53 protein-coding genes (2 of these 53 cut by a window edge) are annotated in these 56,212 nt (G+C 67.0%); 22 read left to right on the forward strand and 31 right to left on the reverse strand.

The genetic code is table 11. The annotated features are described in order from the left end of the window. On the forward strand, positions 1 to 561 hold the 3' portion of the coding sequence (locus ACWW1C_RS25765; protein WP_455980899.1) for a GNAT family N-acetyltransferase. It extends 90 nt beyond the left edge of the window; 561 of the gene's 651 nt are visible here — the last part of the coding sequence; its start codon lies beyond the left edge, outside the window; it ends in the stop codon at positions 559 to 561. A gap of 12 nt (positions 562 to 573) precedes the next feature. On the opposite strand, the gene ACWW1C_RS25770 is transcribed toward ACWW1C_RS25765, so the two are convergent. The 5 genes from ACWW1C_RS25770 to ACWW1C_RS25790 are packed head-to-tail and all read right to left on the reverse strand — an operon-like array spanning position 574 to position 5,886. Continuing rightward, on the reverse strand, positions 574 to 2,673 hold the full coding sequence (locus tag ACWW1C_RS25770) for a RecQ family ATP-dependent DNA helicase (RefSeq protein WP_455980900.1): 2,100 nt from the start codon (positions 2,671 to 2,673) through the stop codon (positions 574 to 576). Further along, entirely contained in the window at positions 2,630 to 3,295 is a 666-nt protein-coding gene (locus ACWW1C_RS25775; protein ID WP_455980901.1) for a TIGR03943 family putative permease subunit, read from the reverse strand. The genes ACWW1C_RS25770 and ACWW1C_RS25775 overlap by 44 nt, the downstream gene beginning before the upstream one ends. Beyond that, positions 3,292 to 4,293: a permease gene (locus ACWW1C_RS25780; RefSeq protein WP_455980902.1), complete on the reverse strand. Its 1,002-nt coding sequence runs from the start codon at positions 4,291 to 4,293 to the stop codon at positions 3,292 to 3,294. Before ACWW1C_RS25780 ends, ACWW1C_RS25775 begins: the two co-directional genes overlap by 4 nt. A gap of 37 nt (positions 4,294 to 4,330) precedes the next feature. Further along, positions 4,331 to 5,086, reverse strand: a complete 756-nt coding sequence (locus ACWW1C_RS25785; RefSeq protein ID WP_455980903.1) for a glucose 1-dehydrogenase — start codon at positions 5,084 to 5,086, stop codon at positions 4,331 to 4,333. 2 nt (positions 5,087 to 5,088) lie between these two features. Further along, positions 5,089 to 5,886 carry an SDR family NAD(P)-dependent oxidoreductase gene (locus ACWW1C_RS25790; RefSeq protein WP_455980904.1) on the reverse strand — a complete coding sequence of 266 codons (798 nt, stop codon included), beginning with the start codon at positions 5,884 to 5,886 and terminating at the stop codon, positions 5,089 to 5,091. A 179-nt stretch (positions 5,887 to 6,065) separates the two neighbouring features. Between ACWW1C_RS25790 and ACWW1C_RS25795 the strand changes: the two genes are divergently transcribed. Further along, a complete protein-coding gene (locus tag ACWW1C_RS25795) occupies positions 6,066 to 7,475 on the forward strand; it encodes a wax ester/triacylglycerol synthase family O-acyltransferase (RefSeq protein ID WP_455980905.1) in 1,410 nt (469 codons plus the stop codon). Positions 7,476 to 7,536: 61 nt separating this feature from the next. Here ACWW1C_RS25795 and dmpG read toward each other — a convergent pair whose 3' ends face one another. The 3 genes from dmpG to ACWW1C_RS25810 are packed head-to-tail and all read right to left on the reverse strand — an operon-like array spanning position 7,537 to position 10,338. Continuing rightward, positions 7,537 to 8,601 carry a 4-hydroxy-2-oxovalerate aldolase gene (gene dmpG, locus ACWW1C_RS25800; RefSeq protein ID WP_455980906.1) on the reverse strand — a complete coding sequence of 355 codons (1,065 nt, stop codon included), beginning with the start codon at positions 8,599 to 8,601 and terminating at the stop codon, positions 7,537 to 7,539. Next, positions 8,598 to 9,524 carry an acetaldehyde dehydrogenase (acetylating) gene (locus ACWW1C_RS25805; RefSeq protein WP_455980907.1) on the reverse strand — a complete coding sequence of 309 codons (927 nt, stop codon included), beginning with the start codon at positions 9,522 to 9,524 and terminating at the stop codon, positions 8,598 to 8,600. The genes dmpG and ACWW1C_RS25805 overlap by 4 nt, the downstream gene beginning before the upstream one ends. 28 nt (positions 9,525 to 9,552) lie before the next feature. After that, positions 9,553 to 10,338 (reverse strand): 2-keto-4-pentenoate hydratase, encoded by a 786-nt coding sequence (locus tag ACWW1C_RS25810; protein ID WP_455980908.1) that lies wholly within the window; start codon positions 10,336 to 10,338, stop codon positions 9,553 to 9,555. A gap of 71 nt (positions 10,339 to 10,409) precedes the next feature. Between ACWW1C_RS25810 and kstD the strand changes: the two genes are divergently transcribed. The 3 genes from kstD to ACWW1C_RS25825 all read left to right on the forward strand — a co-directional run bounded on the left by kstD (position 10,410) and on the right by ACWW1C_RS25825 (position 14,293). After that, positions 10,410 to 12,092 (forward strand): 3-oxosteroid 1-dehydrogenase, encoded by a 1,683-nt coding sequence (kstD, locus tag ACWW1C_RS25815; RefSeq protein ID WP_455980909.1) that lies wholly within the window; start codon positions 10,410 to 10,412, stop codon positions 12,090 to 12,092. Between the two features lies 1 nt (position 12,093). Continuing rightward, the gene (locus tag ACWW1C_RS25820; protein ID WP_455980910.1) at positions 12,094 to 12,954 is read left to right on the forward strand and encodes a MaoC/PaaZ C-terminal domain-containing protein; all 861 of its coding nucleotides are present in this window, start codon (positions 12,094 to 12,096) and stop codon (positions 12,952 to 12,954) included. A 217-nt stretch (positions 12,955 to 13,171) separates the two neighbouring features. Further along, positions 13,172 to 14,293, forward strand: a complete 1,122-nt coding sequence (locus tag ACWW1C_RS25825) for a DUF1942 domain-containing protein (RefSeq protein WP_455980911.1) — start codon at positions 13,172 to 13,174, stop codon at positions 14,291 to 14,293. Between the two features lie 80 nt (positions 14,294 to 14,373). On the opposite strand, the gene ACWW1C_RS25830 is transcribed toward ACWW1C_RS25825, so the two are convergent. The 9 genes from ACWW1C_RS25830 to ACWW1C_RS25870 all read right to left on the reverse strand — a co-directional run bounded on the left by ACWW1C_RS25830 (position 14,374) and on the right by ACWW1C_RS25870 (position 24,237). Next, positions 14,374 to 15,129, reverse strand: a complete 756-nt coding sequence (locus ACWW1C_RS25830; RefSeq protein ID WP_455980912.1) for a hypothetical protein — start codon at positions 15,127 to 15,129, stop codon at positions 14,374 to 14,376. 16 nt (positions 15,130 to 15,145) lie between these two features. Further along, entirely contained in the window at positions 15,146 to 16,267 is a 1,122-nt protein-coding gene (locus ACWW1C_RS25835; protein ID WP_455980913.1) for a hypothetical protein, read from the reverse strand. Positions 16,268 to 16,369: 102 nt separating this feature from the next. Then, positions 16,370 to 18,136, reverse strand: a complete 1,767-nt coding sequence (locus tag ACWW1C_RS25840; RefSeq protein WP_455980914.1) for a DUF2339 domain-containing protein — start codon at positions 18,134 to 18,136, stop codon at positions 16,370 to 16,372. Positions 18,137 to 18,212: 76 nt separating this feature from the next. Continuing rightward, positions 18,213 to 19,367, reverse strand: a complete 1,155-nt coding sequence (locus ACWW1C_RS25845) for a lipid-transfer protein (RefSeq protein ID WP_455984440.1) — start codon at positions 19,365 to 19,367, stop codon at positions 18,213 to 18,215. A 2-nt stretch (positions 19,368 to 19,369) separates the two neighbouring features. Next, positions 19,370 to 19,765 carry a MaoC family dehydratase gene (locus ACWW1C_RS25850; RefSeq protein WP_455984441.1) on the reverse strand — a complete coding sequence of 132 codons (396 nt, stop codon included), beginning with the start codon at positions 19,763 to 19,765 and terminating at the stop codon, positions 19,370 to 19,372. Between the two features lie 8 nt (positions 19,766 to 19,773). Next, the gene (locus ACWW1C_RS25855; RefSeq protein WP_455980915.1) at positions 19,774 to 20,739 is read right to left on the reverse strand and encodes a bifunctional MaoC family dehydratase N-terminal/OB-fold nucleic acid binding domain-containing protein; all 966 of its coding nucleotides are present in this window, start codon (positions 20,737 to 20,739) and stop codon (positions 19,774 to 19,776) included. A 42-nt stretch (positions 20,740 to 20,781) separates the two neighbouring features. Further along, positions 20,782 to 21,945, reverse strand: a complete 1,164-nt coding sequence (gene fadE29, locus ACWW1C_RS25860) for an acyl-CoA dehydrogenase FadE29 (protein ID WP_455980916.1) — start codon at positions 21,943 to 21,945, stop codon at positions 20,782 to 20,784. 1 nt (position 21,946) lies between these two features. Continuing rightward, complete coding sequence (locus ACWW1C_RS25865; RefSeq protein ID WP_455980917.1) at positions 21,947 to 22,951, reverse strand: acyl-CoA dehydrogenase family protein; 1,005 nt, start codon at positions 22,949 to 22,951, stop codon at positions 21,947 to 21,949. A gap of 38 nt (positions 22,952 to 22,989) precedes the next feature. Beyond that, positions 22,990 to 24,237 carry a cytochrome P450 gene (locus ACWW1C_RS25870; protein WP_455980918.1) on the reverse strand — a complete coding sequence of 416 codons (1,248 nt, stop codon included), beginning with the start codon at positions 24,235 to 24,237 and terminating at the stop codon, positions 22,990 to 22,992. 156 nt (positions 24,238 to 24,393) lie between these two features. Between ACWW1C_RS25870 and ACWW1C_RS25875 the strand changes: the two genes are divergently transcribed. The 5 genes from ACWW1C_RS25875 (at position 24,394) to ACWW1C_RS25895 (ending at position 28,964) form a co-directional block, all read left to right on the forward strand. Further along, the gene (locus ACWW1C_RS25875; RefSeq protein ID WP_455980919.1) at positions 24,394 to 25,545 is read left to right on the forward strand and encodes a steroid 3-ketoacyl-CoA thiolase; all 1,152 of its coding nucleotides are present in this window, start codon (positions 24,394 to 24,396) and stop codon (positions 25,543 to 25,545) included. A gap of 22 nt (positions 25,546 to 25,567) precedes the next feature. Continuing rightward, complete coding sequence (locus ACWW1C_RS25880; protein ID WP_455980920.1) at positions 25,568 to 26,062, forward strand: nitroreductase family deazaflavin-dependent oxidoreductase; 495 nt, start codon at positions 25,568 to 25,570, stop codon at positions 26,060 to 26,062. A gap of 123 nt (positions 26,063 to 26,185) precedes the next feature. Continuing rightward, entirely contained in the window at positions 26,186 to 26,479 is a 294-nt protein-coding gene (locus ACWW1C_RS25885; protein ID WP_455980921.1) for a hypothetical protein, read from the forward strand. 123 nt (positions 26,480 to 26,602) lie between these two features. Further along, entirely contained in the window at positions 26,603 to 27,949 is a 1,347-nt protein-coding gene (locus ACWW1C_RS25890) for a histidine phosphatase family protein (protein WP_455980922.1), read from the forward strand. Positions 27,950 to 28,046: 97 nt separating this feature from the next. Continuing rightward, the gene (locus ACWW1C_RS25895) at positions 28,047 to 28,964 is read left to right on the forward strand and encodes an LLM class F420-dependent oxidoreductase (RefSeq protein ID WP_455980923.1); all 918 of its coding nucleotides are present in this window, start codon (positions 28,047 to 28,049) and stop codon (positions 28,962 to 28,964) included. 35 nt (positions 28,965 to 28,999) lie between these two features. On the opposite strand, the gene ACWW1C_RS25900 is transcribed toward ACWW1C_RS25895, so the two are convergent. The 4 genes from ACWW1C_RS25900 to ACWW1C_RS25915 all read right to left on the reverse strand — a co-directional run bounded on the left by ACWW1C_RS25900 (position 29,000) and on the right by ACWW1C_RS25915 (position 33,592). Further along, positions 29,000 to 30,178, reverse strand: coding sequence for an MFS transporter (locus tag ACWW1C_RS25900; RefSeq protein ID WP_455980924.1), 1,179 nt, complete (start codon positions 30,176 to 30,178; stop codon positions 29,000 to 29,002). Between the two features lie 92 nt (positions 30,179 to 30,270). Continuing rightward, positions 30,271 to 31,854 (reverse strand): FAD-dependent oxidoreductase, encoded by a 1,584-nt coding sequence (locus ACWW1C_RS25905; protein ID WP_455980925.1) that lies wholly within the window; start codon positions 31,852 to 31,854, stop codon positions 30,271 to 30,273. Further along, a complete protein-coding gene (locus tag ACWW1C_RS25910; protein WP_455980926.1) occupies positions 31,851 to 32,753 on the reverse strand; it encodes an alpha/beta fold hydrolase in 903 nt (300 codons plus the stop codon). Before ACWW1C_RS25910 ends, ACWW1C_RS25905 begins: the two co-directional genes overlap by 4 nt. Positions 32,754 to 32,761: 8 nt before the next feature. After that, positions 32,762 to 33,592: an alpha/beta fold hydrolase gene (locus tag ACWW1C_RS25915; RefSeq protein ID WP_455980927.1), complete on the reverse strand. Its 831-nt coding sequence runs from the start codon at positions 33,590 to 33,592 to the stop codon at positions 32,762 to 32,764. A 130-nt stretch (positions 33,593 to 33,722) separates the two neighbouring features. On the opposite strand from ACWW1C_RS25915, the gene ACWW1C_RS25920 reads away from it, so the two are divergent. Both ACWW1C_RS25920 and ACWW1C_RS25925 read left to right on the forward strand, forming a co-directional pair. After that, a complete protein-coding gene (locus ACWW1C_RS25920) occupies positions 33,723 to 34,340 on the forward strand; it encodes a TetR/AcrR family transcriptional regulator (RefSeq protein WP_455984442.1) in 618 nt (205 codons plus the stop codon). Between the two features lie 99 nt (positions 34,341 to 34,439). Continuing rightward, a complete protein-coding gene (locus tag ACWW1C_RS25925) occupies positions 34,440 to 35,867 on the forward strand; it encodes an amidohydrolase family protein (RefSeq protein ID WP_455980928.1) in 1,428 nt (475 codons plus the stop codon). 55 nt (positions 35,868 to 35,922) lie between these two features. Here the strand turns inward: ACWW1C_RS25925 and ACWW1C_RS25930 are convergent, their stop codons facing one another. Together ACWW1C_RS25930 and ACWW1C_RS25935 are read right to left on the reverse strand one after the other, a co-directional pair. After that, positions 35,923 to 36,828, reverse strand: a complete 906-nt coding sequence (locus tag ACWW1C_RS25930; protein WP_455980929.1) for an SDR family oxidoreductase — start codon at positions 36,826 to 36,828, stop codon at positions 35,923 to 35,925. 12 nt (positions 36,829 to 36,840) lie between these two features. Then, positions 36,841 to 37,605, reverse strand: a complete 765-nt coding sequence (locus ACWW1C_RS25935) for an SDR family oxidoreductase (protein WP_455980930.1) — start codon at positions 37,603 to 37,605, stop codon at positions 36,841 to 36,843. A 57-nt stretch (positions 37,606 to 37,662) separates the two neighbouring features. Here ACWW1C_RS25935 and echA20 point away from each other — a divergent pair, with 57 nt between their 5' ends. From echA20 to ACWW1C_RS25965, 6 genes are all read left to right on the forward strand, one after another. Then, on the forward strand, positions 37,663 to 38,421 hold the full coding sequence (gene echA20, locus ACWW1C_RS25940; RefSeq protein ID WP_455980931.1) for a (7aS)-7a-methyl-1,5-dioxo-2,3,5,6,7,7a-hexahydro-1H-indene-carboxyl-CoA hydrolase: 759 nt from the start codon (positions 37,663 to 37,665) through the stop codon (positions 38,419 to 38,421). Beyond that, entirely contained in the window at positions 38,421 to 39,299 is an 879-nt protein-coding gene (locus tag ACWW1C_RS25945) for a CoA transferase subunit A (RefSeq protein ID WP_455980932.1), read from the forward strand. The genes echA20 and ACWW1C_RS25945 overlap by 1 nt, the downstream gene beginning before the upstream one ends. Further along, a complete protein-coding gene (ipdB, locus tag ACWW1C_RS25950) occupies positions 39,296 to 40,045 on the forward strand; it encodes a cholesterol ring-cleaving hydrolase subunit IpdB (protein WP_455980933.1) in 750 nt (249 codons plus the stop codon). The genes ACWW1C_RS25945 and ipdB overlap by 4 nt, the downstream gene beginning before the upstream one ends. Positions 40,046 to 40,047: 2 nt before the next feature. Continuing rightward, positions 40,048 to 41,118 carry an NAD(P)H-dependent flavin oxidoreductase gene (locus ACWW1C_RS25955; protein ID WP_455980934.1) on the forward strand — a complete coding sequence of 357 codons (1,071 nt, stop codon included), beginning with the start codon at positions 40,048 to 40,050 and terminating at the stop codon, positions 41,116 to 41,118. Between the two features lie 421 nt (positions 41,119 to 41,539). Continuing rightward, positions 41,540 to 42,355 (forward strand): lysophospholipid acyltransferase family protein, encoded by an 816-nt coding sequence (locus tag ACWW1C_RS25960; protein ID WP_455980935.1) that lies wholly within the window; start codon positions 41,540 to 41,542, stop codon positions 42,353 to 42,355. A gap of 117 nt (positions 42,356 to 42,472) precedes the next feature. Then, positions 42,473 to 43,465: an FUSC family protein gene (locus ACWW1C_RS25965; RefSeq protein ID WP_455980936.1), complete on the forward strand. Its 993-nt coding sequence runs from the start codon at positions 42,473 to 42,475 to the stop codon at positions 43,463 to 43,465. 15 nt (positions 43,466 to 43,480) lie between these two features. On the opposite strand, the gene ACWW1C_RS25970 is transcribed toward ACWW1C_RS25965, so the two are convergent. After that, entirely contained in the window at positions 43,481 to 45,781 is a 2,301-nt protein-coding gene (locus ACWW1C_RS25970) for an FdhF/YdeP family oxidoreductase (protein ID WP_455980937.1), read from the reverse strand. Positions 45,782 to 45,873: 92 nt separating this feature from the next. On the opposite strand from ACWW1C_RS25970, the gene ACWW1C_RS25975 reads away from it, so the two are divergent. Beyond that, positions 45,874 to 46,770 (forward strand): LysR family transcriptional regulator, encoded by an 897-nt coding sequence (locus ACWW1C_RS25975; RefSeq protein WP_455980938.1) that lies wholly within the window; start codon positions 45,874 to 45,876, stop codon positions 46,768 to 46,770. Here ACWW1C_RS25975 and ACWW1C_RS25980 read toward each other — a convergent pair. Genes ACWW1C_RS25980 through ACWW1C_RS25990 form a run of 3 tightly spaced genes read right to left on the reverse strand, consistent with a single transcriptional unit; the run spans position 46,767 to position 50,094 of the window. Beyond that, positions 46,767 to 47,729: a cation diffusion facilitator family transporter gene (locus ACWW1C_RS25980; protein ID WP_455980939.1), complete on the reverse strand. Its 963-nt coding sequence runs from the start codon at positions 47,727 to 47,729 to the stop codon at positions 46,767 to 46,769. The genes ACWW1C_RS25975 and ACWW1C_RS25980 overlap by 4 nt on opposite strands. Positions 47,730 to 47,749: 20 nt before the next feature. Continuing rightward, positions 47,750 to 49,282 carry a WS/DGAT/MGAT family O-acyltransferase gene (locus ACWW1C_RS25985; protein WP_455980940.1) on the reverse strand — a complete coding sequence of 511 codons (1,533 nt, stop codon included), beginning with the start codon at positions 49,280 to 49,282 and terminating at the stop codon, positions 47,750 to 47,752. A gap of 29 nt (positions 49,283 to 49,311) precedes the next feature. Further along, positions 49,312 to 50,094, reverse strand: a complete 783-nt coding sequence (locus ACWW1C_RS25990) for an SDR family NAD(P)-dependent oxidoreductase (RefSeq protein ID WP_455980941.1) — start codon at positions 50,092 to 50,094, stop codon at positions 49,312 to 49,314. A 134-nt stretch (positions 50,095 to 50,228) separates the two neighbouring features. On the opposite strand from ACWW1C_RS25990, the gene ACWW1C_RS25995 reads away from it, so the two are divergent. Together ACWW1C_RS25995 and ACWW1C_RS26000 are read left to right on the forward strand one after the other, a co-directional pair. Beyond that, positions 50,229 to 50,804, forward strand: a complete 576-nt coding sequence (locus tag ACWW1C_RS25995; RefSeq protein WP_455980942.1) for a QsdR family transcriptional regulator — start codon at positions 50,229 to 50,231, stop codon at positions 50,802 to 50,804. A gap of 28 nt (positions 50,805 to 50,832) precedes the next feature. Then, positions 50,833 to 51,201 carry a hypothetical protein gene (locus tag ACWW1C_RS26000; protein WP_455980943.1) on the forward strand — a complete coding sequence of 123 codons (369 nt, stop codon included), beginning with the start codon at positions 50,833 to 50,835 and terminating at the stop codon, positions 51,199 to 51,201. Here ACWW1C_RS26000 and fadA6 read toward each other — a convergent pair. Next, entirely contained in the window at positions 51,185 to 52,339 is a 1,155-nt protein-coding gene (gene fadA6, locus ACWW1C_RS26005) for a steroid 3-ketoacyl-CoA thiolase FadA6 (RefSeq protein ID WP_455980944.1), read from the reverse strand. The genes ACWW1C_RS26000 and fadA6 overlap by 17 nt on opposite strands. Before the next feature lie 25 nt (positions 52,340 to 52,364). Next, positions 52,365 to 52,985, reverse strand: coding sequence for a TetR family transcriptional regulator KstR2 (gene kstR2, locus ACWW1C_RS26010; RefSeq protein WP_138232737.1), 621 nt, complete (start codon positions 52,983 to 52,985; stop codon positions 52,365 to 52,367). Between the two features lie 183 nt (positions 52,986 to 53,168). Here kstR2 and ACWW1C_RS26015 point away from each other — a divergent pair, with 183 nt between their 5' ends. Next, positions 53,169 to 54,431: a CaiB/BaiF CoA transferase family protein gene (locus ACWW1C_RS26015; protein WP_455980945.1), complete on the forward strand. Its 1,263-nt coding sequence runs from the start codon at positions 53,169 to 53,171 to the stop codon at positions 54,429 to 54,431. Positions 54,432 to 54,564: 133 nt separating this feature from the next. Here the strand turns inward: ACWW1C_RS26015 and ipdF are convergent, their stop codons facing one another. Together ipdF and ipdE1 are read right to left on the reverse strand one after the other, a co-directional pair. Further along, complete coding sequence (gene ipdF, locus ACWW1C_RS26020; RefSeq protein ID WP_455980946.1) at positions 54,565 to 55,353, reverse strand: (5R,7aS)-5-hydroxy-7a-methyl-1-oxo-2,3,5,6,7,7a-hexahydro-1H-indene-carboxyl-CoA reductase; 789 nt, start codon at positions 55,351 to 55,353, stop codon at positions 54,565 to 54,567. Further along, positions 55,353 to 56,212, reverse strand: partial view of an acyl-CoA dehydrogenase IpdE1 gene (gene ipdE1, locus ACWW1C_RS26025; protein WP_455980947.1) — the 3' portion only. The gene runs 295 nt beyond the window's last position; only the last 860 of its 1,155 coding nucleotides appear in the window; its start codon lies beyond the right edge, outside the window; the stop codon is at positions 55,353 to 55,355. Before ipdE1 ends, ipdF begins: the two co-directional genes overlap by 1 nt.

Raw genomic sequence — 56,212 nt, forward strand, 5'->3', positions numbered from 1 at the left:
CTCGCCCAACTGGCCGCCGAAGGCATCCACGATCCGGCCACCATGCCGTTCTCCACCCCGTGGACCGACGCCGTCTCCCCCGATCTGGAGCGCAACACCGTCGCGTACTTCCAGCAGACCCGTGCCGAGGTGTCGACGGAGCACTGGGATGTGCCAATGGCCGTGCTGGTTGCCGGCACCGCTGCGGGCGTCTGCATTGTCAGTGCCGACGGCTTCCCGGCCCGGCGAACCGTATCCACTGGGTCGTGGCTGGGCCGCCGATATCAGGGTCGCGGGCTCGGCCGGGAGATGCGCGCCGCGGCGCTGCACCTGATCTTCGCCGGGTTCGACGCCGACGTCGCTCGTACCGCCGCATGGCACGACAACGCGGCATCACTCGGTGTCACGCGGTCGCTCCCCTATGCACAGACCGGTTCGTCGCGGCAGTCACGGCGCGGGGTATTCGACACCATGCTGGAGTTCACCATGTCGCGCGCCCAGTGGGACCCAGTGCGCCGTAGTGATATCCAGTTGATCGGCGTCGACGCGGTGGTCGACCAGCTGAGCCTGGGCCGCACTTAGCCGATGCGCAGGTCAGCTGACCGACGCCATCGCGAACGGCAGCACCGCGGGCGCCCCGGCCGCCCGCAGCACCTGCGTCGCCATGGTCATGGTCCAGCCGGTGTCGACCAGATCGTCCACCAGCAGCACCGGACCGCTCACGTCCAGCGTCGGCGACTCCCACGAATCCGTCAGCGCCGCAACTCGATAGGCGGAGTTGGCTGCCGTCACGGGTCGTCGCTGCGGCCGGTAGTACAGCGTGCCCAGGTTCTGCAGCCGGCCCAGGTCGGCCAGCCGGGTCACCAGCGAGCCGATCAGCTGCGGGTGGCTTTCCGAATCCAGGCCCAGCACCGCCACCGGGCGGGTATCCCAGCCCCAAGACTTCAGCACGTCGACGGCCGCCTGCACCACAGCGTCGGGCACCTCGCCGTCAGGCCCGTCCAACAGCTGGCGCAGGCGCGCACCCCACCCCAGGTCCGTCAGGCGTCCGATGACGCGACCCGGTTCTGCGCCACCCGAAATACGCCCGGACAGCTTGATCCCCAAGGAGCTCAGGCCCGTCGGCCACTGCTTCCGCGGAGCGATCTCCACGCCGGGCCGCATCAGCTGATCCCGCACTGCCGACGCGGCCCCGGCGTCGACGTCCGCGGTGTAGTGCGAGCCGGCACAGTTGTCACACCGGCCGCAGCCCTGCCCGTCGAGCTCGGGATCGTCGAGTTGGCTGCGCAGGAACACCATTCGGCACTCTGTGGTCGATTGGTAGTCCAGCATGGCCTGCTGCTCGCGCTGCCGCGCGGCGTCCAGATTCCGGTAGCGCTCCTCGTCGTACGACCAGGGCTCGCCGGTACTGATCCAGCCGCCCTTGACCCGGCGCACCGCACCGTCGACGTCGAGTACCTTGAGCACCATCTCCAGCCGTGAGCGGTTGAGGTCGACCAGCGGCTCCAGCGCCGCGGTGGACAGCGCCCGGTCCGGTTCGAGTTCGGCGATCACCTTGCGCACCAAGGCTTCCGACGGGAAGGCGACCGACGCGAAGTACCGCCAGATATCGGCGTCCTCCTTGCCCGGCAGCAGGATCACCTCGGCGCTGGCGGTGGCGCGGCCGGCACGCCCGACCTGCTGGTAATACGCGATGGGCGACGACGGAGCGCCCAGGTGCACCACGAAGCCCAGGTCCGGCTTGTCGAACCCCATGCCCAGCGCCGAGGTCGCGATGAGTGCCTTGACCCGGTTGTTCAGTAGGTCGGCTTCCAGCTGTTCGCGCTCGGCAGCCTCGGTGGAGCCGGTGTAGGAGGCGACGGTGTGCCCCTGTTCACGAAGGAGCGCGGCGATGTCGTGGGCTTGCGACACCGTCAACGTGTAGACGATGCCCGAGCCGGGAAGCGAATCCAGGTGCGCGGCAAGCCAGGCCGCACGTTGCGCCGGTCCGCCGGCGTGCACCACCGACAGCCGCAGTGATTCCCGGTCGAGTCCGCCGCGCAGCACCAACGTATCGCCACCCCCGACGCCCAGCTGCGCGGCGACATCCTGCACCACGCGGTCATTGGCGGTCGCGGTGGTGGCGAGAACCGGTATGCCCGAACCCAACTCACCGATCAAGGTGCGGATGCGCCGGTAGTCCGGGCGGAAGTCGTGACCCCAGTCGGAGACGCAGTGCGCCTCGTCGACCACGACCAGCCCGGCGTCGGCGGCCAACGACGGCAGCACGGCGTCACGAAAGTCGGGATTGTTCAACCGTTCCGGACTGACCAGCAGCACGTCGAGGTCACCGGAACCGACGCGCTGGTGCACGTCGTCCCATTCCGTGACGTTGCTCGAGTTGATCGTGGCGGCTCGGACACCCGCACGCTCGGCAGATGCCACCTGGTTGCGCATCAGGGCGAGCAGCGGCGAGACGATCACCGTCGGGCCGCGACCCGCAGCCCGCAGCAGCTTGGCGGCGATGAAGTACACCGCGGACTTGCCCCACCCGGTGCGCTGCACCACCAGGGCCCGGCGGCCCTGCACCACCAGGGCCTCGATGGCCACCCACTGATCGTCGCGCAGCACGGCCTCCGGGCCGGCGAGCTGTTGGAGCAGGGCCTGCGCGTCAGTACGCGTAGGTGTTGCGGGGCTTGGGAATTGGGTCGGCACGGGTCACTTCCATGGTCGGGACGAAATTCGTGGACGGATTGGACGTCCCGGGTACCACCTTGCCCTGCACCTTCAGCCAGGTGTCATTCGGGTGCGAACCGACGGCGCCGGTCAAGTGGATGCGGGCCAATTGCGCGTCGGCGGCACAACACACGATCACGACGCGGGCCAGGTCGGCACCCATGGTGAATCCGGTGACGGTGATGGCCCGTCCCTCAAGGCTTTTCGTGGAATCAGCGGCAGCTCGCAACACGACCTCCGGCAGCGACACCGTGCCGTCGGCCGGCAGCGGCGGGAACGCCCGCTTGGGCGGAGCCACCGCGGCCGTGACCGTCTCGGCGCCGACCGCACTCATCGGCGGCACGGACACGAATGCGGTCAGCGCCACCGGGATGAGCAGCAGCCACGCCAGCAGCCCCCGATGGTGGTGCCCGCTCGGCGGCCCGCGGCGGAGATCCCGCACCAGGCACACTGCAGCCAGCGCGACCAGCAGGACGGCCGCCACCACCAGCCACGGGAACAGTGCCGGTTTCACGAAATTCAGGTAGGTGCCCTTGACTGCGATCAGGCCGGTGCTCAGCCCGATCAACAGCAGCAGGATGTTCTGTGTTTCCCGGCTCATGGGGCACCCCCGAGCAGCAACAGCCCGACGGCTGTCGCGCAGGCCGTCGCCACCACCAGCGTCACCGGCGCGAACCGCACCGCGAACGGCCGCCCGAACACCCCGGCCTGCATCGCGACCAATTTGACGTCCACCGCCGGCCCGACCACGAGGAACACCAGCCGCGGCACCAGCGGGACCATCGTCAAGCTGGCCGCGACGAACGCGTCGGCCTCCGAACACAACGCCAGCACGACCGCCAGCAGCGCCATCGTCACCACGCCGACCGCCAGGTTGCCGGCCACGTGCTCGAACACCCACGGCGGCACGGCCGCGCGCAGCACTGCCGCCGCGCCGGCGCCGAGCACCAGATAGGCGGCGGATTGCAGGAAGTCGTGGCGGGCCGCCTCGGTGGCCACCGTGAATCGCGACGCGCCCTCGTCGTGGTGGATGGGCAACGTGCGCGTCACCCATTCGGTGCGGCCCCAGCGCTGCCACAGCAGGCCCATCACCACCGCGGTCAGCAGCGACGCCACGCAGCGCGCCACCACCATCTGCGGCTGGCCGGGAAAAGCGACCGCCGTCGCCACCAGCACCACCGGATTGATCGCCGGCGCGGACAGCATGAAGGTCAGGGCCGCGCCGGCTGTCGCCCCGCTGAACAACCGGCGTGCCACGGGCACCGACCCGCACTCGCAGCCCGGCAGCGCGGCACCGCCGACACCCGCCACCGCCACCGCGAGCGCCGGACGGCGGGGCAGCCGGCGAGCCAGCCGTTCCGGGGTGAGGTACGCAGCCACCAGACCGCTGACGATGACGCCCAACACCAGGAACGGCAGGGCCTGCACGAACACCCCGCAGAACACCGTCGCCGCGGTGGCCAGGCGGGCATGGTCGGTCAGCAGTCCGCTCATCCAGGAGCCCGACAGCGCCAGGGCGGTGAGGCCGACGAGCAACAGCTCCATCGACCCGGCCCGGCGGCGGTTCACGGGCGCCAGTGTGGATTCATCCCCGGCCATGCGCCCATCTTGCCCGGGAAGGCTGACAAGTCGCTCGTTACGTCGGGACGACCGGAATCCGGCCCGCGCTCGCGCCGCCGTCGACCGCCAGATCCGCGCCCGTCATATACGACGACGCATCCGACGCCAGGAACGCCACCACCTCGGCGACTTCCTCCGGAGCGCCGACGCGGGTCAGCGGGGCACCGGGGTGCCCGCCGAGACCCCGTTCGATCGGCAGGTGCGCCACCATCGGGGTGTCGATCATGCCGGGGTAGACGGTGTTGACCCGAATACCCATGGGGCCCAACTCGATTGCGGCCACCTTGGTGAAACCACGCAGGCCCCACTTGGAGGCACCGTAGGCGCTGTAGCCGGCCAGCCCCTGCAGACCGGCCTGCGAGGACACATTGATGATCGAGCCGCCCCCAGCGGCGCGCATGGATTCGACGACGGCCTTGGTACCCAGGAAGGGCCCGATCAGGTTGACGCGCAGCTGCCGTTCCCAGGATTCGGCGGTGTGGTCCATGAGCGGTTCGACGGTGCAGATCGCCGCGTTGTTGACCAGTGCGTCGATCCGGCCGAATTCCCCGAGCGCCAGCTCGACCGTTGTCAGCCAATCACTTTCGCTGCCGACGTCGTGCCGCTGGAAACGGGCGGCGGGGCCGATCGATGCGGCGACCGCCTCCCCTTCCTCCACCAGGACGTCGGTCAGCACCACCTGCGCACCGCGGGCAGCGAACAGCCGCGCCTCGGCTTCGCCCTGACCGCGCGCCGCACCCGTGATGATCGCAACCTTGCCCGTCAGGTCCATATTCAGTCGCTGTCCTGGTCGATGCCCGTCAGCATGAGCTCCGAGACCCGGCGCGGCGTCTCCGTCAGGTACGCCATCGCCGCGATGCGCTTGGGCAGGATGACGTGCTTCTTTTCCTTCTCGACGGCATCGGCGATGGCCTCGGCGACCATGTCGGCGTCGAGCGGCTCCTGCGGGATCATCCGGAACTTCAGTGACCGCTCGATGGTGCGGCGCGCCGGCCCGAACGACCGGATGTGATCGATCATGTCCGTCTTGACCTCACCGATCTGCACCAGCGTGGTGTTGACCGGCTTGTTGCGCAGCTCGGAGCGAATGCCGGCGGTGAAGTGGCTGAGGCCGGCCTTGGAGGCGCCGTACAGGGTGACGCCCGGGCCGGTCGAGATGGCGCCCATCGAGGACACGTTGACGATGTGCCCACGCCCGCGCTTGATCATCAGCGGCATCACCTGGCGGCACAACTCCATCGGCGCAATCAGGTTGACCTGCAACAGGTCTCGCACATCTTCCGCAGACGCTTCGTAGAAGCGGCCGACCCGGTCGACACCGGCGTTGTTGATGATGACGTCGACGGCGCCGTCGGCCTCCACGCGGCCGATCAGCGCTTCGGTTTCCGCAGGGTCCATCAGGTCGGCCGGATATGCCTTGCCGCCAAGCTCTTTCGCCAGCTCCTCGAGTTGGTCGGCGTTGCGCGCAACGAGCGCGACGTCGGCACCACGGCGGGCCATGGCCTGCGCGATGTGCTTGCCCAGACCACGACTCGCGCCGGTGACCAGAACCCGGCTGTTCCTCAGTTGCATATCCCTACTCCATTTCACAGTCGTGCTCACCCGGCGGAGCCCCGCAAACCTCCGCGCCGCGCCGCCGAGTCAGCTCATGGTGAGCACGCTAAACGGGGTCCGAGCCGAAATTCAGAGCTAGTTCCCGATCAACGAGACAACATGTCCGCTGGCTCACATTTTCGGCGTCATAGTGATGTATGCGACGTTTATCGGGCGAGGACAACAGCTTCCTGGCGTGGGAAAGTGCCGTCCAGCCGCAGCACACCATCAAGGCCGTCGTGCTCGATCCCGCACAGGGCCACGAGCCCGTCACCTTCGAGGCGGTCAGCGCCGCTCTGCCCGGCCTCGTCGACCGCGTCGAGCCTCTGCAGTGGCAGTTGATGTCACCGCGATTCGGCGCCGGCCGGCCGTGGTGGATCACCCGCGCCCGGGGCGACCTGAACTACCACGTGAAGCGAGCGACGGCGGCTGCGCCCGGCACCGACCGCGAGCTCGGCGCGGAGATCGCCAAACTCTTCGAAGAGCCGCTCGATCGGGACCGCCCGGCCTGGCAGCTGTGGTACGTCGACGGCCTGGCCGACGGCCGCGTCGCACTGGTGCTCAAGATCCACCACGCGGTCGCCGACGGCATGGCGTCGCTGAACCTGCTCGAGCAGTTCTACAGCCACGATCCCGCCGACCGGCTGCCCGCGCCGTCGGGCCACCCGGTACGTGACGAGCACCGTCCGCCGGCCGTGCAGTGGTTCCCGATGGTGGCGCGTCAGCAGGTCCAGTCGCTCACCAAATTTCCCAAGGTCCTGGTCCGCACGGCCAAGGTCACCCGCACCATCCAGAACCGGCAGAAAGCGGGCAAGCCCGGCTACGCCGAGGCCTTCATCCCGCCGGCGCTGCCGTTCAACGAGCCGCTGACCGCGCGCCGCGGCTTCGCGTTCGTCAACGTCGAGATGGACCAGATCAAGCGGGTGTCGAAGGCATTCGGCGTGAGCGTCAACGACGTCTTCCTCGCCATGTGCGGCACCGTTCTTCGCGAGTACCAGGCTTCCCGCGGCCCGGTCGGCGACGACACCATGACCGCGGTGGTGCCGGTGTCGATGCGCCCGCAGGACGGCGACCGGTGGGGCAACAAGGTGGCCCGGTGGAACGTCGCTCTCGCCACCAACATCGCCGATCCGGTGGAGCGGTTGCAGGCCGTCTCGGCGAACACCGCAACGGCCCGCGAGGTGCAGAGCGAGCGCGACGCCTGGCTGCAGCACGACTGGATGGAGTACTGGCCGCTGTTCAAGGTCTACTCGCGGGTGCTGCCGACCATCGGGGCGAAGGTCAAGAAGCGCCCGATGTTCAGCATGATCGCGTCGAACATGCGGGGCCCGCAGCAGACGCTGTACTTCGGCGGCGCCCCGGTCGAGAAGCTGATCTCGACCGGCCCGCTGGTCTTCCCGATGGGCATGAACATCACCGGCTGGAGTTACCAGGGCGGCATGCAGATCTGCGTGCTCATCTGTACCGACCAGGTCTCCGATCCGCAGGCCATCGCCGACCGGCTGCCGGCGGCGCTCGCGGAGCTGGTGGCACGCTGCGAGAACGCGGCCGACACCGTCAACAGCTGATCGCGATACGCAAAACGCCGGCGGCCCCTTTCGGGGCGGCCGGCGTTTTCGCTTGCGGCGGTTAGGACTTACCCTCGGCCCGCTCCCGCTGAATCTCCAGCGCGATGTCGATCAGCTGGTCCTCCTGGCCACCGATCAGCTTGCGCTGACCCACCCGCAGCAGCAGCTCGTGGGCAGGTACGCCGTAGCGTTCGCCCTGGCGCACCGCGTGCTTCAGGAAGCTGGAGTACACGCCCGCATACCCCATCACGAGGGCGTTGCGGTCCAGCAGGCACTCGGCCGGCATGGCCGGCGCGACAACCTCTTCGGCGGCGTCGGCGATGTCGAAGAAGTCGATGCCGGTCTTGACGCCGATCTTGTCGAACACCCCGACCAGCGCCTCGACCGGCGCGTTACCGGCACCGGCACCGAACCGGCGGCACGAGCCGTCGATCTGCCTGGCCCCGGCACGGACGGCCTCTACCGAATTGGCAACGCCCAGACCGAGATTCTCGTGTCCATGGAAACCAACCTGCGCATCCGAGCCCAGTTCGGCGACCAGCGCCGCAACCCGGTCCGCGACACCTTCGAGCACCAGCGCGCCCGCGGAGTCCACGACGTAGATGCACTGGCAGCCGGCGTCGGCCATGATGCGGGCCTGCGCGGCCAGCTTCTCCGGAGAGATGGTGTGGCTCATCATCAGGAAGCCCACGGTCTCCAGGCCCAGTTCGCGGGCGAAGCCGAAGTGCTGGATCGAGACGTCGGCCTCGGTGCAGTGGGTGGCGATGCGGCAGATGGAGCCGCCATTGCCCTGCGCGATGCGGATGTCTTCCTTGGTGCCGACGCCCGGCAGCATCAGGAAGGCGATCTTGGCGTTCTTCGCGGTCTCGGCCGCGATGCTGATCAGCTCCTGCTCGGGCGTCTTGGAGAACCCGTAGTTGAAGCTCGAACCACCGAGCCCGTCGCCGTGCGTGACCTCGATCACCGGGACGCCGGCGTTGTCGAGCGCGCCGACGATCGCGCGGACCTCGTCACCGGTGAACTGGTGGCGCTTGTGGTGTGAACCGTCGCGCAGCGAGGTGTCCGTCATCCGGACGTCCCACGCGGCGTCAAAGAAGATGTCTCCGGGTTCGAGTGCGGTGCTCATGCCTTGACCTCCTGCTGTAGGACGCGATCGCGCGCAATTTCTTCGCCCACCTTGGTGGCCGCGGCGGTCATGATGTCCAGGTTTCCAGCGTAGGTCGGCAGATAGTCGCCGGCACCTTCCACCTCGACGAAAATGCTGACGACGTGCTGGCCACCGTTGACCACCGACGGCTCGTCGAACTGCGGCTCGTTGAGCAGCCGGTAACCGGGCACGTAGGTCTGCACCTCGGCGACGACGTCCTTGACCGACTGCGTGATGGCAGCGTGGTCGGCGTCTTCGGGGATGGCGCAGAAGATGGTGTCGCGCATGATCATCGGCGGCTCGGCCGGGTTCAGGATGATGATGGCCTTGCCGTCCCGGGCCCCACCGATGTTGCGCACACCGGCGCTGGTGGTGTTGGTGAACTCGTCGATATTGGCCCGGGTGCCGGGGCCCGCCGAAGCCGACGACACCGACGCCACGATCTCGGCGTAGGGCACGCCGCCCTGCGCCTCGACGGCACGCGACACGGCGTAGACCATCGGGATGGTGGCCTGGCCACCGCAGGTGACCATGTTGACGTTCATCGAATCCAGGTGCGCCCGCAGGTTGGCCGGCGGAATGACGCCGGGGCCGACGGCAGCCGGGGTCAGGTCGATGGCGCGGATGCCGGCTTCCTCGTACCGCGGCGCGTACGCCTTGTGCACGTAGGCGCTGGTGGCCTCGAAGACGAAGTCCGGCTTCTCGCTCTGCGCCAGCAGCCAGTCCGCACCCTCGGCGCTGGTCTCCAGACCCAGCTTGCGGGCGCGGGCCAGGCCCTCGCTCTCCGGGTCGATACCGATCATCCAGCGCGGCTCGAGCCAGTCCGACCGCAGCAGCTTGTACAGCAGGTCAGTACTGATGTTTCCCGAGCCGACGATCGCTACGCTCGCTTTGGACGGCATGCTCACTCCTCTATAGAAACTTTGGGTATTACGCGAAAGACAGGTGGACGGAACCCAATCCGGCGAATTCAGCCACGAAGTCGTCGCCCGGCTTGGCATCGAACGCCCGCATGCAGGCACCCGGCAGCACCACGTCGCCGGCCTTGAGCCGCACGCCGAACTGGTCGACCTTGCGGGCCAGCCATGCCACCGCGGTCACCGGGTTGCCGAGCACCGCGTCACTGCGGCCCTCGCCGAGCACCTCGCCGTTGCACCGCAGGACGGCGTCGATGTTGCGGATGTCGACGTCCTTCGGCGACACCCGCTCCTTGCCCAGCACCCAGCCGGCCGAGGACGCGTTGTCCGCGATGGTGTCGCACAACTTGACCTGCCAGTTGGAGATGCGGCTGTCGATGAGCTCGATGGCAGGCGCGAAAGCGGCCGTGGCGGCCAGCACATCGTCCTCGGTGCAGCCCGCGCCGGGCAGATCGTCGGCCAGCACGAACCCGACCTCGACCTCGACGCGCGGCAACAGGTACTTCGAGGTCAGCACCGGCTTGTCCTCGAATACCTCCATGTCGTCGAGGAGGTGCCCGTAATCGGGTTCATCCACATTCATCATTTTCTGCATGGCCTCGCTGGAGAGGCCAACCTTGTGTCCCACCACGCGGGCACCTTCTGCGACCCGCTGACGGATGTTGAGCAGCTGAATCTCGTACGCGTCGACAACGTCGATGTCGGCGTAGGTGTCGGTCATGGGCGACATCGCGACCCGGCTGCGCTCCGCTTGGGCCAGCGAGGCGGCGAGCTCGGCACGCACGTTGTCGGACAGCATTCGTGAATTCCCCTAACTTCATGGACCGGCGCAGTTGTCCACAGGCCGGGCAATTCTATAACGTGTTCTACATGACTGGACAGGAGTACGACGTTGTCGTCGTCGGCAGCGGTGCAGCCGGTATGGTCGCCGCCCTCACCGCAGCCCATCAGGGCCTTTCGACAGTAGTCGTTGAAAAGGCCCCACACTATGGAGGTTCCACTGCGCGGTCAGGTGGCGGCGTCTGGATCCCGAACAATGAGATTTTGCAGCGTGCGGGGGTGAAAGACACCCCGGAAGCGGCCCGCACCTACCTGCACAACATCGTCGGCGACGTGGTGCCCGCCGAGAAGATCGACACGTATCTGCAGCGCGGCCCCGAGATGCTGTCGTTCGTTCTCAAGAACTCGCCGCTGAAGCTGTGCTGGGTGCCGAACTACTCCGATTACTACCCGGAGACCGAGGGCGGCCGCGCCGGCGGACGGTCCGTCGAACCCAAGCCGTTCAACGCCAAGAAGCTCGGCGCCGACGAGGCCGGCCTGGAGCCGGCGTACGGCAAGGTTCCGCTGAACATGGTTGTGATGCAACAGGATTACGTCCGCCTCAACCAGCTGAAGCGCCACCCGCGCGGGGTGCTGCGCAGCCTCAAGGTCGGCATCCGCGCCACCTTCGCGGGTATCACCGGCAAGAACCTGGTCGGCATGGGCCGCGCCCTGATCGCGCCGCTGCGCATCGGCCTGCAGAAGGCCGGCGTCCCGGTGCAGCTGAACACCGCGCTGACCGACCTCTACTACGAGAACGGCCGCGTGGCCGGTATCTATGTGCGCGACATGAATGCGCCGGAAAGCGCTGAGCCGCAACTGATCCGGGCCCGCCGTGCGGTGATCCTCGGCAGCGGCGGCTTCGAGCACAACCAGGAGATGCGCACCAAGTACCAGCGCCAGCCGATCACCACCGACTGGACCGTGGGCGCCAAGGCCAACACCGGCGACGGCATCCTGGCGGCCGAGAAGCTCGGCGCGGCAATGGAAATCATGGAAGACGCGTGGTGGGGTCCGACGGTGCCACTGCCCGACAACCCGTGGTTCGCGCTGTCCGAGCGCAACTCCCCCGGCTCGATCATCGTGAACATGAACGGCAAGCGGTTCATGAACGAGTCCATGCCGTACGTCGAGGCCTGCCACCACATGTACGGCGGCAAGTACGGCCAGGGCGACGGCCCGGGCGAGAACGTGCCGGCCTGGCTGCTCTTCGACCAGCAGTACCGCAACCGCTACATCTTCGCGGGTCTGCAGCCGGGACAACGGATCCCGAAGAAGTGGTCCGAGGCCGGCGTCGTGGTCAAGGCCGACACCATCGAGGAGTTGGCAGCGCTGACGAACCTGCCCGTCGACGCCCTCAAGGCGACCATCGAGCGGTTCAACGGCTTCGCACGGAGCGGCACCGACGAGGACTTCGGCCGTGGCAACAGCGCCTACGACCGGTACTACGGTGACCCGACCAACAAGCCGAACCCGAACCTGGGCGAGATCAAGCACGGCCCGTTCTACGCCGCCAAGATGGTGCCCGGTGACCTCGGCACCAAGGGTGGCATCGTCACCGACATCCACGGCCGCGCGCTGCGCGAGGATGGCTCGGTGATCGAGGGCCTCTACGCGTCGGGCAACGCCAGCGGACCGGTCATGGGCCACACCTACCCGGGCCCCGGCGGGACCATCGGCCCCGCCATGACCTTTGGCTATCTCGCGGCACTCCACGTGGCAGGAAAGGGCTGACATGCCGATCAATCTCGACGAGGCCATCGGTGCCGAACTCGCACCCGTCGAATTCTCGTGGAGCAGCAGCGATGTGCAGCTGTACCACCTGGGCCTGGGTGCCGGCGCCGATCCGATGAGCGAGCGCGAGCTGCGCTACCTCATCGACGACAAGCCGCAGGTCCTGCCGACGTTCGGCAACGTGGCACAGAGCTTCCACGAGACCAAGGCGCCCTCGGTCAAGTTCCCGGGCATCGACATCGAACTGAGCCGGGTGCTGCACGCCAGCGAGGCCATCTACACCGATGCCCCGATCCCGCCGTCGGGCACAGGCCGCGCCGTCACCAAGTTCACCGAGATCTGGGACAAGGGCAAGGCCGCGGTCATCTGGTCGGAGACCACCGTGACCACCCTCGACGGGGCTCCGCTGTGGAAGCAGAAGCGGTCCATCTTCGCCCGTGGCGAGGGCGGTTTCGGCGGCGACCGCGGTCCGTCGACCTCGGCGGCCGAGCCCGACCGGGCACCGGACCTGCAGGTCTCGCTGCCCACGCTGCCACAGCAGGCTCTCCTCTACCGGCTCTGCGGCGATCGCAACCCGCTGCACTCGGACCCGGCGTTCGCCAAGGCCGCCGGCTTCGACCGGCCGATCCTGCACGGCCTGTGCACCTACGGCATCGGCTGCAAGGCCATCGTCGACAACGTGCTCGACGGCGACGCCGGCCGGGTCCGGTCCTACGGCGCGCGCTTCGCGGGCACCGTGATCCCGGGTGAAACCTTGCAGGCCAACCTTTGGCGTGACGGTGAACGAATCACCGGCGTGCTGACGGCGCCGAGCCGGGACAATGTCGTCGTGCTTGCTGGAATCGAGCTCACCGCGTCCTGACCAGGACGTATTCGGAATCGGCCGCCTATGCGGCGGCCGATTCCGGCAAACTGGGGCCAGCGGCCGGGTCACCGCTGGGGCGTCTGCATGCATCCACAGCTGGCGCTTAACCTGCTAGCTTTCGTAGTAGTCAGTAATTATTCGATTACGCGTGACTCAACTTCCGTGGGGGGAAGCCGCCCGTCGGACGACTTGGAGACAAAGGAGCCACTTCACCATGAATACCCGCAAGATCACCGTCGTTGTCGGCGCGGCCGCCGCATTCGGCCTGATCGCCACCCCATTTGCGCTGGCCGACTCGACCCAGCCCGCGGGCGTCGCGCCCGCTCCCACCACCATCGCGTTCGGCAAGGACGGCAAGCTCGTCGACGGGAACACCGTCGCCGAATGGGAAATCAGCAACCTCAAGCCGAGCACTGATGTGCTGTCGCAGCACCTCAACGGCACGCTCTGGGAAGCGACGGCGGAGTACTCGGCCGAGCGCGGCAGCTCGCAGCCGTTCGTGCCGAACCTGAACGCCCGTACCGCCGACGGTGACAACTACCGGGTGCTGTGGGGCGTTGCCACCCCGCAGGGCATCAACCCCGCCGGTCTCGCCGAGGGACAAGAGTCCAAGGGCAAGGTCTACTTCGACGTGACGGGCGCCGCTCCGACCACCGTCGTGTACACCGACGGGGACCGCGAGTTGATCAAGTGGCAGGGCACTGAGGCCGCCACCGGTACCGCTCCGGCCGCCGCCCCGGCACGTGGCGCTGCCCCGGCCGCCACCCCGGCTCCGTCCGCTGCCCCCGCCGCCGCTCCTGCTGCCGCGCCGGCAGCAGCTCCGGCCGGCCTCGGTAGCGCCGTCCCCGGCGCCACCCCGGCGGGTGCTGTCCCGGCTGCCGCGGGTGCGCAGCCTCCGGCCGGCACCACCACCGGTCCGGTTCCGGCGGCGACGCCGAATGGTGAGACCCCGGCGGCCACTCCGGCCGGCACCCCGGCTCCGGCCGGCACCCCGGCGGTTGCTCCGGCTCCGGCCGGTACCCCGGGCGCTGAGGCCCCGGCTCCGGCCGGCGCTCAGGTTCCGGCGGGCACCCCGGCCGCGGCCCCGGCAGCCGGCCAGGCTCCGGAAGCTGCTCCGGTCCCCACCGCCGCTGAAAGCGGTCCGGGCACCGCTGCCACCGCCGGTGGCGCCGTCTCGCAGGCTCCGCTGACCCCGGCGCCGGGCCCGGCCCCGGGCCCGAGCCAGGCCATCGCCGGCCAGCCCGCCTCCAGCGCGGGCCAGGGCACCGCGGCCCCGGCCGGCAACCAGCAGGTCGCCCCGGTCACGCCGACCCCGGCACCGGCACCGGCCTCCTAACGGTCGACCATCGAATTGGGGCCAGTCGCGATAATCGCGACTGGCCCCAATTTCTTTGTCTGGCTTGATGTTTGGCGTAACTACATCTGACGGCCGACATCGCCGCCACGCTGCGGCGGCGGAGCCACCGGGGCAACCGGCGCGGGTCCGGCGTTGGACGAACCGGCGCTCGGACCGGTCATCGGCGGCTGGACCGGTGCGGACGTGTGCCGACGGGAGTCGCGCGCCTCCTGCTGAGCCTCGCGGCGGTCCTGCTGGGACTGCCGGTTGTCCTGCTGTTGCTGGCGGTTGTCCTGCTGAGACTGCCGGTCGTTCTGCTGGTTCTCCCGGGCATCCTGCTGCGCCTGACGCTGCTCCGGCGACATGGGCGCACCGCCGCCGGCCGGCCCACCGGGCTGGCCTTCCGCGGGTTCCCCGCCCGGCATGCCGCCTTCCTTGCCGCCGCCCTTACCCATGGCCTGCTGAATCATCTGGCCGAACTGGCCCGCCTGCTGGCCCATCTGGCCCAGGCCACCGCCTTGGCCCGCCATCTGGCCGGCCTGCTGACCCATCTGGCCGAGCTGTCCGAGCATCTGACCCATCTGGCCGACGCCCTCCCCGCCCTTGCTGTCGGCGTTGTCGTACGCCGACTGGGCCATGTCCACTTTGCCGGAGAACATGCCCTCCTTGGCCTGTAGCGAGGCCACATTGGCGGTCATGTCGGCCGCCATGGCCGGCAGGACAGCCGCGATGGTCGCGCTCATGGCGTCCTCGCCGGGCTGGATCATCGGCATCTCGGGCAGCTCGACAGAAGCCGCGTTCCAGCTGATGTTGTCCGGTGTCTGCATCATCGACATCAGAGGTCCCCCCTACTCACCAGTCGTCATCGGTGTCGTCGTCATACGAGCCGTGGTCCAGCGCTTCGGGCACCGCCAATTGGGTGATCCGGCCACCGCCGCCGCCGCCTTCACGGTGCCCCATGCCGCCCATCGCACCCATCGCGCCACCGGCACCAGCGGCGGCGGCGACCGGGGCAAGACCGCCGGCACCCATGCCGCCCGCCGCGCTCGCGGGCATCACCGCGGGTCCGCCCGCGCCGGGACCGACCATCTTGGCCAGGAGCGGCGTCTGCACCGAGGCCGCGCCGACGCCGCCACCGCCGCCGGGCATGCCGCCCTTCATCAAACCCGCTCCGTGGGCAGCCCCCGACCCGCCGGCGAGCGGATGGTTGGAGAACGCGCCGAAGGGCGAGGCACCGAGGCCGGCCTTGCCCTGTCCGCCGCCCTGGAACAGGGACGTCAACTGCTGCAGTGGCTGCGAAAGTTGTTGCAGTGGTTGCATGGCCTGCTGCGGCAACTGACCGAGCATCTGCGGGAGCTGACCGGCCATCTGCATCATCTGGCCCATCATCTGGCCCATCTGATCGCCGCCCTTGCCCGCAGACTCCGCGGTCTTCTGCGCGGTCTGCGCCACCTGCGGCGGCACGCCGGCCGTCGGGATGCTCGGGGGCGCCCCGACGAAGTTGGCCACTTCCGTGGCGCTGGCCGTCACCGCGGCGATGTTCTGAGAGAGGCCCATCTTGATCCGGCTCTGGATCAGCTCCTGCACGTTCGGGAACGGTGCCGCCGACAGCGCCATGCACTCAGCCTGGACTTCCTCGGCGGTCGCGTTGACCAAGTTCTTCGTCTTGACGACCGCGGCCACCATGGACTGCAGCTTGGCGGCGATCGCCGCCGCCTGGGCGCCGTTTGCCTCATGGCCGCCGATGATGGTGCCGGCCTCGCCTGCCGCGGCCAGAGAGGCCGCGCCCTGCCACTGATCGGTGAGTCCCATCAGCTGGCTGGTCTGCTGGGGCACCACTGATCCCGTGATCTTGGTGGCCAGCTTCGTATAGTGGGCGGCCGCTTCTTCGAGCTGTTCCTCGTTGACGTTGGGCCACCCCGGCCCCGTAACCGTCTGCGATCCGAACGGACTGCTGTCCGGCTGAATCCCCATAGACACGGCCCCCTTCCCCAGACATACCGCGTCGGTTCGAGCCTACCGCCCCGACAGGTACCTACCCGACGCAAACTGACGGTGCGGTCGTTTGGGGGATGTCTACGGATTCGGCTGATCCTGCCGGGCGAGCAACCGGGCGTAGCCGGTGCCCATGGCCAGCAGCACGAGGCCGACAACGATGAACACGGACACCCGGAACATGCCGTTCAGGGTCCCGAGATCGAACAGGAACAGCTTGGTCATCGCCGCGGCCACCAGCGCGAGGCCGCCACCGATCGGCAGTGACCGCTGCGCCTTGGGTTGGCGCGCCGCGTATCCGAGCAGCGCGGCCGCCACCGCGATCCACCCGATGGTCGCGACCATGTGGCCGGCAAGGAACCCGCCCTTCACGCCCCCGATCAGCACGCCGGCGGTGACGGTCAGCATGGTGGACGCGTACGCGACGACGACGACCGCACCCGCCCACATCAGCCGGACTTCGTCGTCGTCACGCTTGCCGGCCCACGACCACACGACGGCCACCGCACCGGCCACCGCCAAGAGGCTGGAGACGATGGTGGACACCGCGCTGCGGGTACTCAACTCCACCGCACGGAACAGCAGGTCCGGCGGCGAGTAGCTGAGATAGACGGCGCCGCCGACGGCCCCGAACCCGGCAGCCACCCACCGGGCGATGGCGTCGCGACGCCCAGCGACGGCCACCACGACGGACATCGCGAGCAGCACCGCACCGCCGGTCCGGCCGTCGAACGCCACCAGGACCGCGACCAGCGCGCAGACCGCCGACACCGCCGACCAGATCCGCTGCACCACACCGGCGACGCCGGGCAGCCGGTTGCCTGCCAGCACGACGGCCAGGAAGAGGGCCGCCACCGCGGCGATGATCGACGCGGCGATCGTCGGGCGGAGCACCGTCGAGACGAACAGCACCGGCAGCGCGCCAGCCGCGGTAGCCAGCGCCAGCAGCGAGCGGTTGGTCGTATTGGGCAACAGGATCAGCGCACCCGCGACGGCCAAAACGGCTGCCGCGGCACAAGCGCCCGCAAGTCCGGGATTTCGGTTGGTGCCGAATGACGCCGAGGCCAACGCCACCAGCAGGGGAAATGTGCAGACGCCGGTCCGGGCCACGTACATCGCAACCCAGTCCTTACCGAGTTGCACCGGCAGCGACGCCGCAGACAGCGCGAGCATGAACCCGATCAGCAGCAGCGAGACACCGTCGGCCACCAATGGCGCCAGCACTGCCAGGGGCACCAGCACCAACAGCGCGAGCTGCTGGGAATCCCAGCGCCGGGCCAGCGTCAGGCCGCCGCCGCCGATCACCGCCGCCAGCACCAAACCAACTGGCGCAGAAAGCCATTCATAGATCGTGGTGACGGCAACGACGTCGATGTACGCCGCGGCGATACCGGTTGCGGCCAGCGCGACCGCTCCCACCGTCCCACCGGGCCGCGTCTTCAAGCGCATTGCCCCGGCCACCAGCACCGCCGCGAGCGCCGCGCCGGCGCCCACACGAAACTCGGGCCGCAACAACCCGGCCTGCGCGGCGAGCACCAACAGCAGGGCGACACCGATCAACGTCACCGTGACACCGGCCGCGGCCAGTGCCTTGCCGATCCAGCCGTCGGAGCGCTCGGGGCGCGGCGGCTGCGGGTAAGGCGCAGCCGGCGCTGCGACCGGCACCGTCTGAGTCGGCTGCCAATACTGTTGCGGCGCGGCATATGCGACGGGCTGCGGGGCCGGCTGCTGGCACGCCATCGACCGATCGAGTTCGGTGAGGCACGCCGACACCCATGCCAAATGATGGGACATCGCCGCGACATCCTGCGAGAGTCGGGCAACCATCGCCCGCTGCGGTTCGGTCATGCAGGTCATCATCACCCCGAGCCATTGGAGTTCGGATGAGTAGGACTACCCCCATTGCACAGTTTGCGAGGGGAACTCAGCCCAAGATCAGGCCTGACGTCGGAACGCCGGTGCCGGCGGTGACGAGCACGTGCTCGACATCGGGCACCTGGTTGACGGACGTCCCGCGCAGCTGCCGGACGCCCTCGGCGATGCCGTTCATGCCGTGGATGTAGGCCTCGCCGAGCTGACCACCGTGTGTGTTGATCGGCAGCTTGCCGCCCAGCTCGATCGCGCCGTTCGCGATGAAATCCTTGGCCTCGCCGCGGCCACAGAAGCCGAGCTCTTCGAGCTGGATCAGGGTGTACGGGGTGAAGTGGTCGTACAGGATCGCGGTCTGAATGTCAGTGGGCGTCAAGCCACTCTGACCCCACAACTGCTTGCCCACCAGACCCATCTCGGGCAGGCCGAGCTCGTCGCGGTAGTACGAGTACATCGTGAACTGGTCTTCGCCCGCAGCCTGCGCCGCCGCCTCGACGACGACCGGACGCTGCTTGAGGTCCCTGGCGCGCTCAGGCGTGGTGACGACGATCGCGACGCCGCCGTCGGTCTCCTGGCAGCAGTCCAGCAGGCGCAGCGGCTCGGCGATCCACCGCGAGTTCTGGTGGTCCTCGATGGTGATCGGCTTGCCGTAGAAATGCGCTTTCGGGTTGGTGGCCGCGTGTTTGCGGTCAGCTACCGACACCACACCGAAATCGGCACTGGTGGCGCCGTATTCGTGCATGTACCGCTGCGCGACCATGGCGACCGAGGCCGCCGGGGTGCTCAGCCCGTGCGGGTACGACCAGCTGTACTCGACACCGCGGGAGTCGGCGTTGACGGTCAGACCCGTCATCACCTGGCCGAAGCGGTGCTCCGAGCGCTCGTTGAAAGCGCGGTATGCCACAACGACTTCCGCGATACCGGATGCCACCGCCAACACGGCCTGCTGCACGGTGGCCGCCGCCGCGCCGCCGCCGTAGCCGATCTGGCTGAAGAACTTCAGCTCGCCGATGCCGGTCGAGCGGGCCACCGCGGTCTCCAGGTTGGAGTCCATGGTGAAGGTCACCAGGCCGTCGACGTCCTTGGGCGACAGGCCCGCGTCGTCGAGCGCGTCGGTGACGGCCTCTGCGGCCAGCCGCAGTTCGCTACGACCGGAGTTCTTGGAGAAGTCGGTGGCGCCGATGCCGGCGATGGCCGCCTTACCGGAGATGCTCACTGTGCGGCTCCCATGGTCAGCGTTGAGGTGGCGATGACGTGATCGCCAAGACTGTTGCTGCCCACCACTTTCAGCGTCACCAGGTCACCTTCGACCGCGGTCACTTCGCCGCGGAAGGTGATGGTGTCGTAGGCGTACCAGGGCACCCCGAGGCGCAGCTTGATCGACTTGATGACGGCGTTCGGGCCGGCCCAGTCGGTGACGTAGCGCCCCACCAGACCGGTGTCGGTCAGGATGTTGACGAAAATGTCCTTGGAACCCTTGGCCTGCGCCTTGTCCCGGTCGTGGTGCACGTCCTGGTAGTCCCGGGTGGCGATGGCCGTCGAGACGATGAAGGTCGGGTCACCGTAGATGGAGAGCTCGGGCAGCTTGGTGCCCACGGCGGTGCTCACAGTGGCAGTCACTTTGCGGCCTCCCATGCGTACAGGCTCCACGCCGGACTGACGTCACTGTCCGGGAAGTCCAGGAATGTTGCGCTGACCGGCATTCCGATCTTCACGTCGTCGTGCTCGACGCCGCGCAGCTCACCGAGCATGCGCACACCCTCTTCGAGTTCGACGAGCGCGATGATGAACGGCAGGCTGCGGCCCGGCACCTTCGGTGCGTGGTGCACGACGTAGCTGAACACGGTGCCGCGGCCCGAGGAGACGACGTAGTCGATCGCAGCATCTTTGTCCTGCCAGATCGCAGGCACCGGCGGATGCTGCAGCGACCCGTCGGGCCGCTTCTGGATCCGCAGCTCATGCGCGTTGACGCCGTCCCAGAAGAACTGTGTGTCGCGCGACGACGACGGGCGCATCAGCTTGTCGGGGTCCAGATCGGCTGGGATCGAACCGGTTTCGGCAGCTTCCTTGCCCTGCTTGTTGGCCGGCAGGAACTTCATGATGCGCCAGTCCATGTCCGCGACTTCCTCGTCACCGACGTGCCAGCGGATCTTCTGGTTGACGAAGTAGCCCTCGCCCAGCGCGGTCTGCTTGGGGCCCACCACATCGGTGACCTCGGCGCTGATGCTGACGCTCTCCCCCGGCTGCAGGTAGCGGTGGTAGGTCTGGTCGCAGTTCGTGGCGACGACGCCGACGTATCCCGCGTCGTCGAACAACTTCATGATCCGGGCCAGTGGATCGTCGTCGGAGCGGGTGCGGCCCAAGCCCATCATGGTCCAGACCTGGATCATGGCCGGCGGCGCCACGATGCCGGGGTGGCCGGCGGCCTTGGCGGCGTCCTCGTCGACGTAGATCGGGTTCTTGTCGCCGATCGCGTCTGTCCAGTGGTGAATCATGGGCTGGTTCACCGGATCCCGACTCAGGGTCGGCTTGCTGCGCCCGGCGGCGACGATCTCGTCGATGCCGGCCTGAAGATCAGTCATTGCGGCCTCCCTTGCCGAAGTCGTCGCGATTCGCGCCTGCGCTCATCGGGAAACCCGCGGCACCTTGAGGCCGGATGCGGCGATCATCTCGCGCATGACCTCGTTGACCCCGCCGCCGAAGGTGATGACCAAATTGCGCTTGGCCATCGTGTCCAGCCACTGCAGCACCTTGGCGGTGTGCTTGTCGGCAGGGTTACCGAAGCGGCCGACCAGTTCTTCAGCCAGTCGACTGACTTCCTGAATGCGTTCGGTGGAGAAGACTTTCGTCGCCGCCGCATCGGCGACCGCGATGTTCTCACCGGACGAGGCGACCTGCCAGTTGAGCAGCTCGTTGAGCCGCCAGATGGACTTGATCTGGCCCAACAGCCGCTTGGCCTCCGGGTTGTCCAGCGGGACAACACCATCGGAGCCTGGCGTCGAAGCCCACTTGTGCACCTGCTCGTAGATGCCTGCCACGCGACCCGACGGGCCCAGGCCGACACGCTCATGGTTGAGCTGAGTGGTGATCAGCTTCCAGCCACCGTGCTCCTCACCGACCAGCATGTCGGCGGGCACCCGCACGTCGTTGTAGTACGTCGTATTGGTGTGGTGGGCACCGTCGGACAAGATGATCGGGGTCCACGAGTAACCCGGATCCTTGGTGTCGACGATCAGGATCGAGATGCCCTTGTGCTTCGCCGCGGTCGGATCGGTGCGGCAGGCCAGCCACACGTAGTCGGCGTCATGCGCACCCGTGGTCCACATCTTCTGGCCGTTGACGATGTACTCGTCGCCGTGCCGCACCGCGGTGGTGCGCAGCGACGCCAGGTCGGTGCCGGCCTCGGGCTCGGAGTAGCCGATGGCGAAATGCACATCACCGGAAAGGATTCCGGGCAGGAACTTCTTCTTCTGCTCCTCGGTGCCCAGCAGCTGCAGGGTGGGGCCCACGGTCTGTAACGTGACCATCGGCAGCGGGATGTCCGCCTGGTTGGCCTCGTTGATGAAGATCTGCTGCTCGATGGGGCCGAAGCCCAGGCCGCCGTACTCCTTGGGCCAGCCCACACCGAGCTTGCCGTCGCTGCCCATCCGCTTGATGACGGCGCGGTACGCCTCGTTGTGCCGGTCGGTCTCCATCGCTGCCGCCTCTTCGGGCCTGATCAGCGTCGAAAAGTACTCGCGCAGTTCGGATTGCAGCTTGCGCTGTTCCGGTGTCAGTTCGATGTACATCTCAGGCTCCCACCAGATCGAGACGATGCGACGGACCACCGAGCAACCGAGTCAGGTCCTTGATCGAGGAGTAGTAGCGGTCCATCGGGTAGGTGATGTCCATGCCCATCCCGCCGTGCAGGTGATGGCACAGCCGCATGGCCGGCGGGGCCTGCGAGGTCAGCCAGTAGCCCAGGATTGCCAGATCCTCGGTGGCGTCGAGGCCCTCGGAGAGCCGCCACACCACCGAGGTGGACACCAGATCGATTGTTCGAGAAGCAATGTAGACCTCGGACAGCTGCGCAGCCACGGTCTGGAAGGTGGATAACGGCCGGCCGAACTGCTCACGCGTGGCGGTGTAGTCCGCGGTCAGCCGCAGCGCTCCGGCCACCAGACCGGCACCGAAGGCGCCGATCATGGCCAACACCAGTTCGTTGACGCGGGCGACGGTGGCGCCGGCCAGCACGTCCTCGTCGGCCACCGCGACATCGGCGAATGTCACCGAGTACTCGTCGGAACCGTTGGCGGTCGGGGTCTTGGCGACCGTCACGCCGGCGGCCTTCGGCGACACGACGACCACGCCGTTGTCGGTGGTGACCAGCAGCCACTGCGCCGTTTCGGCGTACGGCACACCGATTTTGGTGCCGTCGAGCTTGCCGCCCGCGTAGCGGGTCGACGGCTTCTCGGGCAGTTGGTTACCGGCCTCGTTGAGCGCTGCGGACAGGACCGCGCCCTCGGCGACGCCCGCCAGATACCGGTCCTGCTGCGCTTCGGTGGCCAGGTCGACCAGCGGCACCAGGGCGAGCCCGATGGTGGCCAGCGCCGGCCCGGTGGTGCCGCGCCGACCGATCTCGGTCAGCGCGGTGGCCGCCTCGAGCAGTCCCAGTCCGTCACCGCCCAACCGGTCCGGCACCGCAAGCGCCACGACGCCACCGGAAACCAGTGCGTCCCAAGTGTTTTCCCGCTCGAGCACGGATGTCACCACATCGGCGACAGCCTGCTGCTCCGGGCTCGGTGTGAAATCCACCCGAATCCTCCTTGATTCGTGTTACCGGCTAAACGGACTCAGTGCTGGACAGGGCACTTGCCCGTGTAGTCAACCTGCCAGTGCTTGATGCCGTTGAGCCAGCCCGACATCAGCCGCTCGGGTTCACCGATGGAGGTCAGGTCCGGCATGTGGTCGGCGATGGCGTTGAACATCAGGTTGATGGTCATGCGCGCCAGGTTGGCGCCGATGCAGTAGTGCGCGCCGGTACCACCGAAGCCGACGTGCTGGTTCGGCGTCCGCATGATGTTGAAGGCGTGCGGGTTCTCGAACACCTCGTCGTCGAAGTTGGCCGAGCGGTACGACATGACGACCCGGTCGCCCTTCTTGATCTTCACGCCACCGAGCTCGGTGTCCTCCAGCGCGGTGCGCTGGAACGCGGTTACCGGTGTGGCCCAACGGACGATCTCGTCAGCGGCCGACTCCGGACGCTCCTTCTTGTACAGCTCCCACTGGTCGGGGTTCTGAGAGAAGGCGATCATGCCGTGGGTGATCGAGTTACGGGTGGTCTCGTTGCCGGCGACGGCCAGCATCACCACAAAGAAGCCGAACTCGTCATCGGAGAGCTTCTCACCCTCGATGTCGGCCTCGATGAGCTGCGTGACGATGTCATCGGTCGGGTTCTTGGCCCGCTCGGCAGCCATGTTCATGGCGTAGGTGATCAGCTCGAACGACGACGCGGCCGGGTCGATGTGGGCGTACTCCGGGTCCTCGCCTGCGGTCATCTCGTTCGACCAGTTGAACAGCTTGTCGCGGTCTGCCTGCGGCACGCCGAGGAGTCCGGCGATGGCCTGCAGCGGCAGCTCGCAGGAGACCTGCTCGACGAAGTCACCGGTGCCCGACGCGGCGGCGGTCTCGGCGATCTTCTGGGCCCGCTCGCTCAGCTCGGCCTGCAGGCGGCCGATGGCACGCGGGGTGAAGCCACGGGAGATGATCTTGCGCAGGCGCGTGTGCTGCGGAGCGTCCATGTTCAGCAGGACGGCGCGCTGCACGTCAACGGCGTCACGGGTCATCGCCTGCGGCCACACCGGAATGGCACCGTCGGGCGCGCTGCCGAAGATGTCGTTGCGCTTCGAGACCTCTTTGACGTCGTCGTAGCGGGTGACGATCCAGTAGCCCTTGTCGCCGAAGCCGCCGGTGCCGCCGGGTACGTCAACCCAGTGCACCGGTTCGGACTTGCGGAGCTCCGCGAGCTCCTCGACAGGCAGCCGCTCCAGGTTGAGGTTCGCGTCCAGCAAGTCGAGATCGGACGGGATCGGGCAGGGCATGGTGTCTCCTTGGGGAATCCAACGCCTCAGAACAGGGTTCTGAGACAAATCCTTCTAGTTCCTGTTGCGACCATTGAAACACGCCTTCACCGCAGATAAAAGGCACGTACTGATCATTGCTTGTCAGAGTAATGAAACGTGTTCTAGCCTGAGCTCATGGGTAATCCTGTCATCGTTGAAGCCACTCGTAGCCCCATCGGCAAGCGGGGTGGCTGGCTGTCCGGCCTGCACGCGACCGAACTTCTGGGCGCCACACAGAAGGCGCTCGTCGAGAAGGCCGGGCTGGACGCCGGCGACGTCGAGCAGCTCATCGGCGGCTGCGTCACGCAGTACGGCGAGCAGGGCAACAACATCACCCGGCAGTCCTGGCTGGTCGCCGGATTGCCCGAGCATGTCGGCGCCACCACCATCGACTGCCAGTGCGGCAGCGCCCAGCAGGCCAACCACCTCATCGCGGGCCTCATCGCCACCGGCGCCATCGATATCGGCATCGCCTGCGGCATCGAGGCCATGAGCCGGGTGCCCCTGGGCGCCAACGGCGGTGGCGCCCGCGCCGCGTCCTGGGACATCGACCTGCCCAACCAGTTCGAGGCTGCCGAGCGCATCGCGGGCCGCCGGGGCATCACCCGCGCCGACATCGACGCGCTGGGCTTCGCTTCGCAGGCCAAGGCCAAGCAGGCCTGGGCCGAAGGCCGCTTCGACCGCGAGATCTCGCCGATCGAGGCGCCGGTCATCGACGAGAACAAGCAGCCGACCGCGGAGCTCAATCTGGTCAGCCGCGACCAGGGCCTGCGCGACACCACCTTGGAGGGCCTGGCGTCGCTGAAGCCGGTCATCGAGGGCGGCATCCACACCGCCGGCACCTCGTCGCAGATTTCCGACGGCGCGGCCGCGGTGCTGTGGATGGACGAGTCCGTGGCAAAAGCGCGGGGCTATACCCCCCGCGCCCGGATCATCGCGCAGGCCAACGTCGGCGCCGAGACCTACTACCACCTGGACGGCCCGGTGCAGTCGACCGCCAAGGTGCTCGAGAAGGCGCGCATGTCGATGGCCGACATCGACCTGGTCGAGATCAACGAAGCGTTCGCGTCGGTCGTGCTGTCCTGGGCGCAGGTGCACAAGGCCGACATGGATAAGGTCAACGTCAACGGCGGTGCGATCGCGCTGGGCCACCCGGTCGGTTCCACCGGCTCGCGGCTCATCACGACCGCGCTGCACGAGCTGGAACGGACCGGCAAGTCGACGGCGCTGATCACGATGTGCGCCGGCGGTGCGCTGTCCACCGGCACGATCATCGAGCGCATCTAAACCGAGGAGCAGAGTCGCCACCATGGCCGACGGGGAAATGAGCGACAAGCAGCTGAAGGTCCTGAATTCCAGAGGAATGCAGGTCGGCTTCAAGTGGATGTCGCGGATCAACACCTGGGCATTTCGGGCCACCGACGGCCGGATCGGCGCCAAGTGGCGCCTGGGTTCCAAGCCCGTCGCCACGCCCCCGCCCGTCGGGATCCTGACCACGATCGGCCGCAAATCGGGCGAGCCCCGCGACAGCCCGCTGCTGTACCTGCGTGAAGGCGACCGGATCGTCGTCGTGGCCTCACAGGGTGGCCGCGACACCCACCCGATGTGGTACCTGAACCTGGTTGCCAACCCGAAGGTGAAGTTCCAGGTGCGCGGCGAAAAGCTGCAACTGACCGCTCGTGAGGCCACCGATGCCGAACGTGACGAGTACTGGCCCAAGCTCGACGCCATGTATCCCGACTTCGTCGATTACCGCTCACACACGGATCGGAAGATTCCGATCATCCTGCTCGACCCGTCCTGAGCACAGACCGGAGAACTCCCCTGGCACGCACGTCGCGCCGGGGGAGTTTTCGGATCCCGGACTGAACCCACCAGGCCTGGCAATCGTGGTGCAGGAGGGGGCTCTCACGATCGGAGAAATCTCATGAAGCGCTCCACCATCCTGCCTTGCGTGGTCACCGCATTTGTCGCGCTGTCGCCCGCCGGCGTGGCACTCGCCGACAACCCCCACGCTCCCGGCACCACGGGCCAGCCAGGCAAGGAGGCCAGCGACAACCCGGCCCTGAAACCGCCAGGCTTCAGCAGCCAGGGTTTCGCCAACGCGGAGCAGCATTACGCGGGCAGCGAATTGAATCCGAACCGGGGCAACACCGAGAAAGCCGTCAGCCAATACGACGTCGCCGGCTTCCAATGGGAGCAGCATCACCCGGCAGGGTAGGCACGGCACCGCTGGTCCGCCAGCAAAGTTCTCCAGTTAATTGACGGAACAGACTAGACAGATTCATAGATGTGTACATAGTGTGGCCCTGCACACATCCAGGGCAACACTATGGAGCCGTCTATGTCATCCATGTTCCGTCGAGGGTTGTCGCACAGCCGAACATTCAAGCGCGGAGCACGAGGCGCGGCGGTGCTGGTCGCCGCCGTGTTCATGTTCCTCACCTCGGCCTTCTCGGCCTGGGCTGCAACCAACATCACCATCACGTTCGTCCGTCACGGCGAATCCGCGGGCAATGCCTCGGGCCTCATCGACACCAAGATCCCGGGCCCTGACCTGACCGCGACAGGTCACACACAGGCCCAGACCGTGGCCGGCGTCCTCGCCAATGACGGCCTGGCGCACGACGCCATCTTCGCCTCGGACATGGTGCGCACCCAGCAGACTGCGGCGCCGTACGCCACCGCGACCGGCATGCCGGTGACGGTGCTGAGTGGCCTCCACGAGGTCCAGGCCGGCATCTTCGAAGGCCAGTCACAGAACTCCGGCTTCGCCCGCATCCTCTACGCCCTGATCCCGCTGTCCTGGGCCACCGGCAACCTCCTGATGCCGATGCCCGGTTCACCCGACGCCAACGGCGCGGTCTTCCAGGACCGGTTCAACGGCGCGGTCGACGACATCTATGCCAGCGGCGCGCAGAACCCGGTCGCATTCGCCCACGGTATGTCGATCATGGCGTGGACCCTGATGAACGTGCAGAACCCCGACCTCACCCTGATGCTGAAGCACCCGCTGGGCAACACCGACATCGTCACCGTGACGGGCAACCCCGAGGACGGCTGGACCCTGGAGGACTGGGGCGGTATCGCCGTCACGCAGAACCCGGCCCTGCCCACGAAGCTGTTCGTCAATGTCCGCGACACCGTCAAGGTGCCGCAGATGGCGCTCTACAACGTGGCGAAGGCCCTCCGCAGCGGCAATATCGCCAACGTCGCCACGGCCATTCGCGACGGCGCGTTCGACACCGTCAAGGCCGTGGTGAACCTCCCGGTCAACGTGGTCAAGAGCGTCGTGAAATCCGTCCAGACCGGCACCGTGTTCAAGGCGGCGCCCCCGCCGGCACCGGTGCAGGCCGTCACCCCGAACGCCATCGCGGCGAAGGGCACCGACAGCATTGCCAAGCCCGCGGTGACGCCGACGATCGCCAAGCAGGTCTCCGCCCTGAAGCCTGCCGCCACCGGCACCAAGGGCAGGACCGTCAAGGCCGTTGAGGGGAGCAACGCCTCACAGGTCGACAGCACCAAGGCCGAGGACGCGACAGCGGGAGACACCAAGGCCGACGACAAGGGCACCAAGGTCAAGAAGGACAAGTCGAAGGACCAGGCCGACAGGGCTGACAAGCCCAAGGTCGAGAAGCCGAAGAAGGCCGAAAAGCCCAAGAAGGCAGCGAAGGCCGAGGCCGCCAAGTAGTTGAATCAAAAGAACTCCCCCAGAACGAGTTTCGTTCTGGGGGAGTTTTTCTTTCGGCGACGGAATCAGTGGCCGGGCCACGGTGGTTGTCGTTGGTATGCCAACCGGAGTTGTGCTGGACCCTGACCGTAGTTCCGCCAACCACGTCGCTGCCGCGATCGACCAGGCCCGCCGTGCCTACGACGCCGGCGTGAGCCAAGTGTGGATAGCCCAGCAGTTCGACCATGACGCCATCTCGCTGGCGGGATATGTCGGTGCCGCAGTGCCAGGCCTTGCCGTCGGCACTTTTGTCGTACCGATCAACCCACGTCATCCTCTGACGCTTGCCTCCCAAGCCCTGACCGCCCAGGCGGCTACCGGCGGGAATTTCAGCCTCGGCCTTGGTTTGGGCGCGCACGGTCCCGAGCAGGTGGCGTTCGGTACAGCGTGGCCGAACACCATCGGCCGCCTGCGCGAACACCTGCAGGTGCTCCGATCGATCCTGGACACCGGCACCGTCGACTTCCACGGTGACGAGTTCACCGCCGCTCCGCAGTTTCCGGTGACGGTGGCCGGCGGCACTCCCCTGCCGGTGTACGTCGCGGCCATGGGGCCCAAGGCGTTACGCGTGACGGGGGAATTGGCGGACGGCACCCTGCCCTATCTGGCGGGGCCGCGCACCATCGAGGAATTCATCGCGCCGACCATCAGCGCAGCAGCCGGCGCGGCCGGCAGGCCCACGCCGAAAGTCATCGCCGCGGTACCCGTCCTGGTGACCGACGATGTCGACGAGGGCCGCGCCCGCGCCGGCGAGGCCCTCGAGTTCTACGCCACCATCCCGTCGTACGCGCGGGTGATCGAGCGGGAAGGCGTGGACTCGGTCATCGACCTCGCGGCGGTCGGCACCGCCGCGCAGGTGTCCGCCCAACTGCGCCGCTACCTCGCAGCGGGAGCGACAGATATCGTGCTCAGTCCCCTCGTACGCACGGGTGTCGCAGCGCTGGAACCGATCTGGGATGTCGCCGCGGCATTGTGAGCGCGGCCGGCCGCGGGCAGATGCGACCGGTCACATCACCGTGAAAACCGTTGACGGCGTTGCCGGATGAGTAGGAGAACAAGACAGACCGAAGCCAGGACGCCGACGGCGAGTGCGAATCCGATACCTGCGCTACGCAGTCCCCAGTGATCGGCGGCGAGGCCTTCTCCGACAACTGGTAGTGAAATGGCAATGTAGGCCACGACGAACAGCAGCGAACTGGTCTCGGCGCGACGATCTGCCGGCGTGACGTCAGTGACGGCGGCCAGACCGCGGCTGAACGTGATGCCTTGTCCGACACCGGAAATGACTGCGGCGCTGACGAGACCGGGCAATGAGGAGGTGACAAGCGTCGCGGTCAGCGCGAGCATGCCTGTCAGCAGTGTCGTGCAGCCGATGGCCAGCGCTACCGGGCCCGGCAGTCGCGTCACCGCAACCTGCGCCACCGCTGAGGCGAAGAACGCACAGCTGACGATCAGCCCGGCCGCTGCATGGTTGCCGATGCCGATCATGGTGACAAGGATCGACGGTGCAAGCGCTGCGAACAGTCCGACGGACGCAAAGCCCGCGAAAACGCCCATTGCCGAAACGGTGAACGTACCCCGCACCTGTGCAGGAAGTCTCAGCCGTTGCATCCCGAAATTCGCGGCCTGGGATGATGTTTCGGGGACAAGGAACACCGCGATGCCTGCCAGGACCACCAACACCAGGTGCACCCCGAATGCCAAATGCAGCGGCTGCGGCCCATATTGGACGAGTAAACCCGCCAACAACGGACCTGCGCCGAGCCCGCCCACATTGGCCACGGTCGCGATCGCCGGAGCCCTGGTCCGCCATTTCAGGGGTACCGCCTCGATGACTGCCACCGTGGCTGTGCCAGTGCAGACGCCGGCCGAGAGTCCCGACACAAGACGAGCGGCCATCAGCTCCAGCACCGAATGAGCAGTGAGAAACATCGCGGCGCTCGCGATGGCAAGTACCACAGCGGCCAGCAGGAGTGGACGACGACCGATCGCGTCGGACCACCGACCGCAAACCAACAGCGCGGCCAGCACGCCACCGGCATACGTCGCATAGATCAGCGTGGTGGTGAGTACGCTGAAGTGCATGGCGTCCGCGTACAGCGCATACATCGGGGTCGGCAGTGTCGTGCCGGCCATGACCGTCGCGAACGCATAGACCAACAGCATCGTGGTCGCGCCACCGGTGGGCATCCGACCCCGCCATCGCAGCGCACCGGCGTCATCGAAATCTGTTGGGCGAATCAGGTTTTGGCCGGACACCGCACTTGCCCCCTGGCCACCGATCACGACCGGTCCGGCCGTGGTGACGTGGCGCGCTCGACTGCCGATTGCGGCGTCATTTCGCGTACGGCATCGCTGATCGCGTCGACGATGTTGTGGATTGCGATGTGACCGATGTAGCCGTCCGGGCGAATCAGGATCAGGGTGTCCTTGCTGAGGCCGTAGATCCGTGCGAAATCTCCTGTCGCGTCGACGAACGCACGGTCCGTGCGGTCACCGTCGCCTTCGGCGTCGATGTTGATTCGCGCAAGTGCTGCGCCAGTAGCGGGCCATTCGAGTGCTGCCAGCGCAGCGGAGGCGTGCGCACCGTAGGCCAGTGCCGTGAAGTGGGGGCCGCGAAAGACGTCGAACAATCGCACGCGATCACCATCCGGGGCAACGAGGTCCGCGTTCGGTGCGCGGTCACCGGCGCGCAATGTCGTCGTGCGGTCGGCGGCCAGCGGCGCCAGCGGGCCGCCGTGATACGTGAGCCCGAGCTGCTTTTCGTCCTTGCCGCGCCGGAAGCTGGACGGGTCGAACTTGGCCATTCCTTCGTACTTCTTGGTCGAGAGCCCGAGCACACCGGCAGCGATCGGTTGACGTTCCTGTTCATAGGTGTCCAGCAGCCGTTCGTCAGCACCGGCGAGGACCTGCCCGATTTTCCAGCCCAAGTTGTAGGCGTCACCGATACCGGTGTTGAGCCCCTGGGCACCGGCGGGCGTGTGAACGTGCGCGGCGTCGCCGGCCAGCAGCACGCGGCCGCGGCGATAGTGTTCTGCGAGGCGAATGTTGGGACGAAATACCGACTGCCACTGGGGCGCATGCAGGCTGAGGCGCGTGTTGTGAGTATGGGCTCGGATACGCGCGTTGAGCTGGGCCAGGTCTTGGGGCGGTTGTTCGTCGGGCGCGAGCCGGATCATCCACTGGAACTTGTCGCTGTGCGGCAGCGGGCACGCACCGATGAAGCGGCCCTTGATACCCGGCCACACGTGCCAGTACTTACGGGATAACCCGCCCGAGACAGCCGCATCGACGATGAGAATGCGGTCGGCCTCGTCCGTGGTGCCGCCGAACTCGACGCCGAGGATCTTGCGGACGCGGCTGCTGCCGCCGTCAGCACCGACGACGTAGCGCGCACTGATGGCGTCAGCGCCATCCGGGGTCGCCAACTGAGCAGTGACATGGCTGCCGTGGTCGGTGAATTCCACGAGTTCGGTACCGAAATGAACTTGCCCACCCAGAGATTCGAATCGGGCATGGAGCGCGCGGTCTGTTCGGTGTTGCGGGACGAGCCACGTGTCGGGGTAAGGAACGTCGGGCCCGCGTCGGCCTTTGGCCATCATGCGCAAAGGGATGGTGACCGGACCGAGGTGGACTCCCATCGGCGGGTAGAGGGCGCCTTGGTCGACGATGTCGGCAAGCGCGCCCAAATCGTCGAAGACCTCGAGGGTGCGCGGTTGAACGCCTTTCGCGCGTGAACCGTCGAAGGCATGCGGAGCTTTGTCGACGAGGTGCACCGCGACACCGCGGCGGGCGAGGTCGATCGCCAGGGTGGTCCCCGCCGGGCCGGCGCCGACGATCAGGACATCGGTGGTGATGGTGGTCATGGGTTGAGCCGATCTGTGTGGAAGGTGTCGTAGAACGCCGCCAGTTGCTCGGCGACGAGGGCGGGACGCTCGAAGGGAGCCATGTGACCGCAGTCGTCGATGACGTGGTACCGCTCCGGCTGCAGCAGGGCACAGACCTCAGCCGCATTGGTGATGGGGGTGACGTGATCGTCGCAGCCCCAGATCAGCTGTTTGGGCAACGGCAACGTCCCGGTGTGCCGGTACAGGCCGGCCTGGTCGAAGAGCGAAAAGTGTTGCAGGGTTTCGAAGAACGCGTAGATCGAGCCTTCGTATCGGTATGCCTCACCGACCATGCTCGCCAATGCCGCCGCGCGGTTCGGATCCGCAACATTGTGGCCGAGATGCCGCTGCAGGAGGCGGCGCCCGAAGTACTTGGCTAGCACTCCGGCCAGGGCGTCGTTGGCCAGCAACAGCTTCTGAGCCCGCGGTCGGCCGCCGAGGCCCGCCGGGCCGATCAGCGTCAATGTGGCGGTGCTGGAAAGGTATTGGCTCACGTAGTCCATCGCGATGAGCGCACCCATGGACGTGCCCACGACGTGGCAGGGAGTGGGTACGGCGAGACTCTCGACGAGTTCGCGGAGTTGGCGAACGAACAGCGCCTGGCCATAGCGGGCCACGACCCGGTCTGAATATCCTCGGCCGTATCCGCTGTACGCCAACGTCCGGAAACCGTGGGAATGCAGCTCGGCTGCCATCTCGTCCCAGTAGAACAACGGAATGGTCAGTCCACCGGCGAGGACCACGACCTCGCCGTCGGCCGGTCCGGTCAACTCGTAATGGGTGACCCCATCGGATAATTGGAGGTAGCTCCCACGCAGACCACGCCGGCTCGCGGCATCGATCCTGCGGTCTTCTCCGGCTGCTACGAAGTACTTCATGCGGATTCCTATGCAGTGAGGGTTTGCCAGAACTCGGTGATCGCCTCGGCCACCCATTCAGGGTCTTCTTCGGGCAGCAGATGGCCGCCGTCGGGATGTACCTTCTCCACGCTGCCGGAGATGTCACGAGCAAAGTGCTGGCCATCCATGGTGGCGCTGCGCAACACGAGAGTCGGCACCCTGATGGCGGGAACCTCTGCGCTGCGGTCGAGTTGTGCGGTGGTGAGGAAGTCCACGAACGCCGCCCGGTTGCCGGGCCGGTTCCACAACCGGTGCGCGCGCTCCACCATCGCGTCATCGACGATGTGGGAGTTGGGCCCGACGGCTTGCCGCAGACTCCGCGCAACGGCGAGGCGTGGCATGAAACTGCGCAGCAGCCGGCCGGCAATTGGGTTGCGCGCGAGTGCCATTCCGGCCGGCAGCGCCTTGTCGGGGTAGCCGGTGGCGTTGATCAAGACCAGGCCCGCCAAGCACACGCGGTCACAGTGATCGAGGGCAAAGTTCCAGGCGATGTTGCCACCCAACGAGTTACCCGCCACGACGCATCGATCGACGCTGATGGCTTCCAAGAACCGGGCAACGGTCGCGGCATAAGCGACAACGCGATAGTCGCGGTCGGGCCGCGGCCCGGTTACCCCGAAACCCGGCAGGTCCGGGCGGATGACGTCGAAGGATGCCTGCAGTCGCTGCGCCAGGGGCTCGACGCCGTACAGCGAGGAAGCGCTGCCGTGGAGCAGTACCACCGTTGGGCCGCTCCCCGATCGTTTGTAGTGAATCCGCATGCCGTCGACGACGACGAACTCGGAGTCCGGGTGCACATCGATGTCCGCAACGTTCATAATGGATACAGTGTTGCCGTTATTGTGGGCGGTGTCAAGGGTGGTCATACTGAGCCCTGTGCGAACGCCAACTCCAAACCCGGAGCCCACGCAGCAGAACCGACGATCCAGGGGACGCCCACCGCTGCCGCTGGAGCGGATCATCGCTGCCGCCGTCGCGCTCCTCGACGAGGACGGCGCCGACGCCCTGTCCATGCGCAACCTGGCCCAGCGTCTCGATTCGGGCACAGCGACGTTGTACCGACACTTCACCGGCCGGGCCCAGCTCGTCGCCCGGGTCGTCGACAGCGTCCTGGCCGAAGCTCATGTAGACGATGAGGCGCTCGCCGGCATGGCCTGGCAAGAGGCGTGCGAACTGTTGGCGCGCAGCCTGTTTGACGTATTCCGACGCCACCCCAACGTCGCGCCGCTACTGGTCGAGCAGATTCCGACAGGACCCAATGCGATGGTTCAGCGCGAGCAGTCGATCGCGCTGCTGCTCAGATCAGGATTCCCGCCGGCCATGGCCGCACAGGCCTGCGCCACGCTCGCACGCTATGTGCTGGGGTTCGCGACACAACTACCCTCGGCGAGCTCCGATACGGCGGATGACAACGAAGTGTGGGAGCGCCTGGACCCTCAGACACTTCCCGCGATCGCCAGCGTGGCCGAGCACCTGCCCGTCCCTCTCGAGCAGGAGTTCGAGTTCGGCCTCGCCCTCCTGATCGCCGGCTTGAGCCAGCTCGCGCGCCCCGCCGGCAGCCATTGACGCCAGGCTGAAATAACGGATACGCTGTATCCGTTATTGAGCAGCCGGCAGTTTGACCCGTCGCCGACTTGCCAGCAAGAGCGTGACAGGAGACGAACGATGGCGCGAATACTGTTGCGCGGCGCGCGAGTAGTGACCATGGCACCCGATCGCCCGGACAGCGAGGCCGCGGACATCCTCATCGAGGGAGATCGGATCGCGGCGATCGGCGAGCGCCTCGACCCGGCCGGCGCCGAAGTCGTCGAACTCACCGACCGCATCGTGATCCCCGGCCTCGTCAACGCCCACCTACACACCTGGCAGAGCGCGCTACGGTTCGCCGGCGGCGACTGGTCGCTGTTGGAGTACCTGGCCCACACTCACGGGCACGTCGCCCGCCGATACACCCCAGACGACATGCACATCGGGACACTCGCCGGGGCGTTGAACCAAATCAATTGCGGTACAACGACAGTAGGCGACTGGTGTCACAACTGCCTGACGCCCGACCACGCCGACGCTGCGATCGACGCACTGAACGCCGCGGGAATCCGGGCGGTCTTCTTTCACGGCACACCGCACGGCGGCCCGGCGAAACCGCATGACACGCGCGAAGTCGATCGACTGATCCACGGCCCCCTTGCCACCTCCAGACTCCTCACCCCGGGCATGGCGATCAAGGGCCCTCAGCTGTCGGCACCCGGCACAGTCATTGCCGACCTGACCGCCGCCGTCGAGCGCGGCGTGATCGCATCGATGCACCAGAGCGCCGGCGGACCTGCACCGGCCTGGAATGCCGTTGGCGCAGCGGGCTTGTGGGGGCCGCACGCCAACATCGTGCACGGCACCGGCCTGACCGACGAATGGGTCAAGAGGCTCGCCGATACTGGAGCCAGTTTCACCTCAACACCCGAAAATGAACTCGGGCAAGGACATTGCACGACGATCACCGAACAGTTGCTGCGGGCCGGGGCGGCGCCATCGCTGGGTACGGACACCGAAACCGCGGTCTCCGGTGAAGTTCTCACCGCAGCCCGGATCACCTTGGCCCGGCACCGCGGACTGGTCCATGACCAGGAGCTGCGGCGGACCGGACTGAGCGCGCCGACGGTCGCACCAACCAGCAAGCAGGCCCTGTCCTGGGCAACCGTGCACGGCGCACGCGCCCTCGGGCTCGCCGACCGTATCGGCTACCTCGCGCCTGGCATGCAAGCCGACCTGGTCGTCATCGACGCCCGGGCACTCAACCTGTGGCCGGCCCATGACGCGATCGCCGCGGCCTTGCACGCCAGTACCGCGAATATCGAAGCGGTCATGATCGCCGGAAATTGGCGCAAACGCCGCCACACGCTGGTCGACACGGACGTCGACGGCGTCAGAGACCAACTGCAGCACTCGGGCGAACGATTCAGTCGCAAGCTCCGTGCCACCGGGCCGGTGGCCACCACCCGGCGCCGCGTGGTGCGCACCGTCGTGCGCCGGCACCTCCGTCGCCAATCGCGCTCCGGCAGCGCGTTGCCGCCGACGTCCATCGAAGCGCCGCATTAAACGAAGCGTCCCCACAACATGATTCGTTGTGGGGACGCTTTTGCGATCGAAACGGTTACGAGCCGTAAACCGGCACCGCGGGACGCGCCTTGGCAAGCAGATCAGCGACCACGGGCCCCAACTCGGCCGGGTCCCACTTGGCACCCTTGTCGATCTCGGGGCCGTGCGCCCAGCCCTCAGCGATGCGAATCTTGCCGCCCTCGATCTCGAACGTCTTGCCGGTGACATCGCGCGACTCGACGCTGCCCAGCCACACCACCAGCGGGGAGATGTTCTCCGCTGCCATGGCATCGAAGGCCTGGTCCTGAGTGGCCATCATGTCGGCGAAGACGGTCTCGGTCATGCGAGTGCGGGCCGACGGCGCGATGGCGTTGGCGGTGACGCCGTAACGGCCCATCTCGGTCGCGGCGACCAGCGTCAGCGCGGCGATGCCGGCCTTGGAGGCGCTGTAGGTGGCCTGGCCGACGCTGCCCTGCAGGCCCGCGCCCGAGCTGGTGTTGATGATGCGCGCGTCTACCGTCTCGCCGGCCTTGGACTTGGCCCGCCAGTACGCCGCGGCGTGCTTCATGGTCGCGAAGTGACCCTTGAGGTGGACGGCGGTGACGGCGTCGAATTCCTCTTCGGTGGCGTTGGCGAACATGCGGTCGCGGACGATGCCGGCGTTGTTCACCAGCACGTCGAGGGTCCCGTAAGTGTCGACGGCCTGCTGGATCAAGGCCTCGGCCTGGCCCCAGTCGGCGACGTTCGAGCCGTTGGCCACGGCCTCGCCGCCGGCCGCGACGATCTCGTCGACCACGTTCTGCGCGGCGCTGCCGCCACCGGCGGGCGAACCGTCCAGGCCGACACCGATGTCGTTGACCACGACGCGCGCACCTTCGGCGGCGAACGCGAGCGCGTGCTCACGCCCGATTCCGCCGCCGGCACCCGTCACGATGACCACACGGCCGTCGAGCAATCCCATTGTCGTATCTCCTTATTTGTTGGCGCTTGACGTTTCCAGGTACTGCGGCGGCTCGCCGCCACCATGCACTTCGAGGGACGCGCCACTGACGTACGACGCGGCCTCGGAGGCCAAAAATGCTGCGGCCCAGCCGATGTCGGCCGGCTTGGCCAGCCGTTTCAGCGGCACCGTCGCAGCCACGGCGGCAACCGACTCGGCATCGCCGTAGAACAGTTCGGACTGCTCGGTCTCGACCATGCCGACGATCACGGAATTGACCCGGACCTTGGGTGACCATTCGACGGCGAGCGTCGTGGTGAGGCTGTCGATGCCGGCTTTGGCGGCGCCGTAGGCACCGGTGCCCGGCGTCGGCCGGTGCGCGCTGACGCTGGAGATGTTGACGATCACGCCGCCTTGTTCCTGTTGCTGCATCACCGCGTTGGCGTGGGTCGAAACCAGCAGCGGCGCAATCAGGTTGAGCTCGATGATCTTGGTGCTGAATTTGGCCGACGCATCAGCTGCCATCGCGAACGGCGAGCCACCGGCATTGTTGACGACGACGTCCAGCCGGCCGTGCTTGGCGACGATGGCGTCGATCATCGCCTTGACCGCGTCGTCGTCGCGGACGTCGCAGGCGTGGAACTCGTAGGGCAGCCCCTCGACCTCGCGCCGCGCGCAGGTGATGACGGTGGCGCCCTGCTCGGCGAACACCGCGCTGATGCCGGCGCCGACGCCGCGTACACCACCGGTGACCAGCACCACGCGACCGGTCAGTTGCAGATTGATTCCAGCAGTCACTGTGCTAGCGTACCAAGCAAGTGCTTGCTTAGGTACCCGTCCCCCAGGAAGTGACTGATGACCATCACCACCAAGACAGTCGAACCGGGCATCGTCTCGGTCACCGTGAACTACCCGCCGGTCAACGCCATCCCCTCGGCCGGTTGGTTCGAGCTGGCTGACCAGGTCACCGCGGCCGGACGCGACAAGAGCACCCACGTGGTGATCCTTCGGGCTGAGGGACGTGGCTTCAACGCCGGCGTCGACATCAAGGAAATGCAGAACACCGAGGGCTTCGGCGCGCTGATCGACGCCAACCGCGGCTGCTACGAGGCGTTCCGTGCGGTGTACGAATGCCAGGTCCCGGTCATCGCGGCGGTCAACGGCTTCTGTGTGGGTGGCGGCATCGGTCTGGTCGGCAACTCGGACGTCATCGTCGCTTCCGACGATGCCAAGTTCGGTCTGCCCGAGGTCGAGCGCGGCGCCCTGGGCGCGGCGACCCACCTGTCCCGCCTGGTCCCGCAGCACATGATGCGCCGACTGTTCTTCACCGCCGCCACCGTGCCCGCGACGACGCTGCAGCACTTCGGTTCCATCCACGAGGTCGTGCCGCGCGAGGAACTGGACGAGGCCGCACTGCGCGTCGCCCGCGACATCGCGTCGAAGGACACCCGCGTGATCCGCGCCGCCAAGGAGGCGCTGAACTTCATCGACGTGCAGCCCGTCAACGCGCGCTACCGCATGGAGCAGGGCTTCACCTTCGAACTGAATCTGTCCGGCGTGTCCGACGAGCACCGCGACGAGTTCGCGGGGACCAACAAGGGAGCTGCGAAATAATGGCAGACAAGACAACAACTCTCGATGCGGCAGTAGCCGAGATCGAAAGCGGCATGACCATCGGCATCGGCGGCTGGGGTTCCCGCCGCAAGCCGATGGCCTTCATCCGCGCCCTGCTGCGCACTGACGTCACCGACCTGACCGTCGTCACCTACGGCGGTCCGGATCTCGGATTGCTGTGTGCCGCAGGCAAGGTCAAGCGCGTCTACTACGGCTTCGTGTCGCTGGACTCGCCGCCGTTCTACGACCCGTGGTTCGCGCGCCGCCGCATGGAAGGCGCCATCGAGGCCCGCGAGATGGACGAGGGCATGCTGCGCTGCGGCCTGCAGGCGGCCGCACAGCGGTTGCCGTTCCTGCCGATCCGCGCCGGCCTCGGCAGCGACGTCCGCACGTTCTGGGGTGACGAGCTCAAGACCGTCAAGTCTCCCTACGGCGACGAAGAGCTCATCGCCATGCCGGCGCTGAACCTCGACGCCGCGTTCGTGCACATGAACCTCGGTGACGTGAAGGGCAACGCCGCGTACACCGGCATCGACCCCTACTTCGACGACCTGTTCCTGATGTCGGCCAAGCGCCGGCACCTGTCGGTCGAGAAGATTGTCTCCACCGAAGAGCTCGTGAACTCGGTTGTGCCGCAGCAGCAGGTCATCAACCGCATGATGGTCGACACCGTCGTCGAGGCCCCGAACGGCGCGCACTTCACCACCAACGAGCCCGACTACCGGCGCGACGAGAAGTTCCAGCGTCACTACGCCGAAGCCGCCGGCTCGGAAGAGACGTGGGCCGAGTTCGTCAAGACCTACCTGTCCGGAACCGAAGCCGACTACCAGGCCGCGGTCCGTAAGTTCGCCGAGGCCCAGAAGGAGACAGCCAAATGAGTGACGCAACCCGCTCCGAAATCTGTGCCGTCGCCTGCGCCGAATTGTTCCGTGACGCAGGGGAAATCATGGCCAGCCCCATGACGACCGTCGTACAGATCGGTGCCCGCCTGGCCCGGCTGACGTTCTCCCCCGACATCGTGATCACCGACGGTGAGGCCCGCATGCTGGCCGACACCCCGGCGATCGGCGCCCCGTTCGCCGTCGAGGGCTGGATGCCGTTCAACCGCGTTTTCGAGACGCTGGCCTGGGGCCGTCGCCATGTGGTCATGGGCGCCAACCAGATCGACCGTTACGGCAACCAGAACCTGTCGGCCTTCGGCCCGATCCAGCAGCCGACCCGCCAGATGTTCGGTGTGCGCGGCGCGCCCGGCAACAGCATCAACCACGCGACGAGTTACTTCGTGGGCAATCACACCAAGCGCGTGTTCGCCGAGTCGGTCGACATCGTCTCCGGAATCGGTTGGGACAAGGTCGATCCGGCCAACCCCGCGTACCGTTTCCTGAACGTCTACCAGGTGGTCTCGAACCTCGGCGTGTTCGACTTCAACGGCCCCGAGCACCAGATGCGGGCGGTATCGCTGCACCCGGGTGTGACGGCCGACGAGGTCGCCGACAACACCTCGTTCGAGGTGCACGGCCTGGCCGCCGCCGGCGAGACCCGCGTGCCGACGGCTGAGGAACTGCAGCTGCTGCGCGAAGTGATCGACCCGAAGTCGCTGCGGGACAAAGAGGTCAAGGCCTAGGCATGTCCAAGCTGAAGACCCCGCTGACCGAGCTGGTCGGCATCGAGTACCCGGTCGTGCAGACCGGCATGGGCTGGGTGGCCGGAGCGCGCTTGGTCGCGGCCACCTCCAACGCCGGTGGTCTCGGCATCCTGGCCTCGGCGACGATGACGCTGGACGAGCTGCAGACCGCCGTCACCAAGGTCAAGGCGGCCACCGACAAGCCGTTCGGCATCAACATGCGTGCCGACGCCGGCGACGCGGACGCCCGCTGCGACCTCCTGATCCGCGAAGGAGTCAAAGTCGCCTCCTTCGCCCTGGCGCCCAAGCCCGAGCTGATCGCCAAGCTGAAAGATGCCGGAGTCGTGGTGATTCCGTCGGTCGGTCTGGCCAAGCACGCCAAAAAGGTGGCCAGCTGGGGTGCCGACGCGGTGATCGTGCAGGGCGGCGAGGGTGGTGGCCACACCGGCCCGATCGCCACCACGCTCCTGCTGCCGTCAGTGCTGGACGCGGTCAAGGACACCGGCATGCCGGTGATCGCCGCCGGCGGCTTCTTCGACGGCCGTGGCCTGGCGGCCGCACTGTCTTACGGTGCCGCCGGTGTTGCGATGGGCACGCGCTTCCTGCTGACCTCGGACTCGACGGTGCCCGATGCCGTCAAGCAGCGGTACCTGGAGGCCGCGCTGGACGGCACGGTGGTGTCGACCCGCGTCGACGGCATGCCGCACCGCGTGCTGCGCACCGGACTGGTGGAGAAGCTCGAAAGCGGTTCACCGGTACGTGGTTTCGTCGCCGCGGTCGGAAACGCCCAGAAGTTCAAGAAGATGTCCGGCATGAGCTGGCGGTCGATGGTCAAGGACGGCCTGGCCATGCGTCACGGCAAGGACCTGACCTGGTCGCAGGTCGTCATGGCGGCCAACACCCCGATGCTGCTGAAAGCCGGTCTGGTGGAAGGCAATACCGAGGCGGGCGTGCTGGCGTCGGGCCAGGTGGCCGGCATCATCGACAGTCTGCCGTCGTGCGCCGAGCTGGTGCCGCAGATCGCGGCCGAGGCCATCGCACACCTGCGGGCTGCGACGAGCTACATCGTCTAGTTCCTGCGCGAGGTGGCACCTCCCCCTCGCGACCAGACGTAAAACTGCCCCTTTTCACGTGAAAAGGGGCAGTTTTGCGTCTGGTCGCCGGCCGGGTCGTGCGCCGGGTCGTCCGCCGCAACCCGTTGGCTTCTCGCGACAACATATCCGCGGAATTGCCGCAGATCTTCGGCCGCAGGGGATGTCGCAACCGCCCTCAAGCCTCCGTAACGTAGTCATCGACCCCAGCGGCAAGGTTTCTACCTGCTATAACAGGCTCGACAATCCGCACCAGAGAGGTAACCGGTCGAATGACTGCCATCGGTGGTGTGGCCTACATTGTCGTCACCTTGCTCCCCGTTCTGACCCTTGCCGCGATCAATGCCATAGTCCGCGCGGTCGGCAGGCGCCGCGGACGGCAAGACCCCGCAAACGAGGACTGATGACCACGCTGACCGCCGCCCCGAGCGTCCCGAACCCGACCTTCATGCGGTACGTCCAGAACCCGATCTGGAACTTCCTGTGCGACCACTACTTCCGGCTCGAGATCGACGGCTGGCACAAGGTGCCTGACGAGCCATCGCTGCTGATCGGTATCCACTCCGGCGGTTCCCTGACCATGGATGCCTGGACCCTCGTGCACTCCTGGTACCGGCACTTCGACGGCCGGCGCGTCCTGCACGGCACCGCGCACGATGTGCTGATGGGTGCGCCGGGTCTCGGTGACTACTTCCGCGCAGTCGGAGTCATCCCCGCCTCGCGTGACGGTGTCACGAACGCGCTGGCCGCGGGACATGACGTCGTAGTGTGGCCGGGCGGCGAGCTGGACGCGATGCGCAACTGGCGCGACCGCGACAAGGCGATCCTCGCCGGCCGGAAAGGCTTTGTGAAGCAGGCGATCCGGTCGGGTGTGCCGATCGTCCCCGTCGCGACGATCGGCGGCCACGACACTGTCTTCGTGCTGAACGAGGGCAAGTTCCTCGCCAAGTGGAGTGGCCTCGGCAAGCGGCTGCGCGGCGCCAACATGCCGATCATCGCCGGTTTCCCGTTCCCGCTCGCCGTCGAGGTGCTGCCGATGCACCTGCCGCTGCCCGCGAAGATCCGCACCGAGTTGCTCGACCCCATCTGCGTGGACACCGACCCCGAACGCGCCGACGACGCCGCCTACGTCGACAAGGTCTACGACGAAGTGCGGTTCGCCATCCAGTCCGGCATGGACCGGCTGGCCAAGCGCCGCAGCTTCCCTGTGCTGGGGTGATTCCGAGCGGCGCCTCGATAGGCGCCGCCGATCACCCGCTCGGATTTTCCACTTTGACGGCCACTCCCTGATGCGGGAACCTGACTGAGTCAGTCGGTCATCGATCGGAGTGAGCACATGCGCACCGTCTATCTGCGCGTGCGCCGGGCCATGACACCGCCGATGGAAGACCACCGCCCGGCACTGCGGGTCGCCCTCGGGTTGGCCATCCCCGGCATCGCGCTGCTGGCAGCGGGACGCCCCGACTTGATCATCTACGCGGTGTTCGGTGCCGTCACCGGCATGTACGGCCGCACCGAAACCCGCGCCCGTCGGTTCACCCATCAGACCCAGGGCGGCGTGATCCTGGTTCTGGGCGTGGCCATCGGCGTGGCACTGGCCAATTCCCACGTGCCGCCGGCTGTCCTGGTCATCGCGGCGGTGACGTTCGCATCGGTCGGCTCTGTGGTGACCGACTACCTCGCGCTCAAGCCGGAGGGACCGTTCTACGGCGTCTTCGCCCTCGGCGCCATCGCCACGGTGCCCGCCGGCCCCGTGGCGCCGTCGTCGGCGATCTTGCTTTGTGCCGCAACAGCTTTGTTCTGCGTTCTGCTGGGCGTGCTCGACGCGCCGCGGACCATGACGCCCGCGGCCCGGCTCACCCTGCCGAACCGACGCGACGTGCTGATCCACGCCGGCCGCTACGCGCTCGCCATCACCGCCGCGGGCACTGCCGGCCTGGCGCTGGGTGTCGACCATGCCAACTGGGCCATCGCCGCGGCAGCGGGACCGTTGGCGGCCGCTGATGCCAGCGGCCGGATCAGACGCGGAATCCACCGCCTGGGCGGCACTTTCATCGGGCTGGCCGTGGCGGCCGCGCTACTGGTGCCGCAGCCCAGCCAGTACGTGCTGGCGATCTGCGTGATGGCGCTGCTGTTCCCCACCGAACTGTTCATGACCCACCACCACGCGGTCGCGCTGGGCTTCTTCACTCCGTTGATCATGCTGATGACCGACCTCGCCGCACCCACCGAACCCCTTGTGCTGCTGGTCGCTCGTGGCATCGACACCATCATCGGCGTCACCGCCGCGATCGTGGTGTCGATGCTGTTGCCGGGGACCCGCGACTAGCGCAGACAGTGGCGCCTAACCCTCCGACTTCGTCACGGTGACCTTGACGTTCTTCATGATCGGCTGATCGCTCTGCGTGCTGAAATCGCCGATGGCGCAGAGGACATTCATCTCGGGCATGTAGCCGGCGGCGTTGCCGCGCGGGATGCCGTACGGCACCGCCTTGTAGCGCCGCAGCGAGCGGACGCTGCCGTCGCGTGCGGTGGCGACGATGTCGACGTCGTCGAACTCCTTGAGGCCGCGGTCGGCCATGTAGCGCTCGTTCATGAAGATCAGCGTGCGCAGGTTCTTGATGCCGCGGTACCGGTCGTTGTCGGAGTAGACGGTGGTGTTCCACTGGTCGTGCGACCGCAGCGTCGCGAGAATCAACGTACCCTCACTGAGGGTTTCGTCGGGCAGCTCGACAGCCGAGAACTCGGCCCGGCCGGACGGCGTCAGGAAGATCAGTTCCCGAGCCGGCTGCTTGATCCGGAAGCCCAGCGGCAGGCGGACCCGCCGGTTGAAGTCCTCAAAACCGTTGAGCACCTTGGCCATCGTGTCGCGGATTCGGTCGTAGTCCTCGACGTACCACTGCCACGGAGTGCGGCTCTCAGGCAGCGCCGCCGCGGCGATACCGGCGATGATCGCGGGCTCGGACAGCAGGTGCGGCGAGGCCGGCTTCTTCATACCGACCGACAGGTGCACCATGCTCATCGAGTCCTCGACCGAGGTGGACTGGATGCCCTCCTTCTGATGGTCTTTCTCGGTGCGGCCCAGACACGGCAGGATCAGGGCCTGGCGACCGTGAATCACGTGGCTGCGGTTGAGCTTGGTGCTGACCTGGACGGTGAGCTCGCATTTCTGTAACCCCTCGAAGGTGTACGCGGTATCCGGTGCGGCGCTCGCGAAATTGCCGCCCATGCCGATGAAAACCTTGACGTCGCCGCTGTGCATGCCCTCGATGGTGTGGACGGTGTCGAGCCCGTGCGCCAGCGGCGGGTCGATGTCGCACACCTCGGCAAGGCGTTCCAGAAACGCCTCGGTCGGCCGGTGATCGATGCCGCAGGTGCGGTTGCCCTGCACATTGCTGTGCCCGCGCACCGGGGACGGTCCGGCTCCCTCACGGCCCAGATTGCCGCGCAGCAGAAGCAGATTCACGATTTCGCGGACGCTGTCGACACCGTGTTCGTGCTGGGTGACGCCCAGGCACCAACTGATGATGCTGCGGTCCGAGTCACGGTAAATCTTGGCGGCCCGGCGGATATCGCGTTCCGACACCCCGGACTTGTAGACGATCTCATCCCACGACGTCGCCTCGACCGCGGACCGATAGGCCTCGAATCCGGCGGTGTACCGTTCGATGAATTCGACGTCGAGCGCCTTCGGGTCCGACTCTGCTTGCTCCAGAACAACTTTGGCGATGCCGCGGATCAAGGCCATGTCGCCGCCGATCCGGGGCTGCAGGTTCAGCGTGCTGGTCTTGGTGGACTTGAAGGTCGCCATCCGCAGAAAGTCGTGCGGAATGATGGTCTTGGTGGCGCCGGCCTCGACGAGCGGGTTGATGTGCACGATCTGTGCGCCGCGGCGGTAGGCCTCCGACAGCGCGGTGAGCATGCGGGGCGCGTTGGACGCGGCGTTGACACCGATGACGAACAGCGCGTCGGCGGTCTCCCAGTCCTCGAGGTCGACGGTGCCCTTGCCGGTACCGAGCGACGCCTGCATGGCGCGGCCACTGGCCTCGTGGCACATGTTGGAGCAGTCGGGCAGGTTGTTGGTGCCCAGCTCGCGGGCCAGCAGTTGATAGAGGAACGTCGCCTCGTTGCCGAGCCGGCCCGAGGTGTAGTACGACGCCTGGTTCGGGTCGTCGAGTTCCGCCAGCGCCCGGCCGATCAGGTCGAAGGCGTCGCGCCAGCTGATGGGCTTGTACCGGTCGGTCTCGGCGTCGTACACCATCGGCTCGGTCAACCGGCCGGTGTCTTCCAGCGCGAAGTCGCTCCACTCGGCCAGTTCCGAAACCGTGTGCTGGGCAAAGAATTCCGGGCCGCATCGCTTGTGCGTCATCTCCCACGTGACGTGCTTGATGCCGTTCTCGCAGATGTCGAGCTTGAGGCCCTTCATGTCGTCGGGCCAGGCGCAGCCCGGACAGTCGAAGCCACCGTCCTCGTGGTTCATCTTCATGATCGCGTGCGGCCCGCTGATGGGTTCACGTTCGCGCGCCAGGAACTTCGTGACGCTGATCGCCGCGCCCCAGCCGGCGGCGGGATGATGGTAGGGCTTGAACTCAGGTTCGCCTTGCTCGTCGGACTCGGTACGCTGCTCGGTGCTCCGGTCGGTCATGGGTCAAGTCTGCTCGGCAGACGACGCCTGAGTCCAAGGGCAATTTCCGTGAGCCTGATAAGCAATGCCTATCAGTCGTGGTCGAATAGTTCATGCTGTTCCGCCAGCTCGAATACTTCGTGGCGCTCGCCCGCGAGAAGCACTTCGCGCGGGCCGCTGCTGCCTGCTATGTGTCGCAACCGGCGCTGTCCGAGGCCATCCGCAAGCTCGAGAACGAACTGAAGGTGCCGCTGGTGCGGCGCGGGCAGAGCTTCGAGGGTCTGACGCCCGAAGGCGAACGGCTGGTGTTGTGGGCGCGCCGGATTCTGGCCGATCACGACGCCCTCATCCACGAGGTCACCGCGTTGCAGACGGGCCTGACCGGCGAGCTCCGGCTGGGCGTCATCCCGGCCGCATCGGGCACGGTGGCCCTGCTGACCGATCCCTTCTGTCTCGAACATCCTTTGGTACGAGTGCAATTGGAGAGCAGTCTGCGCTCGGCGGGCATCGTCGAGCGCATCCGCCGATTCGAACTCGACGCCGGAGTCATCTACCCCGACGGCATCGACACCACCGGCTTGACGGTCACACCGTTGTACGAGGAACGGCAGGTTCTCATCGCCGGCGCGGAACTGCTTGCCAACCAACCGAATCCGATGACCTGGTCCGATGCCCTGGAATTGCCGCTGTGTCTGTTGAACACCGGGATGCGCGGCCGGCAGCTGCTGGACGATGTACTCGCGGCGCACGGGCTGACGGCGACGCCGCGGCTCGAGGCGGATTCGGTGGTGTCCCTGCTGGCGCACGTCAGCGGTGGCCGGTGGGCGAGCATCGTCCCCCAGACCTGGCTGGACACTTTGCGCCCGCCGGACGGAGTGCGGGTGGTGCCGTTGGACGAACCCCAGGTGACGGCGACGGTCGCGCTGGTCACCAGCGCCGCCGAGCCCGGATCGGTGCTGGCGCGCGCGTTGGTCGCGACGGCGCACCGCGCGCCGATCAGCCCCGACTAGCGATACCACTCGGGCAGCGCGGTCGGACGCAGATCAGTGGTGTCACCCGGCCGGGTCAGGGTCAGCACGGCGCGCACGATCTCGGGGCGGTCCGCCAACGCGTCGGCGATGGCGTTGAGCCGCGCGGCGACGTTCGATTCGGCCGCGTCACCGACGAGGTCGACGGCCGCGACGAGATAGATCCGGTTCGCGCCAACCCATTCCATGTGCAGATAACTGACCCGCTCGATGTCGTGATGGTCGAGTAGGGCCAGCAGGGCGTTGTTGCGCGCGAGCGGGGTGACGCTCTCCCCCGTCAGAAAATCCATGTTGCGCCCGATGAGGAACAGCGCCACCAGCCCGAGAAGCAGTCCGACCAAGATCGAGCCGATGGCGTCCCAGACCGCGTTACCGGTGAGTTGGTGCGTCAGGATGCCACCCGTCGCGATCACGATGCCGATGAGAGCCGACAGATCCTCGGCGAAGACCGCGCGCAGCATAGGGTTCGACGTGACGCGGATGTAGCGCAGCGGATGGATCCGTCGCTCGAGCGCGCCGGACTTCGTCTGCGACAGTGCTTGCAGGAACGACGATCCCTCCAACACGAACGAGACCGCGAGCACCGCATAAGCCCAGCCGTAGGACGTCGTCTCGGCTTCGCCCTTGAGGGACTGGATGCCGTGCCAGATCGACACCACGGCGCCGACGGTGAACAACCCGAAGGCCGCGAACATCGACCAGATGTAGCCCGCCCGGCCGTAACCCAGCCGATGTTCGGCATCAGCCGGCTTGTCCGACTGCCGGGTGCCGATCAGCAGGAACACCTCGTTGCCGGTGTCTGCCCACGAATGCGCCGACTCGGCGAGCATCGAGGCGCTGCCCGTGATGACGGCGGCGACGGTCTTGGCCACCGCGATCAGGGCGTTGGCACCGAGTGCGACGACGACTGTCAGAAAACTCTCGTCGCCCGAACCACTCATGCCCTGAACACTAGAGCTCGTCAGTAGGCGTCGCCGGGTTGAACGACGCGGACCGGTCCGCGTCGCGGCGCCGGGGGCTGCGGCTCCTGCACCCATTGGGCGCCGCTGGCCGCCATCAGCCGGCCGATCTCGTCGATGTGCATGTCCGCCAGGTCCCACACGTCGGGCACCAGCTCGCGGTCGACGATGAAGCCGAAGTCCAGGCGGTCCAGATAGCTGACCACGGTGATGTTGAGTCCCTGGCCTTCGGTGACGATCGAGACCGGGAACTGATTGACCAGCTGCGCCCCCGCGAAGTACAGCGGCTTGCGCGGACCGGGCACATTCGAGATCACCAGATTGAAGGGCGTGGCCGCGATGCGGTGTGCCAGCCCGAAGCGGGACGCCAGCCGCATCGCGGACGTCGACAGCACCGGAGCCGACACCTGAGCCATGTCACCGAGTTGACTGGCGGGCACCAGATTCAGCAGGCGCTTCGCATCGAGCATCGCCGCGCGGCAGCGGGCCACGCGCTCGAGCGGGTCGGCGCAGTCGGTCGGCAGTTCGGGGAAGATCGCGGACACCCGGTTGGTCCACGGGTCCTCTTCGTCGCCGGTGCGGATCGACACCGGCACCATGGCCCGCAGTGGGCCGTCGGGCAGCGCGTCGTGGGCCTGCAGATAGCTACGCAGACCGCCGGCGCAGATCGCCATCACGATGTCGTTGACCGTGCCGCCGGTCGCGGTCTTGAGCTGCTTGACGTTCTCCAGCGACGCGGTGCGCATGGCGAACCGGCGATGCCCGGTGATGGGCTTGTTCCACGGGGTGGGCGGCGCGGCCGAGGTCGGCAACGGGATCTTTGGTCCGTCTTCTTTACCAAGGCGCGCAATGGCTTTGATGGCCGATCCGGCCTTGCTGGCGGCGCTGCCGATGCTGTCGATACCGGCGGCGTCGGCGAGCTGGCCGACCAGCCGGGTCTGGAACCGGAGCGCCTTGACGGGATGTCCGGCCAGGTTGATGACGGCTTTGCGCAGCAGCTCGATGTCGCCGGGCAACGGTTCGGCTTCCCAGGCCGGGCTGGGTCCGGGTGGTGCGGCGTCCGGTTCGGTGTCGGTCAGGATGTTGAGCATCAACTGTCCGGCGGCCCCGTCGACGGTGGCGTGGTGGTACTTGGTCAGCATCGCCCAATTGCCGTTGTCCAGGCCGTCGATGACATAGACCTCCCACAGGGGACGGCTGCGGTCCATCGCGCGGCCCACGATACGGGCCACCTGATCGGCCAGCTGGTCGACCATTCCCGGTCGGGCCAAATGGATTTCGCGAATGTGGAAGTCGAGATCGAAGTTCGGGTCGTCCACCCAGTACGGGTGGTCGAGACCCAGCGGCACCTCGACGAGTCGCCGCCGCAACGGTTCGAGTTCGCCGATGAGCGATGCGTACTTCGCGTGGACCGCGGTGAACGGGTCGAACTCCTCGCTGGGCCGCTCGAAGATCATCAGCCCGGTGACGTGACCGAACGTCGTCGGAGTCTCCAGATAGAGGAAAGTGGCGTCCATGCCGCTGAGCTGCTTCACGAGTGTTGTTCTCCTTGTGGGTTTTCGGCTCAGCTGGTGAGCAGGCCACCCTCGACGGGCAGGGTGATGCCGGTGACGTAGCTGCTGGCATCACTGGCCAGGAAGATCAGCGCGGCGCTGAGTTCCTGTGTGCGCCCGAGCCTTCCGGCCAGGGTCCGAGGCAGGACGGTGTTTTCGAAGTAGCCGTCCTCGTACTGCTCGGTCATCTCCGAGGCGAAGAAGCCCGGCGCCAGGGCGTTGACGCGGATGCCCTTACGTCCTGTCCACTGCTGCGCGAGGTCACGGGTCAGGCCGATGAGCCCGGCCTTGGATGACGCGTAAGCCGCCTGCGGGAGGCCGGCGGTCGTCAGGCCGAGGATGCTGCTGACGTTGATGATCGAACTGCCCGGCTGCATGTGCGCGGCACATGCCTGCGCCATCCAGTAGCACCCGTTCAGGTTCAGATCGATGACAGACCGGAACTGCTCGGGAGTTTCACGCGTCGCCGGGACGGCCGTGCCCACCCCCGCATTGTTCACCAGAATGTCGACGCGCCCGAGGGAATCGACAGCAGCCTGCACGAGGGCCTTGCAGTCGTCCGGGTCCGTGACGTCGGTGCGCACGGCGACTGCCTTGCGACCTGCGGCTTCGACGAGTGCCTTGGTCTCGGCGAGACGGTCTTCGCGTCGCGCGCCGAGCACGACGTCGGCGCCGGCCTGGGCCAGTGCCTGCGCAAATCCGACGCCGAGGCCACTCGAGGCACCGGTGACGACCGCGACGCGGCCATCGAGACGGAAAAGGTCAAGGATCGAGGCTGCGTCGCTCTGGGTCACTCGTGCATCATATTCAGATATGTTGCACACGCGAGACTGATGGAGATATATCTCACGCCGACATCAGTCGCTATCATGATGCGAAGGCGGCGAGCGAACAGGAGGGCGCCATCAGCGAGACACCGTTGGGTCGCATGCTCGCGTCGACAGACCGACGTCCCGATCCCCTCGAGGCGTTCCGCGTCGCGCGTCGCTGGTTCATCGAGGGTCGCCGAATCGAAATGCAGGAACTCGCAACCGAACTCGGCATCAACCGGGCGACGCTGTTCCGCTGGGTCGGCGGCCGCGACGAACTGCTGGCCGAAATCCTGTGGTCACTGGCCGAACCCACCCTCAAGGCCTCGATCGACGCGGCGCCCGGGCACGGCGCCGCCCACATCGCCCGGGCCGTCGGCCACTACGCGACCGTGATCGACGAATCCGGCTTCTTCCAGGCGTTTCTGCGCCGCGAACCCGAACGTGCGCTGCGGATTCTGGCCACCCGCGCAGGCACCCTGCAGGGGCGCCTGGTGGCGGCGATCGAAGACCTGCTCGACGACGAGATCACCGCGGGTCAGCTGGACCCACCGCTGCCGTCGCGCGACCTCGCCTTCCTCATCGTGCGCATCGTGGAGTCATTCCTCTACGCCGACATCATCACCGGCGAACCGCTGGAGGTCGGTAAGGCCGAGCAGGCCATCGGCGCGCTGCTGGGTCACCGACCCGGATAGTCAGCGTCCCATCCCGGGCGGGGCCGGCATGACCGGCACCGGATTGGGAACCGTCACGCTGGATGGCGGCACCGTCACCGTGACGGTGCTGGTACTGGCCCGCGTCGACGGGGTCGTCGGCGGTGTCGACGGACCAACCGGAACCCCCGGGATGATCTCCGTCGAGGTCACCGTCGTCGAGGTCGAGCTGGAGGTCGAGGGAACCGACGGCGGAGGCGACTGCCTCGAACACGCGCTTGCGCCGAGGACAGCTGCCACGGCCACTACGACGATGGACTTCAACATGATTGCCGAATGCCCCGCTGTTCGAACCGGTAAACCCGGCCCGGACGCAAACTGCCCCTCTCCAAGGGGAAAGGGGCAGTTTGTGTACTCAGCTGTCAGAGGCGCTCGATGATGGTGACGTTGGCGGTGCCGCCGCCCTCGCACATCGTCTGTAGCCCGTAACGCCCGCCGGTGCGCTCCAGCTCGTTCAGCATGGTGGCGAACAGCTTGGCGCCGGTGGCGCCGAGCGGGTGGCCCAGCGCGATGCCGCCGCCGTTCGGGTTGACCTTCGACAGATCGGCCTTGAGATCCTTGGCCCACGCCAGGACGACGGGCGCGAACGCCTCGTTGATCTCGATGACGTCGATGTCGTCGATGCTCAGGCCGGTCTTCTCCAGCGCGTACTTGGTCGCGGGGATGGGGCCGGTCAGCATCTTCACCGGGTCGTCGCCGCGGCAGCTGATGTGGTGGATGCGGGCGCGCGGCTTGAGGCCGTGCGCCTTGACCGCGGCCTCGGAGGCCAGCAGCGTCGCCGACGCCGCGTCCGAGATCTGGCTCGCCAGGGCGGCGGTCAGCCGGCCACCCTCGACCAGGGGCTTCAGCGAGGCCAGCTTCTCCCTCGTGCTCTCGCGCGGGCCCTCGTCGACCTTGAAGTCGCCGACGGGGATGATCTCGTTGTCGAAGCGGCCCTCACGGATCGCGGTGAATGCCCGCTGGTGGCTGTTGAAGGCGAACTCTTCCATCTCGTCGCGGGAGATGTCCCACTGCTCGGCGATCATCTCGGCGCCGCGGAACTGCGAAATCTCCTGGTCGCCATAGCGTTCCACCCAGCGCTTCGACTCGTTGGTCGGCGAGGTGAAGCCGAACTGCTCGCCGACGATCATGGCGGAGCTGATCGGAATCTGGCTCATGTTCTGGATGCCGGCGGCCAGGATCAGGTCGGCGGTGCCGGACATGATCGCCTGTGCACCAAAGGAAATGGCCTGCTGCGAGGATCCACACTGCCGGTCGACAGTGGTGCCGGGGACGGCCTCGTCGTACCCGGCGGCCAGCCAGGTCAGGCGTCCGATGTTGCCGGCCTGCCCACCGACGGCGTCGACGCAACCGACGATGACATCGTCGAACGCCGCGGGGTCGATGTCGTTGCGGGCGAAGATCCCGCGGTACGCCTCCACACCGAGGTCGATCGGGTGGTAACCGGCGAGGGCACCACCCTTCTTGCCGACGGCGGTACGCACGGCATCGATGACGTACGCCTCAGATGCGGCCATTTCACAACTCCTTTGTTTCAGAAATCTATTTGTTCGCAATGCTTTTGGCGGGATCGGCGATGCCCCCGAGCACAATGGCCAGGTACTGCTCACCGACCTCGCGCGCACTCAACGGCCCGCCTGGCTGATACCAACGAACAGATACCCAGGTGGTGTCGCGGATGAATCGGTAGACCAGATCGAAGTCGAGGTCGGGGCGGAAGGCTCCTTGCGCCACACCCTCGTTGAGGATGTCGACCCACATCTTGCGCTGCTCGCGATTGCGCTCATCTACGAAATCGAACTGCGGCAGCGAACCCAGCCGTTTCGCCTCGTCCTGGTAGATGACAACCTGGGCATGCCGGTGCTCGATGGCGTCGAAGGAGGCCATGAACAGACCCTTGAGCCGTTCCATCGGATCGGACTCGGTGTCGATGATCTGCCGGTACTTTTCGAACAGCCAGTCGAGGAAATCACGCATGATCTCCTCCACCATTTGTTCCTTCGATTTGAAGTGGTGGTAGAGACTTCCGGAGAGGATTCCCGCGGAGTCTGCGATGTCGCGGACTGTGGTTGCCTTCAGCCCGCGCTCAGCGAACATCGCCGCGGCGAGCTCCAGAAGCTCGTCGCGCCTGCTCGCGGGTTGGCCGGGCGATTCGGGCGCCATCGTCACAGCATAGCAACCAAGCGCTTGCTAGGGTATGTCGGGCCGGTGTTGACTTGGCCACTACGTACACAAAGATCGAGTGCTCACCTGGGTCGCGCACGTTGAGACGATCGCGGCCCTGAGGGCGGGCGAGGTCACGCGCGCGGTTCTCGACCGCGACCGATAGATGGGGCACGATGTGAAATGGATGAGTATCAGGAGATCATGAGCACGACACAGCTTGCCCTGGAAGGTATCCGGGTCATCGACATGACCCGCGTCTTCGCCGGCCCAATCAGCGCACAGATACTGGGCGACCTCGGCGCTGACGTCATCAAGGTGGAGCGACCGGGCAGCGGTGACGAAGGGCGCGGTTACGGTCTTGCCTCGGTCGAGGGCAAGGACGGCAAGGACCTTCGCCAGTCCGGCTTCTTCACCGCGTCGAACCGCAACAAGCGGTCGATCACGGTCAACCACTCCAAGCCGGAGGGGCAGGACATCCTGCGTGCCCTGGTCAAGACCGCGGACATCCTGATCGAGAATTACAAGGTCGGCGACCTCAAGCGGTTCGGGCTGGACTACGAGAGCCTGAAGGCGATCAATCCCCGCCTCATCTATTGCTCGATCACCGGCTTTGGCCAGACCGGGCCGATGGCGGCGCGCGCGGGCTACGACGGGTTGTTCCAGGCGAGCGGCGGCATGATGGCCGTGACCGGAATCCCCGAAGGCCAGCCCGGCGCGGGTCCGGTGAAGGCCGGTCCGAGCCTGGTCGATTTCGTGACCGGCCACAACAGCGCCATCGCGATCCTCGCCGCACTGAACCATCGCAACAGCACGGGCGAGGGCCAGCACATCGACATGGCGCTGCTTGACAGTTCCGTGGCGATGATCTGCCACATCATGCAGGACTATCTCATCAACGGCGTCCAGGCGGAGCGGCTGGGCAATGGCGGCAACGGCGGCGGCCCCGCTGACCTCATCCATGCGAGCGACGGCATGACGTACATAACGGCCGGCAGCGACGCCCACTGGCGGCGCATGTCGGAGTTGATGGGCCGGCCCGAGCTCTACGACGACCCGCGCTTCGACACCAACGCCAAGCGGGCCAAGATCAATCGCGCGGAGTTGATCGACATCATCAACGTGTGGAGCCGGCAGTTCACGACGGAGGAGCTTCAGGCGAAGTTCGACAGCGTGGGCATCCCGGCCGCGCGCTATAACGATCTAGCGGAGGTCTGGGATGATCCGCAGGTGCAGCACCGGGGCCTGCGCGCCACGACTCCGCACATGTGGGCCGCCGCCGGATCGGTCGACCTGATCGGCAGCCCGCTGGCGGGCATGGGCGCGACGCCGGCGACGATCCGCCGCCCGCCGCCGCTGATCGGCGAGCACAGCGCAGAGATACTGGGCGAACTGGGCTATGACGCGGCGCGGATCGCGAGCTTGCAGGAGCAGGCGATCATCTGATCGAGAGGGTCCGCCACCAGGTCAAGCTCGCGAGATCGCGATCCAGCCACACATGAAAATGCCCGCCTAATTGCGACAACGTTGCAATTAGGCGGGCAAGTGCGTATATCCGAACCTCGAGGCCTGATGAAAACTACGCCCGCTGGCTCGACACCGAAATGATCTCGCCGGTCAGGTAGCTGGAGTAGTCGCTGGCCAGGAAGGCGATGGTCGACGCGATCTCCCACGGCTCGGCGGCGCGGCCGAAGGCCTCGTCCGAGGACAGCCGATCCAGCAGCTCTGACGACGCGGACTTCTCCAGGAACTTGTGCCGCGCGATGCTCGGAGACACGGCATTGATGCGGACTCCGTACTCGACGGCTTCGATTGCGCTGCAACGGGTCAGCGCCATGACGCCGGCCTTGGCCGCGGCGTAGTGCGACTGCGAGTGCTGCGCCCGCCAGCCCAGGACACTGGCGTTGTTGACGATCACGCCGCCGTGCTCAACGCCGCGGAAGTAGCGCAGTGCGGCGCGGGTCGCGCGCATCACCGAGTTCAGGGTGACGTTCAGAACGCGGTCCCACTCGTCGTCGGTCATGTCGACCAGCGGGGTCTCACCGCCCAGGCCGGCATTGTTGACCAGCACGTCCAGCCGACCCATCTTCTCGACGGCCGCGGTGATCAGAGCGTCGACGGCCTCGGTGGAGGTCACGTCGCAGACGACGGCCTCGACCTTGCCCAGCCCGAGTGCGGCCAGCTGGTCGCGGGTCTCGTTCAGGCGCCGCTCGTGGTAGTCGGACACCACGACGTCGGCGCCCTCCATCAGTGCCCGGCGGGCGGTGGACGAGCCGATGCCGGTGCCGGCGGCGGCTGTCACGAGGACGACCTTGCCCTTCAGCAGGCCGTGGCCCTCAACCTCGGTGGGAGCAACTGAAAGTTCCATCAGCCCTTGGCCTCTCGCGGTAGGCCGAGCACGCGCTCGGCGATGATGTTGCGCTGAATTTCGTTGGAGCCGCCGTAGATGGTGTCCGAACGCGAGAACAGGAACAGGCGCTGCCACTCGTCGAACTCGCCACCCGGCAGCGTCAGACCGGCCATGCCCTGAATCTCCATGGCGATCTCGCCGAGTTCACGATGCCAGTTGGCCCACAACAGCTTTGACACGTTGTCCTGGCCCGGCTGCTCGACGTCCATGGTGGCCATCGCGTAGGACCGCATGGCCTGCAGGCCGGTCCAGGATTCGGTCAGCCTGTGCCGGATCAGCGGGTCGTCGATGGCGCCGGTGGTCTTGGCCACGCCGATCAGGCCCTCAAGCTCACGCTTGTAGCGGATCTGCTGTCCCAGTGTGGAAACGCCGCGCTCGAAGGTCAGCGTCGCCATCGCGACGCCCCAGCCCTGTCCGGGCTCGCCGACCACGAGCGACGCCTCGGTACGCGCGTCGTCGAAGAACACTTCGTTGAACTCGGAGTCACCGGTCAACTGGACGATCGGACGGATCTCGACGCCCGGCTGGTCCAGCGGCACCAACAGATACGACAGGCCGTGGTGGCGCTTGGAGCCCTTCTCGGAGCGGGCCACCACAAAGCACCACTGTGCCCAGTGCGCCAGCGAGGTCCACACCTTCTGGCCATTAATGTGCCACTGTTCACCCTCCGCATCGAGCTCGGCCGACGTCGAGACGTTGGCCAGGTCACTGCCGGCGCCGGGCTCGGAGTAACCCTGGGCCCACAGCTCGGTGACGTTGAGAATGTTCGGCAGGAAGCGCTTCTTCTGCTCCTCGGTGCCGTACGCGATGAGCGTCG

This window comes from Mycobacterium sp. HM-7 (assembly GCF_053852335.1).

Bases quoted from the DNA above. Each gene is read 5' to 3' on its own strand.
- ACWW1C_RS25775 (WP_455980901.1), bottom strand. From the start codon at position 3,295: ATGAGCCGGGAAACACAGAACATCCTGCTGCTGTTGATCGGGCTGAGC.
- ACWW1C_RS25780 (WP_455980902.1), bottom strand. From the start codon at position 4,293: ATGGCCGGGGATGAATCCACACTGGCGCCCGTGAACCGCCGCCGGGCC.
- ACWW1C_RS25785 (WP_455980903.1), bottom strand. From the start codon at position 5,086: ATGGACCTGACGGGCAAGGTTGCGATCATCACGGGTGCGGCGCGCGGT.
- ACWW1C_RS25790 (WP_455980904.1), bottom strand. From the start codon at position 5,886: ATGCAACTGAGGAACAGCCGGGTTCTGGTCACCGGCGCGAGTCGTGGT.
- ACWW1C_RS25795 (WP_455980905.1), top strand. From the start codon at position 6,066: ATGCGACGTTTATCGGGCGAGGACAACAGCTTCCTGGCGTGGGAAAGT.
- dmpG (WP_455980906.1), bottom strand. From the start codon at position 8,601: ATGAGCACCGCACTCGAACCCGGAGACATCTTCTTTGACGCCGCGTGG.
- ACWW1C_RS25805 (WP_455980907.1), bottom strand. From the start codon at position 9,524: ATGCCGTCCAAAGCGAGCGTAGCGATCGTCGGCTCGGGAAACATCAGT.
- ACWW1C_RS25810 (WP_455980908.1), bottom strand. From the start codon at position 10,338: ATGCTGTCCGACAACGTGCGTGCCGAGCTCGCCGCCTCGCTGGCCCAA.
- kstD (WP_455980909.1), top strand. From the start codon at position 10,410: ATGACTGGACAGGAGTACGACGTTGTCGTCGTCGGCAGCGGTGCAGCC.
- ACWW1C_RS25820 (WP_455980910.1), top strand. From the start codon at position 12,094: ATGCCGATCAATCTCGACGAGGCCATCGGTGCCGAACTCGCACCCGTC.
- ACWW1C_RS25825 (WP_455980911.1), top strand. From the start codon at position 13,172: ATGAATACCCGCAAGATCACCGTCGTTGTCGGCGCGGCCGCCGCATTC.
- ACWW1C_RS25830 (WP_455980912.1), bottom strand. From the start codon at position 15,129: ATGTCGATGATGCAGACACCGGACAACATCAGCTGGAACGCGGCTTCT.
- ACWW1C_RS25835 (WP_455980913.1), bottom strand. From the start codon at position 16,267: ATGGGGATTCAGCCGGACAGCAGTCCGTTCGGATCGCAGACGGTTACG.
- ACWW1C_RS25840 (WP_455980914.1), bottom strand. From the start codon at position 18,136: ATGACCGAACCGCAGCGGGCGATGGTTGCCCGACTCTCGCAGGATGTC.
- ACWW1C_RS25855 (WP_455980915.1), bottom strand. From the start codon at position 20,739: ATGACTGATCTTCAGGCCGGCATCGACGAGATCGTCGCCGCCGGGCGC.
- fadE29 (WP_455980916.1), bottom strand. From the start codon at position 21,945: ATGTACATCGAACTGACACCGGAACAGCGCAAGCTGCAATCCGAACTG.
- ACWW1C_RS25870 (WP_455980918.1), bottom strand. From the start codon at position 24,237: ATGCCCTGCCCGATCCCGTCCGATCTCGACTTGCTGGACGCGAACCTC.
- ACWW1C_RS25875 (WP_455980919.1), top strand. From the start codon at position 24,394: ATGGGTAATCCTGTCATCGTTGAAGCCACTCGTAGCCCCATCGGCAAG.
- ACWW1C_RS25880 (WP_455980920.1), top strand. From the start codon at position 25,568: ATGGCCGACGGGGAAATGAGCGACAAGCAGCTGAAGGTCCTGAATTCC.
- ACWW1C_RS25885 (WP_455980921.1), top strand. From the start codon at position 26,186: ATGAAGCGCTCCACCATCCTGCCTTGCGTGGTCACCGCATTTGTCGCG.
- ACWW1C_RS25890 (WP_455980922.1), top strand. From the start codon at position 26,603: ATGTCATCCATGTTCCGTCGAGGGTTGTCGCACAGCCGAACATTCAAG.
- ACWW1C_RS25895 (WP_455980923.1), top strand. From the start codon at position 28,047: ATGCCAACCGGAGTTGTGCTGGACCCTGACCGTAGTTCCGCCAACCAC.
- ACWW1C_RS25900 (WP_455980924.1), bottom strand. From the start codon at position 30,178: ATGCCCACCGGTGGCGCGACCACGATGCTGTTGGTCTATGCGTTCGCG.
- ACWW1C_RS25905 (WP_455980925.1), bottom strand. From the start codon at position 31,854: ATGACCACCATCACCACCGATGTCCTGATCGTCGGCGCCGGCCCGGCG.
- ACWW1C_RS25910 (WP_455980926.1), bottom strand. From the start codon at position 32,753: ATGAAGTACTTCGTAGCAGCCGGAGAAGACCGCAGGATCGATGCCGCG.
- ACWW1C_RS25915 (WP_455980927.1), bottom strand. From the start codon at position 33,592: ATGAACGTTGCGGACATCGATGTGCACCCGGACTCCGAGTTCGTCGTC.
- ACWW1C_RS25925 (WP_455980928.1), top strand. From the start codon at position 34,440: ATGGCGCGAATACTGTTGCGCGGCGCGCGAGTAGTGACCATGGCACCC.
- ACWW1C_RS25930 (WP_455980929.1), bottom strand. From the start codon at position 36,828: ATGGGATTGCTCGACGGCCGTGTGGTCATCGTGACGGGTGCCGGCGGC.
- echA20 (WP_455980931.1), top strand. From the start codon at position 37,663: ATGACCATCACCACCAAGACAGTCGAACCGGGCATCGTCTCGGTCACC.
- ACWW1C_RS25945 (WP_455980932.1), top strand. From the start codon at position 38,421: ATGGCAGACAAGACAACAACTCTCGATGCGGCAGTAGCCGAGATCGAA.
- ipdB (WP_455980933.1), top strand. From the start codon at position 39,296: ATGAGTGACGCAACCCGCTCCGAAATCTGTGCCGTCGCCTGCGCCGAA.
- ACWW1C_RS25955 (WP_455980934.1), top strand. From the start codon at position 40,048: ATGTCCAAGCTGAAGACCCCGCTGACCGAGCTGGTCGGCATCGAGTAC.
- ACWW1C_RS25960 (WP_455980935.1), top strand. From the start codon at position 41,540: ATGACCACGCTGACCGCCGCCCCGAGCGTCCCGAACCCGACCTTCATG.
- ACWW1C_RS25965 (WP_455980936.1), top strand. From the start codon at position 42,473: ATGCGCACCGTCTATCTGCGCGTGCGCCGGGCCATGACACCGCCGATG.
- ACWW1C_RS25970 (WP_455980937.1), bottom strand. From the start codon at position 45,781: ATGACCGACCGGAGCACCGAGCAGCGTACCGAGTCCGACGAGCAAGGC.
- ACWW1C_RS25975 (WP_455980938.1), top strand. From the start codon at position 45,874: ATGCTGTTCCGCCAGCTCGAATACTTCGTGGCGCTCGCCCGCGAGAAG.
- ACWW1C_RS25980 (WP_455980939.1), bottom strand. From the start codon at position 47,729: ATGAGTGGTTCGGGCGACGAGAGTTTTCTGACAGTCGTCGTCGCACTC.
- ACWW1C_RS25995 (WP_455980942.1), top strand. From the start codon at position 50,229: ATGCTCGCGTCGACAGACCGACGTCCCGATCCCCTCGAGGCGTTCCGC.
- ACWW1C_RS26000 (WP_455980943.1), top strand. From the start codon at position 50,833: ATGACCGGCACCGGATTGGGAACCGTCACGCTGGATGGCGGCACCGTC.
- fadA6 (WP_455980944.1), bottom strand. From the start codon at position 52,339: ATGGCCGCATCTGAGGCGTACGTCATCGATGCCGTGCGTACCGCCGTC.
- kstR2 (WP_138232737.1), bottom strand. From the start codon at position 52,985: ATGGCGCCCGAATCGCCCGGCCAACCCGCGAGCAGGCGCGACGAGCTT.
- ACWW1C_RS26015 (WP_455980945.1), top strand. From the start codon at position 53,169: ATGGATGAGTATCAGGAGATCATGAGCACGACACAGCTTGCCCTGGAA.
- ipdF (WP_455980946.1), bottom strand. From the start codon at position 55,353: ATGGAACTTTCAGTTGCTCCCACCGAGGTTGAGGGCCACGGCCTGCTG.